The following is a 48,366-nucleotide window of genomic DNA, read 5'->3' on the forward strand; positions in this document are numbered from 1 at the left end:
AACCGGTCGAGCAGGCGCAGCGCCGATGCGACGGCCGCGTCGTGCGGCACGTCGTTGGCCCGGCCCTCGGCGAGTGCCGTGCCCGCGAAGGCGAGGGTGGTGCCGCCGGGGGCCTCGTCGAGCCGGACGGTCAGGGTGAGCTTGGCGGCGCCCGCGCCGCGCACCTCGACGCCCTCGCCCTCGATGGCGAACGCGCCGTCGTCGTGCTCGGTGATGCGCAGGGCGCCGCGATAGGTGATGGTGCTGCCGCCGAGGCGGACCTTCAGCCGGCCCGCGATGGGCGGCTCGCCCGCGTCCTGCTGGAGCCCCGGCACACAGCGCGCGACCAGGCCGGGATCGCGCAGCGTCTGCCGGAGTGACTGGGTCTCGACCGGAACGAACACGTCATGCTCCATAGTCATCGAGCCTACCCAGCACCGGCGGCCACGTCTGCGCAAACGCGGCGCCGATCCCGGACGCCCCTTGCGCGACACCGGCCCCGGCCCGCGCGCGGCGCGTCAGTCGGCGTACCGGGGATGCACCAGCGTCGAGGGCGGCACGGCGGCCGCGTCCCGGGGCCGGGGCAGCGGCTCGCTGCCGAGGGGCAGCCGCAACCCGGAGCGGGCCCCGGCCGCGCCGGTGGTGAACGGGTGCGGGGCGGGCCGGGCGGCCAGCACGAAGCCCCAGTCGCGGGGGGCCTTCGCCGAGTCGGAGGCGCGGTCGGGGCCCGCGGTGAACCCGGCGCCGCTGCCGGTCGCGCGGTATTCGACGGTGGTGAGCCCGGCCGCCCGGACCGTCGCGGCGACCGTCCAGAACGTACGGGAGCGGCCCGCCACCGGCCCCGCGTGCACCACGAGCCGGCCGCCGGGCGCGAGCAGGCGGGAGGCGAGCCCGTAGAACTCCTGCGAGTAGAGCTTGGTGCTCGCGGTGATGCCGGGGTCGGGCAGGTCGGACACGATGACATCGTACGGGCCCGAGGCGTAGCCGTCGCCGCGCAGCCAGCCGAAGGCGTCCGCGATGACCGGACGCAGCCGGGGGTCGCGGTAGGCGTGCGCGTTCAGGGCCGCCAACTGCGGGTCCCGGCGCGCCAGTTGGACCAGTCCCGGGTCGAGTTCGACGAGGGTCACCGAGCGGACGCCGGGGCGGCGCAGCACCTCGCGGGCGGCCAGGCCGTCGCCGCCGCCCAGGATCAGCACGCGGCCGTGCGGGCCCGCGTCGAGGGCGGGCGCCACCAGGGCCGCGCGGTAGCGGGACTCGTCGCGGCCGTTGATCCGCAGCCGCCCGTCGAGGAACAGGTCGAGCGGGGCGCCGCCCCGGCCGGTCAGGACGACTTCCTGGACACGGGTCTGGACGGCGACCCGCACCTGGCCGCCGTACACGGCGCGGCGCGCGGCCTGTTCGAAGTCGTCGACCATGGCGGTGGTCAGGGCGAGCACGGCGAGGACGACGGCGTTGGCGCCGATCAGGACCCAGCGGGCGCGCGGGGACAGGTCGCGGCCGAAGAGCAGCAGCACGAGCGAGCCGCCCGCCAGCGCGTTGACGGCGCCGGTGAGCAACGCGCTGGTCAGCTGGCCGAGTTGGGGCAGCAGCAGGAACGGGAACGCCAGGCCGCCGACGAGGGCGCCCACGTAGTCCGCGGCGAACAGGTCGGCGACCGTGCCGCTCACATCGCCCGCGGCGCGCCGCGAGACGCGCTGGATCAGGGTCATCAGGAGCGGGATCTCGGCGCCGATCAGCATGCCGATCGCGAGCGAGAACGCGACGAGCGCGTAGCGCGAGCCGCCGAACCAGGCGAACGTGGCGTACAGGGCGATCGCCGAGCAGCCGCCCACCAGGGCGAGCGCGGCCTCGATGAGGCCGAAGCCGACGGCGGCCCGGCAGCGCAGCCGTTTGGCGAGCAGTGAGCCGACGCCCATCGCGAAGACCATCACCGAGAGGACGACGGAGGCCTGGGTGACGGAGTCGCCGATCAAGTACGAGGCGAGGGCGACCAGTTCGAGCTCGTAGACGAGCCCGCAGGCGGCGCAGATGAACACGACGGCCAGGACGAGGAACCGGCCCGACCGCGGACTACTCACGGGAGCGGGGAGCGGTTCGATCACGTGGCGAACGCTACGTGACAGTCCGTTCGCACCATGTCACCCACACGGGTTCAACTGGAGTCCGCCGTAAGGAAATCGGATCTCTCAGAGCCCGGCGGGGGCGGCCACCCGCACGCCGACCCGGGTCCTGGTCACCACCAACTGGCCCTCCTGCGGATAGGCGTGCCAGGTGCGCCACCACACCTGTCCCTCGCCGCGCTGGGCGAGCATGGCGGTGAAGGCGTGCGGGGATCCGGGAAACGTTCCCGCTAGTCCGTTGGGGTGGTCGGCGACGAGCGCGAGGAGCTCCTGCGCGCGCCCCGCGAACGAGCCGCGCGAGAGCGTCTCGACGCGCGCGGCGAACTCGTAGTCCCACTCCCCGAGTCGTTTCGCCACGCCGAGCGGCAGCGGGGTGCTGCTGCCCGGCATGCAGGCGACGGTCTCCGAGCAGGTGCCCGCCTCCTCGTCGAGGAGCACCTGGTGGGAGGCGCCCAGGAGTCTCAACTGGAGTTTGGCGCCGGACAGTTCGAGGTCGAGTACGGCAAGGGCAGGCAGCGGCTCGCGGCCCAGCGCCCAGGCGAGGTCGGCGGCACGCGTGTCGGTATAGGCGGTCTTGAGGGTCGTGAGCATGGAGGGGCTCCGCAAAACACACATGTGGCGGGTGGGTGGCCGAGGTCGCCTCGGACCGCAACGAAGGACGGGGACCGCTCTCTGATCGCCCGGAGTCCGAAGGCTGCGTCGTTTCTCATCTGCGAGGGAATCATGAAGTGCGCGGCGCTCACAGCTTTTTTACCCAACTTGATGGGGTTTCCATCCCCTCGGGGGCCACTCGGTTCAAACGTTCAACTACCGGCGTGAAAGAAGGCGCCCGGCCGGCCGTGACCGACCGGGCGCACAACGGGCGGAACCGGAGGCGGAATCGGCTGCCCCGTGTCAGCCGCGACCGCCCGTGGCCCGGCCACCCGTCGCTCCCGTCGGCCGTCGGCGCGATGCACTCGCACGGCCGACGGCCGAATGGGGCCCTCAGCTCGAACCGCAGCCGCCGCCCCCGCAGGACGAGCCGCCGCCGCACGAGGAGTGGCCGCCGCCCCCGCAGGAATGACCGCCGCCGCACGAGTGGCCGCCGTGGTGTCCGCCCCCGTGGTGGCCGCCGCCCCCGTCGGACGAGCCCCCGTCGGAGGCGTTCCCGCTGTCCGAGCTCCCACCGGCCCACCAACTGCCGCCCGCGGCCGCGCCGGCGGCAGCCGAACGCCGACGCGTGGTCCTGCGCGCCTGCCGTGCGACCCGGACCGCCACGACCAGCAGCGCCGCCAGCACGAGCACCACCACCGCTATGCCCATGTCCCCCACCATCCTCTTCCTGGGCGGTCCCCGTCGTCCCGCGTGGAGGGGGGATGCCCTTCGGCGCCGAGCGCCAAAGCACACTTGAGCAACTCCAGAGGTTGCCCGCAGGATGGCCGTCATGACCTCCAGCGCGCGCCCCCTCCTCAACCGCCGCCTCACCGAGTTCGGCACGACGATCTTCGCCGAGATGTCCGCCCTCGCCCAGCAGACCGGGTCCATCAACCTCGGCCAGGGCTTCCCCGACACGGACGGCCCCGAGGCGGTCCGGGAAGCGGCGGTCCGCGCCCTGCGCGAGGGCCACGGCAACCAGTACCCGCCCGGCCCCGGCGTCCCCGAGCTGCGCACCGCGATCGCCGAGCACCAGCGGGGCCGCTACGGCCTGGCGTACGACCCGGACCGCGAGGTGCTGGTGACCGCGGGCGCCACCGAGGCGATCGCCGCGTCCCTGCTCGCCCTGCTGGAGGCCGGCGACGAGGTCATCGCCCTGGAGCCGTACTACGACTCGTACGCCGCGTGCATCGCGATGGCGGGCGGCACCCGGGTGCCCGTCACCCTGCGGCCCCACGAGGGCCGCTTCGTGCTGGACCTGGACGAGCTGCGCGCGGCCGTCACCCCCCGCACCCGGCTGATCCTGCTCAACACCCCGCACAACCCGACCGGCACGGTCCTGAGCCGCGCCGAGCTCGCCGCGGTCGCCGAGCTGGCCTGCGAGCGCGATCTCCTCGTGATCACCGACGAGGTGTACGAGCACCTCGTCTTCGACGGCGCCGAGCACATCCCGCTCGCCTCCTTCCCCGGCATGCGCGAGCGCACGGTCAGCATCGGCTCGGCCGGCAAGACGTTCTCGTTCACCGGCTGGAAGGTCGGCTGGGTGACCGCGTCCCCCGAGCTCGTGACCGCCGTCCGCTCGGCCAAGCAGTTCCTGACGTACGTGGCGTCCGGGCCGTTCCAGTACGCGGTGGCCGAGGCGCTGCGCCTGCCGGAGTCCTACTTCGAGGGCTTCCGCGCGGACCACCGGGCCAAGCGGGACCTGTTGAGCGCGGGGCTCGCGGCGGCCGGGTTCGAGGTGTTCCGGCCGGCCGGCACCTACTTCGTGACCACCGACATCCGCCCGCTGGGCGAGAGCGACGGCTTCGCGTTCTGCCGCGCCCTGCCGAAACGTTGCGGCGTCGTGGCGATCCCGAACGCGGTCTTCTACGATCACCGCGAGGAAGGTGCACCTTTTGTCCGGTTTGCCTTCTGCAAGCAGACGGCGGTACTCGAAGAGGCGGCCGCCCGCCTCAAGGCACTGGCCGGCTAGCGCGGGCCCGCGACCCCCGTACGCACCGCCGGGCGGGCGGAGTTCCACCCGGCCGGAGGCGTAGCGGTCGCGGGATGCGGGATCCGCGCCGATGGTCGGTCTGACCGACCACGCGCGCCCGGAGGTGCCCCCTGTCCGCCGAGATCACCGCGCACGCCCGTTTCCGCCGGGCGGGCGGCATCACGAGCGCCCCGCACTGGGCCGTCCTGCGCCGGGCGGCCCCCGCGCTCGGCCTGTTCGCCGCGGCGCGCCTGACCGGACTCCTGGTGTTCGCGGCCGCCGCCTGGCACCGGGGCCGGTCGCCCCGGGCCCGGCTCGCCACCGCCTGGGACGCCGACTGGTACACCCGGATCGCCGCCCACGGATACGGCCGCACCCTGTTCTGGCCGGACGGCTCGGTCCAGAGCGACCTGGCGTTCTTCCCGTTCTACCCGGGCCTGATCCGCGCCGTGACCACCGTCCTGCCGGTGACCGGCGGCACCGCCGGGCTGCTCCTGTCGTGGACGGCGGCGGCCGCGGCGGCCTGCGCGATCTACCTGATCGGCGAGCGCCTGTACGGCCGCCCCGTCGGCACCCTCCTGGTGCTGCTCTGGGGACTGCTCCCGCACGCGGTCGTCCTGACGATGGCGTACACCGAGCCGGTGATGACGGCGCTCGCGGCCTGGTCGCTCTGGGCGGTCCTGGAGCGCCGCTGGCTGTGGGCGGGCTCGCTCGCGCTGCTCGCCGGGCTCTCCCGGCCCAACGCGGTCGCCGTGGTCGCCGCGGTCCTGGTGGCCGCCGCCCTGGAGATCCGGCGCGGCGAGAACCGCTCCTGGCGGCCCTGGGCGGGGGCGCTGCTCGCGCCGCTCGGCTGGTGCGGCTACGTCCTGTGGGTGGGGGTGCGCGAGGGCGACCCGCTCCGCGGCTACTTCGCGGTGCAGGCGGGCTGGACGTCCCGCTTCGACTTCGGCGCGGGCACGCTGCGGTTCGTGAAGCGGCTCGCGGCCGTCCCGTTCGACCTGGGCTTTCCGATGGCGGCCCTGCTCACCGCGGTCATGGTCCTGCTCTTCGTGCTGTTCGCGCTCGACCGGCCGTCGCTGCCGCTGCTCGTCTACACGGGGGTGCTCGTCCTGATCACGGTCGGCGGGGCCGGCTACTTCGAGTCGAAGCCGCGCTTCCTGCTGCCCGCCTTCCCGCTGCTGATCCCGCCGGCGCTCGCACTGACGAAAGCCCGGCCCCGGGCGGCGGTCGTGGTGACCGTCGCCCTGGCCGGGCTCTCGTTCTGCTACGGGGCCTATCTGCTGACGCAGGTCTCCATGGCGCTGTGACGCGGGGAACGCGTCACTCGGAGTCCGGGGCGCCGGACTCCTCGCCCTCGTCGCCGTCGACGTCCTTCTCCAGGCCGAGCTGCTCCAGGAGCCACTTGTCGAACTCGATGGAGGCGCGCACCCAGCTGACCGTGGAGGACACGAAGTGCTCCAGGGCGACACCGGTGCCGATCAGCATCTGCGCCTCACCGATGAGACGGACGGTGCCGTCGTCGTGGGTGTGCGTGTAGACCTTGGGCCACAGGGTGCGGCGGTTCCAGTCGTCGATCGACTCCAGGATCTGGACCTTGTCGTCGATGCTGTGCGGCCGGTCGTAGAACGTCCGCACCGAGAAGACCTGCTGGTCGTCGTCGCCGCGGAACATGAAGTACGTACGGAAATCCTCCCAGGGCGCGGCGAGGTCGCCCTCGTCGTCCACGACGTACTTGAGCTCCATCTGGTCCAGGAGCTGCTTCACCAGGTCCTGGTCGGGCACGACGGGCCCGGTCGGCGCGCCGCCGGGCTGCGGGCCCTGCTGAGCCCCGAAATTCGGAATCGAGGACGGGTCGATGCTCATCGTGAATCTTCCTTCGTACGGTTCCGGTCATCCTCCCCCATGCCGGGGCAGGGCTGGCAACCCCCGACCCCGGGTATCCGCTGCGGGCTGACCGAATCGGGGTCGGGTGGCGCGATCGGCGCTATTTCGCGGCCCCCACGATGAGCCCCTCCCCGAATCGGTCGACCCGAACCGTGTCGCCGTCGCGGACTTCGCCGGCCAGGATCTCCTTGGCGAGCCGGTCGCCGATGGCGGTCTGGATCAGGCGGCGCAGCGGGCGCGCGCCGTAGGCCGGGTCGTTGCCCTCGTCGGCGAGCCAGGCCAGGGCCTCGGGGGTGACCTCCAGGGTGAGCCGGCGGTCGGCGAGACGCTTGGCGAGCCGTTCGATCTGGAGCCCCGCGATGTGGGACAGCTCGTCCTTGGTGAGCGCCGAGAAGACCACCAGGTCGTCGAGGCGGTTGAGGAACTCCGGCTTGAAGGAGGCCCGCACCACGTCCAGGACCTGCTGCTTCTTCACCTCCTCGCTGGTCGAGGGCTCGACCAGGTACTGGCTGCCCAGGTTCGAGGTGAGGATCAGGATGGTGTTGCGGAAGTCGACCGTGCGGCCCTGGCCGTCGGTCAGTCGCCCGTCGTCGAGGACCTGGAGCAGGATGTCGAAGACCTCGGGGTGGGCCTTCTCGACCTCGTCGAGGAGCACCACGGAGTACGGGCGGCGGCGGACGGCCTCGGTGAGCTGGCCGCCCTCCTCGTAGCCGACGTAGCCGGGAGGCGCGCCGACCAGGCGGGCCACCGAGTGCTTCTCGCTGTACTCCGACATGTCGATGCGGACCATGGCCCGCTCGTCGTCGAAGAGGAAGTCGGCGAGGGCCTTGGCCAGCTCGGTCTTGCCCACGCCCGTCGGGCCGAGGAAGAGGAACGAGCCGGTCGGCCGGTCGGGGTCGGCGATGCCGGCCCGGGTGCGGCGCACCGCGTCCGAGACGGCGCGCACGGCCTCGGACTGGCCGATGAGGCGCTTGCCCAGCTCGTCCTCCATGCGAAGGAGCTTCTGCGTCTCGCCCTCCAGGAGGCGTCCGGCGGGGATGCCGGTCCAGGCGCCGACCACGTCCGCGATGTCGTCGGGGCCCACCTCCTCCTTGACCATGGTGTCCTTGGACTTCTCCTGCTCGGCCTCCTCCTCGGCAGCCTCCTCCAACTCCCGCTCCAGGCCCGGGATTTCGCCGTACAGGAGCTTGGAGGCGGTGTCGAAGTCGCCGTCGCGCTGGGCGCGTTCGGCCTGGCCGCGCAGGTCGTCGAGCTTCTCCTTCAGCTCACCGACCCGGTTGAGGCCCTGCTTCTCCTTCTCCCAGCGGGCGTTGAGGCCGCGCAGCTCCTCCTCCTTGTCGGCGAGGTCCTTGCGCAGCTTGTCCAGGCGCTGGAGCGAACCGGCGTCGGTCTCGTTCTTGAGCGCCAGCTCCTCCATGCGCAACCGGTCGACGGAGCGCTGGAGTTCGTCGATCTCGACCGGCGAGGAGTCGATCTCCATGCGCAGGCGCGAGGCGGCCTCGTCGACGAGGTCGATGGCCTTGTCCGGCAGGAAGCGCGAGGTGATGTACCGGTCGGAGAGGGTCGCGGCGGCGACGAGCGCGCTGTCCGCGATCTGCACCTTGTGGTGCGCCTCGTAACGGCCCTTGAGCCCGCGCAGGATCGCGATGGTGTCCTCGACGGACGGCTCGGCGACCAGGACCTGCTGGAAGCGGCGCTCCAGGGCCGGGTCCTTCTCGATCCGCTCGCGGTACTCGTCGAGCGTGGTCGCGCCGACCATGCGCAGCTCGCCGCGCGCCAGCATCGGCTTGAGCATGTTGCCCGCGTCCATCGCCGAGTCGCCGCCGGCGCCCGCGCCGACGACGGTGTGCAGCTCGTCGATGAACGTGATGATCTGGCCGTCGCTCTCCTTGATCTCGGAGAGGACGGTCTTGAGGCGCTCCTCGAACTCGCCGCGGTACTTCGCGCCCGCGACCATCGCGCCGAGGTCGAGCGAGACCAGCTTCTTGTTCTTCAGCGACTCCGGTACGTCGCCCTTCACGATGCGCTGGGCGAGGCCCTCGACGACGGCGGTCTTGCCGACGCCGGGCTCGCCGATGAGCACCGGGTTGTTCTTGGTGCGCCGGGACAGCACCTGGACGACCCGGCGGATCTCCTGGTCCCGGCCGATGACCGGGTCGAGCTTGCCCTCGCGTGCGGCCGCCGTGAAGTCCGTACCGAACTTCTCCAACGCCTTGTACTGACCCTCCGGGTCGGGTGTGGTCACCCGGCGCCCTCCCCTGCTCGTCTCGAACGCGGCAAGGAGCTTCTTCGCGCTCGCCCCCTGCTCGGAGAGGATCTCACCGGCCTGCCCGCCCTTGGCGGCGAGGGCGATGAGGAGGTGCTCGGTGGACAGGTACTCGTCACCGAGTTCCTTGGCCCGCTGCGCCGCGTCGGCGATGACGGCGAGCAGTTCGCGGTTGGGCTGCGGCGGGGAGACGGTGGAGCCGGTCACGCTGGGCAGCGCGGCCAGGAGCCGCTCGGCGCCGGAGCGCACGGCGGCCTGGTCGGCCTCCACCGCGGCCAGCAGATCGACGATGTTCTCGTTGTCCTCGCCCTCCAGGAGCGCGAGCAGCAGATGCGCGGGGGTCAGATCCGGGTGGCCCCCGGCGACGGCCCGGCTGCTTGCGGCGTTGATCGCGTCCCGGCTCTTGTTGGTCAGCTCGGCATCCACGTGCGTTCGCTCCTCCTCGTCGTACGTCGGTTCATGGCGGGCACTTCCTATGACCCTTCCAACGTACACAAAGTTGAGCCCATTCCGCTCAAGGTGGAGAAAGGAATGCGGGCAGGGTGGGCTGCGCTAGGTTTCTGGGCCATGGCTCATGACGTACACAGGCCCGACAGCGCCTATCTCAGCTTCTGGCGCGAGCGCCACATCTGCACCTTGACGACGTCGCGGCCGGACGGCTCGCCGCACGTGGTGCCGGTGGGGGCGACCTACGACCCGGAGGCGGGTCTGGCCCGGATCATCACCGGCGGGGGCAGCCGAAAAGTGGCCAACATCCGGGCGGCCGCCGAGGCGGACCCGAAGGGCGCGCGGGTCGCGCTCTGCCAGCTGGAGGGCAGGCGCTGGGCGACCCTCGAAGGGCGTGCGTTCGTGCGCACCGAGCCCGAGCTGATCGCGGACGCGGAGGCGCGCTACACCGAGCGCTATCAGCGCGTCCCGAGGGAGAACCCGCAGCGGGTGCTGATCGAGATCAGGCTGACCCGGGCGATGGGCAACGTCTGAGACCGCGCCGGGAGCCGGACGTTCTCGGGCAGCACAGCGGCGCCACCGTGTTCAGGTCCACGATGGCGCCGCTGTGTGGGGGAAGCACCTGCGCGATGTACAACGACGGGGGATCGCGTCAGGCACTGCGGGGGGTGGCGGTGGATGAATCGGGCTGTGTCTCCGACTCGAAAAGCTGGTGGTCACGTTGGTCGAGATTCACGAAGACCATGCCGTACCGGACCACACAGCGAATGGGCTGCGGTGCCCCGCGCGGCCGGCGCAGGCAACGGTAGGCACGTACGTCTTCGTCGTCCTCACGGGCGATCAGGATCGGCTCACCGAGCAGGGTGACCATCAACGAATCGCCACGGAACGGAACTGCTGTGGCGAGGTCGATGAAATGCCACCCCGAGCGGTAGGCCGTGGCCATTTCGCGCCGGAAGGTGCGGTCATCGGGCGGGAAGCTCATGCGACAGCACCCGCAGGAGCGGACTCCCAGGAGATGTCTCCGTTGATGGCCGCGCCCTTGGGTGCGATCTCCCAGCTGATGTCCGAGGCGGTCGTGACTCCGGACTTCGCGGGGTGGGTCTCCCAAGAGATGTCCCCAGGCGCCGAGAGAGCGCAGAGAGCAGCCGCCACAACGGCTGTCGTGCTTAGTGCTCGAACCATCCTGCTCATGGCCGATCTCCACCTCTTTTGATCATTACCTCCCCCCGCGGATACGACGATGGCCCACTCCGACCACTTGCACCAGCGCAGCCAGGCATCATGTTCCTGTAATTCAAAAGGATGAGGGGGGTGCAACTAGGTTGAAACAGGGGCATATAGGACACGATCACGGCCCAATTGATCTGTGCGAGACAGGAGCGGCGCTGTACGCCCTTGCCCTGCGTACCGGCGGGATTACCCGCTCAGAGGCCGATTCCGCCCCATGTCTGGTCGATCTGACCCTGCTGCGCCCCGATCCCGACGACGCCCAGCTGCTGCGGCCGGTTCCGCCCACCGTGGTGCTCAACCTGCTGACCCAGCCGCTGGAACGCGAGATCCAGGAGCGCCGCAAGCTCTCCGTCGCCCTCGCCAACACCTTCGAGCCGTTCATGTCGATCGCGACGCCCTCGCTGAGCGGCACCCACGCGATCACGGTCCTCGAAGGCCTGGAACTGATCAACGCGACGCTCGACCGCGTGATCGACGAGTGCAGCGAGGAACTGCTCGTCATCCAGCCCGGCAGCGGCCGCCGGCCCGAGACCTTCGAGGCGGCGCTGCGCCGCATCGAACCGCTGGTCGCCCGCGGCGTCCAGATGCGCACCCTCTACCAGCACACCGCCCGCCACCACAGCGCCACCATCGGCTACGTGGAACGGATCGCTCCGTACGGTCTGGAGGTGCGCACCCTGGAAGAGATCATCGACCGGCTCATCATCATGGACCGCAAGGTCGCCTTCATCCCCGCGCGCAGCGACCGCCAAGTCGCCCTGGAACTGCGGCACGAGGGCCTCGTGCAGTACCTGGTCGGCGTCTTCGACCAGTTCTGGCAGTACGCCGTCCCCTGGGACGACGAGGTGCCCTACCACCTGGAGACGACCGGTATCACCGGCGTCCAGCGCTCCATCGCCAAGCTCCTGGTGGAGGGCCATGTCGACGAGGCCATAGCGCGCCGGCTCGGCATGAACGTCCGCACCTGCCGCGCGCACATCGCCAAGCTCGCCGCGGCCCTCGGCAGCGGCAGCCGGGCCCAGCTCGGCTTCCTCATCGCCCAGTCCGGCATCCTGGACCAGGACGCCTGAGGCGCTCACGCCGGGCCGCCGAGACCGGCCCGGGCGATGCGCACGCCGAGCTGGGCGCGGCTGCTGCTGCCCAGCGCCTCGGCGAGGCGGCCGATGTGGTGGCGGCAGGTGCGCACACTGATGCCCAGCCGCTGGGCGACGACCGCGTCCTGGTGGCCCTCCGCGAGCAGCGCCGCGATGACCCGCTCCCGGTGCGTGATCCCCGCGATGCCGGTCGCCGCAGGGACGGGCTCGGACAGCGGGACCGCCCGGTTCCACAGGCACTCGAAGTAGGTCACCAGATGCCCGACGAGCGCGGGCTGGCGCAGTTCGAGGGCGCTGGTGCGCTCCGGGTTGGCGGGCAGGAACGCCACCGTGCGGTCGAAGACCATCATCCGGTCGATGACCTCGTCCAGGGTGCGCACCTCGGCGCCGTCGCCGAGCCGCTCCAGATAGCCGCCGAGGGCCGGCCCGTACCGGGCCACGTGGGTGTACAGGGTGCGCATCCGGGCGCCCCGGGCCACCAGCGCCGGGTCCCGCGTCGAGGCGTGCGCCAGGATGCTCGGCGAGCGGATCCCGTCGGGCTGCACGGTCAGCATCTCGGTGGCGCAGGCGGCGGAAGCCGCGGCGATGGCCCCGTCGATCGCGTCGAAGCCGTCGAGCACGCGGACCGCCGGGCCGGGCCGGGGGGCGCCCGTGGCGATCGAGGCGTACCGCTCGAAGGCGTCGGCCACCGCGCCCGCGCGGCGGCGCGTATCGGCGAGGGCGTCGTGGATGCCGCGCACGAGCAGGGCCACGGCCGCGGCGTCCACCACGCCGCCGTCCGGCCCCGCGTCCCCGTGAGTCGAGCTGTTCATACTGCCCACCACGATGCATCGGGAGCCGCTCGGCCACCACCATCATGTTGCTGCACTGCATCAACTGGAGGCGGAATAAAGGCCGACATGTCCGCATGACGGCTGTACCAGTGGATCAGCGGGGGTGCGCGTCGAGGCCCGACTGGGCGATGCGGACGCCGAGTTGGGTGCGGCTGCTGCTGCCCAGCGCCTCGGCGAGGCGGCTGATGTGGTGGCGGCAGGTGCGCACACTGATGCCCAGCCGCTGGGCGACGACCGCGTCCTGGTGGCCCTCCGCGAGCAGCGCCGCGATGACCCGCTCCCGGTGCGTGATCCCCGCGATGCCGGTCGCCGCGGGCACCGCGTCGCTCAGCGGCACCGCGAGCCGCCACAGCCGCTCGAAGACGGTCGCGAGGTACTCGACGAGCGCCGGGTGGCGCAGTTCCAGCGCGCTGGTGTCGTCCGCGGCGGCCGGGATGATCGCGACCGTACGGTCGAAGAGCAGCAGGCGGTCGGTGACCTCGTCCAGGGTGCGGACCTCCACCGCCCGGCCCTCCAACTGGTGCAGATAGTCGCCGAGTCCGGGGCCGTAGCGGGCCACGTGCGTGTAGAGGGTGCGGATGCGCACCCCCCGGTCCAGCATGTCCACGGCGCGGGGCAGCGCCTGCGACAGGATGTGCTCGGGCCGGATGCCGCGCGGCTGGATGGTGAGCGACTCGGTGGTGCAGCCGGCTATCGCGTCGTCGATGGCCGCGTTGATGCGGGGGATGCCGTCCAGGACCCGGATGGCCTCGCCGCCGGCCGACGCCGGTGCGTCGAGGGCGGCGAAGCGCTCGAATGCCGCCGCCACCACGCCCGTTCGGGCCTGGCTCGCCGCGATGTCCTCGTGGACGCCGCGCAGCAGCCGGGCCATCACCGCCTGCGGCGAGGTGGGAAGCAGCCAGTCGAGGGCGGCCGGGTCGGGGTGCAGCAGGCCCAGGTCGATCAGGCAGGTGGCCTCGCGCGCGTCCTGGCGCGCGATGCGCCCGGCCCGCAGCGCGTCCGCGTACGCCCGTTCCGCGGGCGGGCACAGCCGGTCCGCGCCATGCGGATGCGCCACCTGCTCAGACATGCTCTCCCCCGCCTCCCTGCGACCGAGATCGATGACCCTATCCCCATCGGGTTGCCGGTTCACGGCGGCACGGCAACACGAAAGGCCCGCCGCCCCGGAACGGGACGGCGGGCCTGTGAGGCGCTGGGAGGAGCGGGACCCAACAGGGCTACTCCGACGCCCTCTTGGGCCGCCAGACGACCAGCGCGCTGGCCTGCTGGACGTCCTGGTACGGGACCAGGTCCCGCCGGTAGGAGGCGTGCACCTGGGCCTCGCGCTGCTGCATGGCGACGGCCGCGCCCTCGACCGCGGAGGACAGCTCCGCGACCCGGGCCTGGAGCGCCGCCACCTGGTTCTCCAGCTCGATGATGCGCTTGATGCCCGCCAGGTTGATGCCCTCGGTCTGCGACAACTCCTGCACGGTACGCAGCAGTTCGATGTCGCGGGCCGAGTAGCGCCGGCCGCGCCCGGCCGTGCGGTCGGGCGAGACCAGGCCGAGGCGGTCGTACTGCCGCAGGGTCTGCGGATGCAGACCGGAGAGCTGGGCCGCCACCGAGATGACGTACACCGGCGTCTCGTCGTTCAACTCGTACGCGCGGCCGCCGAATTGGGGCTGCCGGCGCTGGCGGGGATCCATGTCATGCTCCCTTCGCGGCCTGGAACAGTTCTGCCCGCGGGTCCTCGCCCGCGGTCGCCTCGCGGTAGGTCTCCAAGGCCTCGCGGGCCTTGTCGTCCAGCTCCTTCGGCACGGTCACCTCGACCGTGACGAGCAGGTCGCCCCGGGTGCCGTCCTTGCGGACCGCGCCCTTGCCGCGGGCCCGCATCGTACGGCCGTTGGGGGTGCCCGCGGGCAGTTTCAGGGTGACCGGCGGACCGCTGAGCGTGGGCACCTTGACCTCGGCGCCGAGGGCCGCCTCCGTGAAGGTGACCGGGACCGTGACCGTGAGGTTGTCGTCCTTGCGGCCGAACACCGGGTGCGCGTCGACGTGCACCACGACGTACAAGTCGCCTGCGGGGCCGCCCCGTTCGCCCGGCGCGCCCTTGCCGCGCAGGCGGATGCGCTGGTTGTTGCTGACGCCGGCCGGGATGCGGACCTGCATGGTGCGCGAGGAGCGCGCCCGGCCGCTGCCCTTGCAGACGTCGCAGGGGTTCTCGGCGATCAGGCCGCGGCCCTTGCAGTCCACGCACGGGTCGGTCAGCGAGAAGCCGCCGCCCGAGCCGCGCGAGACCTGGCCGGTGCCGACACAGGTCGGGCACACGCGGGGCGTGCCGTTCTTGTCGCCGGTGCCCGAACAGGCCTTGCAGGGGGCCTGGCTGGACAGCCGGATCGGGACCGTGGCCCCGTCGACCGCCTCGGTGAAGCTGAGCGTCACCTCGGACTCCAGGTCCTGGCCCCGGCGCGGCTGGGTGCGCTGACCCGTGCCCGCGCCGCCCCGGTTGAACAGGCCGCCGAACACGTCGCCGAGCCCGCCGCCGAAGCCGCCGGCGCCCGCGCCCTGGCCGCCAGGCTGCTGCCCGCCGAACAGGTCGCCCAGGTCGAAGTTGAAGCTGCCCCCGCCGGCACCCGGACCGGCCCGGAAGCCGCCGTTGCCGAACAGGGCGCGCGCCTCGTCGTACTCCTTGCGCTTCTTGGGGTCACCGAGGATGTCGTTGGCCTCGGAGATCTCCTTGAAGCGCTCCTCCGCCTTGGTGTCGCCCTTGTTGGCGTCGGGGTGGTTCTCGCGCGCGAGCTTGCGGTACGCCTTCTTGATCTCGGCGTCCGTGGCGTCCTTGGGGACGCCGAGAACCTTGTAGTAGTCCTTCTCGACGAAGTCCTTCGTGTTCATCGACGTCCCTCCTCCCGGACGATCACGGCTTTCATGACCGCTGCGTCAGCCCTTGTCGGGGCCACCGCTCTCCTCGTCGCTCGTCTTCTCTTCCTTGGCCGCCGCGCCCGGCTGGGGCTCGGCCACCGCGACCCGCGCGGGGCGGATCGTACGCTCGCCGATCCGGTAGCCCGGCTGCAGGATCGCCACGCAGGTCGTCTCGGTGACGTCCGGCGCGTAGCTGTGCATCAGGGCCTCGTGGACCATCGGGTCGAAGGGCTCGCCCTCCTTGCCGAACTGCTGGAGGCCCATCTTGGCGGCGACCGTCTCGAGAGACTCGGCCACCGACTTGAAGCCGCCGGTCAGTTCGCCGTGTTCACGGGCCCTGCCGATGTCGTCGAGCGTGGGCAGCAGCTCGGTCAGGAGGCCGGCGACGGCGATCTCCTTGACCGTGACGCGGTCCCGCTCCACGCGACGGCGGTAGTTCTGATACTCGGCCTGGAGGCGCTGGAGGTCCGTGGTGCGCTCGGTGAGCGCCGTCTGGGCCTGGTCCAGCTGGGCCTGCAGGGCGATGTCCTTGGCCGCGTCCCCGGCCGGGGCCGCCTTCTCCTCCTCGGAGGAGTCGGCGGCCTTCGGCTCGGCGTCTTCCGATGCGCCGGAGGGGACGTCGGGCTTCTCCTCGAAGCCCGGGGTCTCCTCCGTCATCAGGCGGCGCCGCCCTTCGGCTTCTCGTCGTCGACGATCTCGGCGTCGACCACGTCGTCGTCACCGGCCGGGTGGGCCTGCTCGGCGCCCTCACCGGCACCGGCGGCGCCCTGAGCGGCCTGGGCGTCGGCGTACATGGCCTGGCCCAGCTTCTGCGAGACGGCGGCGACCTTCTCGGTGGCGGTGCGGATCTCGGCCGAGTCCTCGCCCTTGAGCTTTTCCTTCAGCTCGGCGACGGCGGCCTCGACCTCGGTCTTGACCTCGCCCGGGACCTTGTCCTCGTTGTCCTTGAGGAACTTCTCGGTCTGGTAGACGAGCTGCTCGCCCTGGTTGCGGCTCTCGGCGGCCTCGCGGCGGCGGTGGTCCTCCTCCGCGTACTGCTCGGCCTCCTCACGCATGCGGTTGACCTCGTCCTTCGGCAGCGAGGAGCCGCCGGTGACGGTCATCTTCTGCTCCTTGCCCGTGCCGAGGTCCTTCGCGGTCACGTGCATGATGCCGTTGGCGTCGATGTCGAAGGCGACCTCGATCTGCGGGACACCGCGCGGGGCCGGCGGCAGACCGGTCAGCTCGAACATCCCGAGCTTCTTGTTGTACGCCGCGATCTCGCGCTCGCCCTGGTAGACCTGGATCTGCACGGACGGCTGGTTGTCCTCGGCCGTCGTGAAGATCTCGGACCGCTTGGTCGGGATCGTGGTGTTGCGCTCGATGAGCTTGGTCATGATCCCTCCCTTGGTCTCGATGCCGAGGGACAGCGGGGTGACGTCGAGGAGCAGGACGTCCTTGACCTCGCCCTTGAGGACACCGGCCTGGAGGGCGGCGCCGATGGCGACGACCTCGTCCGGGTTGACGCCCTTGTTGGCCTCGTTGCCGCCGGTCAGCTCCTTGACGAGCTCGGCGACGGCCGGCATGCGGGTGGAACCGCCGACGAGAACGACGTGGTCGATCTCGGACAGGTTGATGCCCGCGTCCTTGATGACGTTGTGGAACGGCGTCTTGCAGCGCTCCAGGAGGTCGGACGTCAGCTGCTGGAACTGGGCGCGCGTGAGCTTCTCGTCCAGGTGCAGCGGGCCCTCGGCGGACGCCGTGATGTAGGGCAGGTTGATCGAGGTCTCGGTGGACGAGGACAGCTCGATCTTGGCCTTCTCGGCGGCCTCGCGGAGGCGCTGGAGGGCCATCTTGTCCTTGGACAGGTCCACGCCGTGACCGGACTGGAACTGCTTCACCAGGTAGTCGACGACGCGCTGGTCCCAGTCGTCACCACCGAGGTGGTTGTCACCGTTGGTGGCCTTCACCTCGACGACGCCGTCGCCGATCTCCAGGAGGGACACGTCGAAGGTGCCGCCACCGAGGTCGAAGACGAGGATCGTCTGGTCGTCCTTGTCGAGGCCGTAGGCGAGAGCGGCGGCCGTCGGCTCGTTGACGATGCGCAGGACGTTGAGGCCCGCGATCTCGCCGGCCTCCTTCGTCGCCTGGCGCTCGGAGTCGTTGAAGTACGCCGGCACGGTGATGACCGCGTCGGTGACCTTCTCGCCGAGGTAGGCCTCCGCGTCGCGCTTCAGCTTCTGCAGGATGAAGGCGCTCATCTGCTGCGGGTTGAAGCTCTTGCCGTCGAGCTCGATCTTCCAGTCGGTGCCCATGTGGCGCTTGACCGACCGGATGGTCCTGTCGACGTTGGTGACCGCCTGGCGCTTGGCGACCTCGCCGACCAGCACCTCGCCGTTCTTCGCGAAGGCGACGACGGACGGCGTGGTCCTGGCGCCCTCTGCGTTGGTGATGACGGTGGGCTCGCCGCCTTCAAGAACGCTGACGACGGAGTTAGTCGTGCCCAGGTCGATGCCGACCGCACGTGCCATTTCGATTCCTCCAACTGACTACTTGAGTGGATCTGGCTCAAGGATGCATGACCGTCCCCGCCGCGTCAACAGAGCTGAGTGCAGCCGACTCAAGTTTTATCCTGCGCTTATCCGCAACAGAAGACATAAGCGCAGCTCAGGCGTGGTGTCCAGACGTGATCGCGCCACGTTGGAGTACGTCTCACCACGCCCCGGACGACGCTCTCACACCACCGCCGCGACCTGCGCGGGCACCTGCTCGCCGGGTACGGGCCCGTCCTCGCGCAGCAGCACCAGGTCGCACTGGAGCAGCCGCCCGTCGCGGGGATCGGTGAAGCCGGGCTCGATCGACATCAGGGTCAGGCCGAGCCCGTCCCGGGCCCGCGCGAGGAGATCGTCGAAGAGCTCGCCGCCCTCGAAGAGCGGCACGAGCGGCGCCCCGATCCGCACCCCGCAGATCTCGTCCGCGAACTGCCCTGCCCCGTCCAGGACTTGGGCCTCGTACCCCTGCACGTCTAGCTTGACGAAGACCCGCTCGCCGGGCGCGGTGACCTGCTCCCACAGCTCGTCGAGGCGCCGCGTCTCGACGATCACGTCGCCGGTGGACGCGGCGCGCGGGGCGGCCGCGCGGTGCCGGGGCAGCATCCTGAGCAGGGAGCTCGCGGGGCCGAAGTCGCCGGAGATGGTGAGGGTGGCGGTGCCGGAGCGGTCGCCGAGCGCGTACGGCAGCACGCTCCAGCTGTCGTCGAGGGCCGCTCGGTGGCGCAGTTCGGCGCGGGGCTGGCGCAGCGGCTCGAAGGAGACGATGCGGCCCCGGTAGCCGGCCTCGCGCAGCCGGGCGGCGAAGTCGCCCCGGTGCGCGCCGACGTCGAGGACCAGGTCGATCTCGTACCGGGCGAGCAGCCGGACCAGTGCGTGGCCGCCGGGGCGGTGGCGGACGACGTCGAGGCCGAGGCGGCGCAGCGCCTGGTGCAGGCGGCGCGGGAGGGTGGTCGTCACGGGCGTGCTGCTCCCTGCTGGAGGCGGGTTGCCGCGGATGGCGGGTTGCTGGCGGGACGGACGGCTCGCGGCGGGGCTCAGCCCCGGCCCCGGGCCAGGTCGACGGGGGTGCTCGCGGTCTGCGGGGCGCGGGCGCGGGGGGTGCGGCGGCGCGAGGCGGGCCCGTACACCGGGACCCGGAGCAGCGGCACGACCGCGGCCGGCACGAGCAGCGCGAGCGGCAGCGCCACCACCGGGTCGATGCGCCCGTCGTGGATCTGGAGCCCGACGAGCGTGGCGGCGAGCGACGCGACGCCGAGCACGACGGCCGAGCCCTGCGTGGTGAGGCCGAGCTTCCGCAGCCGGTGGGCGATGTGGTCGCCGCCGCCGCGCAGCAGCGGGCGGCCCGCGCGGCGGCGTGAGACCAGGACGAGCACGGTGTCGGTCAGCACCAGGAGGGTGAGCGCGAAGAGTTCGGCGGTGGTGCGCGCGCCCGGCGCCCCGGTGTGCACGGTGACCGCGGACGAGGCGAGCAGGAAGCCGGTGAACAGCGAGCCGCAGTCGCCGAGATGGATGCGGGCCGGGTGCCAGTTGTGCAGCAGGAAGCCGGTGAGGGCGGCGGCGAGCACGCTCAGGAGCAGCCCGTGTCCGGGGCGGCCCTCGGCGATGGCGCACACCGCGAGGCCGAGCGCGGTGACCGCGGCGACCGCGCCCATCGCGCCGTCGGAGTTGTCCAGGAGCTGGAAGGCGTGGGTGACGAACACGATCCACAGGACCGCGAGCGCGCCCGCCCCCGGCGAGAGCCCGGCCAGCGTGACGACGACGGTGGCGGCGGCCGCCTCCGCCACGAGACGGACCCTGAGGCCCAGCGGCCGCAGGTCGCCGAGCAGGCCGAGCAGCGCGACCGCCCCGGCCGCGGCGAGCAACGGGGCGACGCCCGGGCCGAGTTCGGCGACGCCGAGCAGCGGCCCCGCGCAGGCCACGCCGAGCGTGGCGAGCGCGACGGCGATGCCGCCGAGGTGCGGGGTGGTGTCGCCGCTCTTGCGGCCGAACCGCAGCATCAGGGTGCGGACCAGGGCGGCGAGGAGTGCGGTCAGTACGAGGGCCGCCGTCGCGGCCGTGAGCCCGTGCAGCATGTCGGCCGCCCCTCAGCCGAGGTGCTGCCCGGCCGGCGAAGCGGCGGGCGCTCGGAGGCCGGGCAGGACGACGGGGGCTTCGCCGCGGGCCCGGGCGATGGCCGCGTCGAGGATCTCGTCGAGGCCGCGGGCGGGCCGCCAGCCGGTCAGTTCGCGCAGCCGCGTCGCGTCGAGGGGCCGGGCCGCGGCCTTGGCGTGGATGCCGTGCGGGACGCGGTCGACGACGTACGGGAAGTGCCGCACGAGCGAGGCGGAGCCGCTGCGGTCCAGGGTGCGTGCGGCGAGGTCCAGGACGGCGATCTCCTCGTCGGCCGCGATGTCGAACTCGGCGCCGGCGGCGCCCGGGTGGGCCAGCAGCGCGAGCAGCGCCTCGACCGCGTCGGCGACGTCGAGGAAGCGGCAGGTGCGGGCCCCGTCGCCGTGCACCGCGAGCGGCTCACCGGCGACCGCGCGGCGCACCAGCCGGGTGAGCAGGGTGGCGTGCACGGGCGACTGGCGCGGCCCGACGGTGTCGCCGTGGCGTACGACGGTGGCGCCCGAGGCCGACTCGCCGCGGCCGTCCGCCGCCGCGGTCAGGAGCCGGGCGCCGTGGCGCAGGGCGGTCGCGCCGATGGCGCCGGTGACGGGCGCGAGGTGGACCACGGTGTCGCAGCGCGCCACGAGTTCGTCGGCCAGGCGCTCGTCGAGGACCGAGCCACGCACGAAGCGCAGCCGCGGATCGGACCAGGCGGCGGCGAGGTTGGCGCGGGCGCCGGTGGACAGGTCGTCGAGCACGAGCACGGTGTGGCCCTGGCCGAGCAGCGCATCGGCCAGGTGCGAGCCGATGAATCCGGCACCACCGGTGACGAGGTACGTGGCGGGAGCTGGCATGGGGACGCCCATTCGGTTCGATCGTCGTGGCCGACAACAAGTTAGTTTGTTATGTCCCCATATGTGGTGAATAACACGATGGATATCCGGCGCCGACCAAGGGCACGCTGAGCGACACAGATCACCGCCTGCGCGGCTACAGTGCGGCCATAGAAGTGGGTACGCTCAGGTGGACTGGATAAGTTACTGCTTAGTAATCCGTTCGAGCCCGTCCCCCGTACCCCACCTCGCAGGCCCGAGGAGCCCCCTCATGCAACTCGCCGCGATCATCGTGTCGCTGGTCCTAATCGCGGTCGGCGTAGCGCTGTTCGGCCGTGCCGTCGTGCAGATCTACCGCTTCGTGCGGCTCGGCCAGAACGTCCCGGCAGGCACCCGCACGAACGATCCCACGCAGCGCACGATCACCGTGGCTAAGGAGTTCCTCGGCCACACGCGCATGAACAAGTGGGGCATCGTCGGCTTCGCACACTGGTTCGTGGCCGTGGGCTTCTTCTCGCTGCTCCTGACGATCGTCAACGCGATCGGCCAGCTCTTCAAGGCCGACTGGATCCTGCCGGTCATCGGCGAATGGCCGCCGTACAACGTGTTCGTCGAGTTCCTCGGGACGATGACGACGCTCGGCATCCTGACGCTCATCGTCATCCGGCAGCTGAACCGGCCGGGACGGCCGGGCCGCAAGTCCCGGTTCGCGGGCTCGAACACCGGCCAGGCGTACTTCGTCGAGGCCGTCATCCTCATCGTCGGCATCTGCATCTTCACGCTGCACGCGCTCGAAGGCGCCCAGCACCACGTGGACGGCTACGAGGCCTCGTTCTTCGTCTCGTACCCGGTGGTCGCCTGGTTCCGCGGCATGGACCTCTCCACGCTGCAGAACCTCACGTACTTCTTCGCCGGCCTGAAGATCGCGACGTCCTTCATCTGGATGATCACCGTCGCGCTCAAGACCGACATGGGCGTGGCCTGGCACCGCTTCCTGGCCTTCCCCAACATCTTCTTCAAGCGCGAGTCCGAGGGCGGCGTCGCGCTCGGCGCGCTCCAGCCGATGGCCTCGAACGGCGAGCTCGTCGACTTCGAGGACCCGGGCGAGGACGACGTCTACGGCGTCTCGCAGATCGAGCACTTCTCCTGGAAGGGCATCCTCGACTTCTCCACCTGCACCGAGTGCGGCCGCTGCCAGTCGCAGTGCCCCGCCTGGAACACGGGCAAGCCGCTCTCGCCCAAGCTCCTGATCATGTCCCTGCGCGACCACGCGCACGCCAAGGCCCCGTACCTGCTGGCCGGCGGCGGCAAGGACATGGAAGGCAACGAGAAGGCGACCGAGGAGCAGCTGGCGAACGTCCCGGCGGCCGCCCTCGCCGAGGCCGAGCGCCCCCTGATCGGCACCCTCGAAGAGAACGGCGTCATCGACCCGGACGTCCTGTGGTCCTGCACCACCTGCGGCGCCTGCGTCGAGCAGTGCCCGGTCGACATCGAGCACATCGACCACATCGTCGACATGCGCCGCTACCAGGTGATGATCGAGTCCGCGTTCCCGTCCGAGGCGGGCACGATGCTCAAGAACCTGGAGAAGAAGGGCAACCCCTGGGGGCTCGCCAAGAAGCAGCGCGTCGAGTGGACCAAGGAGGTCGACTTCGAGGTCCCGATCGTCGGCAAGGACATCGAGGACCTCACCGAGGTCGACTACCTGTACTGGGTCGGCTGCGCGGGCGCCCTGGAGGACCGGGCCAAGAAGACCACCAAGGCCTTCGCTGAGCTCCTGCACATGGCGGGCGTCAAGTTCGCGATCATGGGCGGCGACGAGAAGTGCACCGGTGACTCGGCCCGCCGCCTCGGCAACGAGCCGCTGTTCCAGCAGCTCGGCCAGGAGAACGTGGCCATGCTGAACATGGCGTACGGCGAGGACGAAGAAGACGAGTCGACGAAGAAGCCGAAGTCCGCGAAGAAGATCGTCGCGACCTGCCCGCACTGCTTCAACACGATCGCGAACGAGTACCCGCAGCTGGGCGGCGAGTTCGAGGTCATCCACCACACGCAGCTGCTCCAGCACCTCATCGACGAGGGCAAGCTGGTCCCGGTCACCCCGGTGGACGGTCTGATCACCTACCACGACCCCTGCTACCTGGGCCGCCACAACAAGGTCTACACGCCCCCGCGCGAGATCATGTCGGCCGTCCCGGGCCTGCGCCAGCAGGAGATGCACCGCCACAAGGAGCGCGGCTTCTGCTGCGGCGCCGGTGGTGCGCGCATGTGGATGGAGGAGCGGATCGGCAAGCGCATCAACAACGAGCGCGTGGACGAGGCCCTGTCCCTCAACCCGGACATCGTCTCCACCGCCTGCCCGTTCTGCCTGGTCATGCTGACCGACTCGGTCAACGGCAAGAAGGCCGCATCCGAAAGCGGCTCCGCCACGGGCGTCAAGGCCAAGGAGACGCTCCAGGTCGTGGACGTGGCTCAGCTGCTCCTCGACTCGGTGAAGACCCCGGCCGACCCGGCGGGCGCCGCCGAGGCGGAGAGCGCCCCGGAGCCCGAGCCGGTCAAGTAGCCCCACCTGTCGGTACGCACACGGGAGCGGCCGGTTCTGCCCGAGGGCGGAGCCGGCCGCTTTCCGTTGTGCCCGGGGCGGATCAGCCCTGGTCGCCGCGGCGGCGCAGCATCGCGAAGCCGAGGCCCGCGGCACCCGCGGCGGCCAGGCCGCCACCGGCGGCGAGCATCGGGGTCTGGTCGGACGACCCGTTGGAGACGCCCTCGGCACCGGCCTTGACGCCGCCCTTCGGGACGACGCCGGCCGCCGTCCGGTCCGCGGTCTTCGGGTCGTGGTGCGGCCGCGTCTTCTTGTCGTCCTTCTGGACGGTGTACTTCTCGATCAGCTTGCCGCCGAAGTCGTAGACCCAGCTGTTTCCGCCGTTCTTGCCGTCGATGACGACGAACTTGTAGACACCCTTGCCGGCGTTGACGATCTTGTACGTCCAGCCGTCGTTGAGTGCCGACGGGTTCTTCAGGTCGATCGCGCCGAGGAACGAGCCGTTCGGCATGGAGATCTCGACGCGCGGGCCGTTGCCGGTCTTGATCAGCTTGGCGATCCGGCCGTCGGGCATCGTCATCTTCACGGCGGAGACGACGTCGGACTTCCTGTCGTCCTGCTTCCGCTCGTCCTTCTTGCGCTCGTCCCGCTTGTCGTCCTTCTTCTCGTCCTTCTTCTTGCCGCCATCGACCCAGGAGCTGAACGTGCCGTCCGGGTCCAGCACGACGTGCAGACCGTTGTTCTGCCCGACGGCCGATGCGCCCTTGGCGACGAGGGTGTCGAGCTTGCTGCCGTTGGCCCAGATCTCGGCCTCGTAGTGGTTCTGGCCGAGCTTGTAGACCTTGGCGACGGAGCCGTCGGCGAGCTTGACGGACTTCACGAAGGACCGGACGTCCTTCTGGGCGTCGTCCTTCTCGTCCCCCTTGCCGGCGTCGTCCTTCCTGGCGTCGCCCTTCTTCGACCCGTCGTCCGTCTTCGACCCGTCGTCCTTGCCCGGCAGCACGTCGGGCTTGGGGGTCTCGTCGCCCGGCTGACCGTGCGGCTGGGTCTGCGCGTCGGACGGGGACGGGGCGGCGGGCGAGTCGGCGAAGGCGGCACCGGCCGGGAGGGCGAGGGCGGCGATGGCGCCCGTGGCGATGGCGGCGGTGCGGATGGTACGGCGGGTGGCGCGCATGGGTGATCTTCCTCGCAACGTAGAAGCGTGAAGCTTGCCTGTTATGTCGTGTCTGTTGGCCTTTGTGGCGGTGACATCGACAAAGTTACGAGTGCCGTGTTTGGGTCATGCGTAGGCAATGTAACGGCTATCGCCAGCTTCGGGCGCAGCCGTGTAAATCGGGCGGGATTCAACCAAAACGCCCAGGATTCCCCGAGCCCCTAGGGGATGTCACAGCTCAGCCGCAAAGGCGTCCGGTTCCCGCCGCCCCCCGGTTGGGGCCCTCGCGGAACAGGTACGTTCGATTCGTGGCTGGATTCAGGATGGGACGCGGCGGCCGGGACAACAACCGCCCCCCGCGGCAACCGCAACAGCAAGGGCAGCAGCAGGCACCGGCACAGCAGTGGCCGGACGACCCGCAGCAGCCGCAGTACGGGCATGGGCAGGGGCACGCACAGCAGCGACCGCAGGGTTACGGGCAGGGACAGCCGCCGCAGTACGGGAACGGGCAGCCGCAGTACCGGCAGCCCTACCCGCAGCAGGACGAGCCGGAGTACTTCGGCGACCCGTACTACCAGGGCCAGGGCCAGCCGCAGGGCTACGCCCCCGCCCAGGATCCGTACGCGAACAACCCGGGCCACACCCAGGCGTTCAGCGTCGGCGAGGACCCGTACGGCGACGGCGCGACCTACCGCGCGGGCGCGGCCCCGGCCCCGCCGAGCGGCCCCCGGCTGCCGTGGAAGGAGCTCCTGTCCGGCATCGTGACGCGGCCGGGCCCGACCTTCTGGCAGATGCGGGACTACCCGGTGTGGGGCCCGGCGCTGATCATCACGTTCCTCTACGGAATGCTGGCGATCTTCGGCTTCGACCAGGCCCGCGAGGACGTCATCAGCACCACGCTTTCCAAGGCGGTCCCGGTGGTCCTCACCACCGGCGTCGTCTTCGTGATCGGCGGTCTGATCCTCGGCGCGGTGACCCACACGATGGCCCGCCAGCTCGGCGGCGACGGCGCGTGGCAGCCCACGGTCGGCCTCTCGATGCTGATCATGTCCCTGACGGACGCCCCGCGCCTGCTGCTCGCCCTGTTCCTGGGCGGCGACAACGGCGTGGTGCAGATCCTGGGCTGGGCGACCTGGCTCGCGGCCGGCGCCCTGTTCACGTCGATGGTGAGCAAGTCCCACGACCTGCCCTGGCCGAAGGCGCTCGGCGCCTCCGCGATCCAGCTGGTCGCCCTGCTCTCCCTGATCAAGCTGGGCACGATCTAGCGGTGGACACGCGGAAGGGCCCCGCCGGGTGGCGACCCGGCGGGGCCCTTCGACGTTCTCGCGGCGCGGATCAGGCGTCGAGCACCTGGCCCTCGCGCCGCACGACGGGCGGCTCGACGGACCAGGGGAAGTTGATCCACTCGTCCGTACGCTTCCACACGTACTCGCACTTCACGAGGGAGTGGGACTTCTCGTAGATGACGGCGCTGCGGACCTCGGCGACGTGGTCGAGGCAGAAGTCGTAGACCAGCTTCAGGGTCTTGCCGGTGTCGGCCACGTCGTCCGTGATCAGCACCTTCTTGCCGGAGAAGTCGATGGCGTTGGGCACCGGGGCCAGCATGACCGGCATTTCGAGGGTGGTGCCCACACCGGTGTAGAACTCGACGTTCACCAGGTGGATGTTCTTGCAGTCGAGGGCGTAGGCGAGCCCACCGGCGACGAAGACGCCGCCGCGCGCGATGGAGACCACGATGTCGGGCTCGTAGCCGTCGTCGGCGATGGTCTGCGCGAGGTCGCGGATGGCTCCGCCGAACTTCTCGTAGGTGAGGTTCTCGCGCAGGTCGTTCCGGTCGTTCATGCTCACACCTGGGTCCGATGGAAATTGAGGAAGGACCGCGAGGCGGTGGGCCCACGCTGGCCTTGGTAACGCGAGCCGTACCGCTGGGACCCGTAGGGCTCCTCGGCGGACGACGTCAGCCGGAACAGACACAGCTGCCCGATCTTCATCCCCGGCCACAGCTTGATCGGCAGTGTGGCGACGTTGGAGAGCTCGAGGGTCACGTGACCGGAGAACCCGGGGTCGATGAACCCGGCGGTGGAGTGCGTGACGAGCCCGAGGCGCCCGAGCGAGCTCTTGCCCTCCAGGCGGCTGGCGAGGTCGTCGGGGAGGGTGATGACCTCGTACGTCGAGGCGAGCACGAACTCCCCGGGGTGCAGGATGAACGCCTCGTCCCCCTCCGGCTCGACGAGCCGGGTGAGGTCCGCCTGCTCGACGGCGGGGTCGATGTGCGGGTAGCGGTGGTTCTCGAACACCCGGAAGAAGCGGTCGAGGCGCACGTCGATGCTGGACGGCTGCACCATGGATTCGTCGTAGGGATCGATCCGTACCCGCCCGGAGTCGATCTCGGCCCGGATGTCCTTGTCTGAGAGAAGCACGCACCGAGGATACGCAAGGCGCGCGGCCCCGCCCCAATCGGACGGCCCCGCGCGCCTGTACTCCACCGCCGTTACCGGCCGGGCCCTACCTCGGCCCGGCCGCCACCGGCACGGCATGCCGCAAACGCGCACACCTCGGACACCGGATCAGCCGGCCGGGCCCGATCCGCTCGGTGCCGAGCTGCTGCATCGGAAACGAATCCGTGGTGAAGACATGCCCCTCGGCGCAACGGACGACGGTGCGCTCCAGCGAGTCCATCAAGTCGCTCAAGTCCCTTCCCCAACAAGCGTGGACGGAGAAAACACCACATTAGGGGATGAACGGGACGGCATCACACGCGGCACTCCGACCCCGCGCACGCCCTCCACCGTACGCCCCAACTCCCGGCACCCACACGGGGATCCGGGCCCCGGACAGCGCGACGGCCCTCGGCGAATCCACCGAGGGCCGGGCATGGGGTAGAGTGAGCAACGACCGCTCCCCCATGGGGAACGATCGTGCGAGTGTAGTTTAATGGTAGAACATAAGCTTCCCAAGCTTAGAGCGCGGGTTCGATTCCCGTCACTCGCTCCATAACGAAGGCCCTGGTCCCCGCGACCGGGGCCTTATTCGTTTGTGGTGGCCATTGATTCGTGACCGTGTGTGCCGACATCAGCTCTTTCCGGATCCAGGTCCCGCAGGTATCCGGTACCCGGCGCCGAATCGGAGTGGGATCGCGGGATCCCGTCGGCCTGCCTTCATGAGCCGGCCGGCTATTGGGCCAACGGATTCGACTGGCGGGCCCACGAGGCGAGGCTTCCGGACACTGCGCGAGTGACGTCGGGGGCGGACCGTTCCGCATGCCTGTGGCCGGGGTCGTACCGTCTGGTACGACCCCGGCCACGGGGTGCATCCATGGAGCGGTGTCGGTCAGTCCTTGAGGACGTCCTTCACCTTCTCCTTGGCTTCGCGGGCGTCGCCCTTGGCCTGCTCGGCGTGGCCTTCGGCCTCCAGGCGCTCGTTGCCGACCGCACTGCCGGCCTTCTCCTTGACGTTGCCCTTGGCCTGCTCGACCTTGGACTGCGCCTTCTCGTCGCCTGCCACGGCACTCAACTCCTCTTGCCACGATAGGGGGTTTCACTCAGGGAGTCGGCTGTCCCGGATACTCCCCGGCAAACACGCGGGAGCGCATATCCCGCCAGGACTTCGCACAGCGCTGCCGCTCACATCGGCACCCAATGCAGTCCACCAGCGGAAAGACGAAAAAGATTGCCCGGTTAAGAATCTTATAAACAGCCCTGTGGGGACCGTGTAGCCCTGCTGCGGCGGGGCATCTGATGGCTCGGAGGTTGATAACTATGGTTCCCCTGCTTCTCGTTCTTCTGCTGGCTCTGATCCTCTTCGGCGCGGGTTTCGCACTGAAGGCCCTGTGGTGGATCGCGGTCATCGTGCTGGTTGTCTGGCTGGTCGGGTTCATCGCCCGTCCCAAGGGAGGAAGCGGGCGCTGGTACCGCTGGTAGCCGTCGGCCGCGCAGACTCGACGTAAGACTCGATGTAAGAGGGGCCCCCGCCCAAGCTTGGGCGGGGGCCCCTCTTACGTGTGCCCGAGTGGGTAGGGAGAAATTCCATAAAGCGTGGGTCATGCACCGATTGCTGGGTAGCAGGAACCAATGGCCGTGGCGTCGGCCTCCGCGCACCGGAACCACGCCTCCAGGAAACCGCCGCCACGGCCCCCAAGACCGTCCGCACGGTGCACGCGTTTCCCGGCTCCTGTAAGGCACGCCCGCGGTAATTCCAGGGCCGAGGAGCGTACGCGGCCTTTCACGGAAGTGTGGTCGGCACTCAGGCCTGAGAGCCCTGACCCCTGCGGCAGAGACCTGTTCCCTACGCCAGGTAATACGGCCGGTTGTGTGCCGCCACCGGCGGTGACTGGTAGGTCCAGGCGCCGGCGGCCGGGGTGTCGGCGATCAGGCGGGTCAGGTCCTGGCCGACTTCGGTGGCGGGGGCGTGGACGGTGAGGCGGGTGCGGCCGGCGGCCGGGCCGGACAGGTCGTACCAGTGGTAGGGCTGGTAGAGGTTCATCGGGCCGGCCAGCGCCCGGCCGGCGGAGTCGGTTCCGTAGCCGGTGACGGGGGTGTTGTTGGCGGGGACGGCCGCGAGCCCGCCGAGGTCGGCGGAGAAGCTGAACAGGGCGTCCTCGTGGCGCTCGACCGAGCCGGCCGGGGTGATGCCGGCAGCCTTGGTCCGCACCGTCCAACTGTGCTTGTCCGCCTGCCCGTTGAGGGAGGGCAGCTCGACCTCGAACCAGCCCGGGTACTTCGGCTCCGCGTACAGGGTGCGGCCGGCGTCGATGGCGAGCGGGTTGTCGCACAGGACGTGGATGCGGGCGATGCCGAGCAGCCGGGTCTGGTCGAAGCCCTGCGCGTACTGCTCGTACGAAACCTCGGGCACCCGGTCGGCGGCCGCCGTGGGGAAGGCGACGATGTTCACCTCCACCTCTTCCGTGATGCCGCCGCCGAAGGGGTACTGGGCGAAGTAGAGCTGGTAGTTGAGGGACACCAGGGCGCGGCCCGCGAACTCCGCCGCGCTCAGCGCCGGATGGTGTTTGGCCAGCAGGTCGCGGACCGGGCTCGGGTCGACCGGGAAGTCCAGGCCGACCTGGTGCAACGCCCCGTAGTGGAACGGCAGTTGGAACTGCTCGGGAACCGGAGGAAGGGGCAGCGGGCTCATCGGGCGGCTCCGGAGTCGAGAAGGGCGGGGCGGTGGCGTTCGACGAGGTCGGCCTCGATGCGCTCGGCGCTGCGCAGGGCGAGGGCGGCCATGGTCAGGGTCGGGTTGGAGGTGGCGACGGACGGCATGCTTCCGCAGCCCACCGCGTACAGGCCGGGGTGGTCCCAGCAGCGCTGCCAGGGGTCGACGACCGAGGTGCCGGGCGAGCTGCCCATGATGTGGGTCCCGGCGCCGTGCCCGGCGCCCCGGTAGCCGTACACGCGGCCGTGGTGCTCGAAGCGGCCGGGCCAGCTCCCGTCGGCGGCGAAGTCGGTGTGGTCCTCGGCCCCGAGCCGGGCGAAGAGCTGGTCGGAGACCGTCTTCGCCGCCGCGATGCCCTCCCTGACGTGGTGCGAGAGGTCGTACGTGACGACGGGACGCGGCAGGCCGAGCCGGTCGCGCAGGGCAGGGTCGAGCGTGATCCGGTTGGCGGGGTCGGCGCTCTGCTCCATCTCGAACTGCAACGCGAACTGCCGCCCCACGCGATCGCGCAGCGCCTCGCGCAGCTCCGTTCCGAACAGCCCGCGCCCGTCCGGGCCGCCGCCGCGCAGCAGTTCGGCGACGTCGCCGTCGACCGGGCCCCTGGCCCACAGCCAGCCCCAGTTGCCGATCTCGATGCGGAACGGGGCGCGGGCGCGGCGGGCCGGGCCGGTGCGGAAGCCCTCGAAGCCGGAGGTCGAACCGGGACCCCGATAGGGGCCGACCGGCTCCGGCATCAGCCCCCACGTGAGCAGCACCGGGTGGTCCATCAGGTTGCGGCCGACCTGCCCGCTGCGGTTCGCGAGGCCGGACAGGAGCAGCAGCCGGGCGTTCTCGACGGCGTGCGCGGCCAGGACGACGACGGGGGCCGACGCGGTCCGGGCCGTCACCTCCCCCGTGCGGTCCGGGCCATGAGCGGTGTACGTCAGGTACTCGACGCCCCTCGCCCGGCCGTCCGGTGCGACGAGCACCCGGCTGACCACGGCGCGGTCCACCAGCGTGACCGAAGGGGCCCAGTGGGCCTGCGTCTTGAGCGGGGTGTACTTGGCCTGGGAGGGGCAGAGCGGGATGCAGGTCGCGCTGCCCAGGCAGCGGCTGTCGGGGTCGGGGCGGCCGTGGGCGCCGACGGGGACGTAGCCGGCTCCGCCGTCGTACGCCGGATCGGGTACGCCGTTGCGCGCGTGCGGCGTGCCCACCACGCGCAGTTCCACCGGGTCGCGGGTGCCGGGCTCCTCGACCCGGCTCCCGTCCAGACGCTCGGCCATCAGCCGGTCCAGACGGCTCGCGGGGATCGCTCGCATGGGGAAGACGTAGTGCTCGGGAAACGGCAGCCCGACCCGCAGCCGCTGCTCCTCGACGTCGGCGGCCACCCCGAGCTCCCGCTCGGCCGCCCGGTAGTGGGGCTCCAACTCGGCGTACGACAGCGGCCAGTCGCGCCCGTACCCGAACGTCGTCAGGGTGGTGAAGTCCTCCGGCAGCATGCGCGGGGTGAGCCCGGTCCACACGTTTCCGGTACCGCCGTTGGCCCGTACGTATCCACTGCCGTAGGGGAGCCGGCCGCGCTGGACGAGGTGGCCGTCCCCGGTTCCCGCCAGGTCGGCGGCGTCGGGCCAGGGAACGGCCGGATTCGGCGGGTGGGCCGAGCCGGGGCCCTTCACCGACGCGGCGAAGTACCGCTCCAGGGCGTCGCGGTGCGCCTGCCCTGGGTCGGCGTCGCGCACCCCGGCCTCGAGCACCAGCACCCGCCGGCCACGTTCGCCCAGCTGCCGGGCGACGAGAGAGCCCGCGATCCCCGCGCCGACCACGATCACGTCGTACGGCGCCTCCTGCCCGCGCGACGAGGCGGACGGCCCGGTCCCGGCACTCATCGGACCCCCTCCGCCCCGGCCGGCACCCCGGCCCAACTGCCGAATCCGGCCGGGCGGGTACCCGGCGCGTGGCCGGCGAGCGTCCGCCAGACCAGGCCCGCCGCGTAGGACGCCGCCGAGACCACGAAGGAACCGGATTCACCCGGCCGACCCGGCCAACTGCCCGTATACCAAAGGTGGGTTACCTCTCGGGCGAGGTCCAGAAGCTCCCCGTCCAGGGTCACCGCGGACCCGGACCCGGACAGTGCGTCCACCAGCCGGGCGCAGCGCTCCGAGCCGGCCTGCGTCACCACCACGGCACGGTACGTCTCCGCCATCCCGAGGGCGCTCAACTCCTCGGCCCCGAACCCGGTCAGCCTCGCGGACGCATCGACGAACGCGCCGACCCCGCCCTCGCCCGCATCGCCGTGCGCTGCCGTCATCCGAGCCCCCGCCCCATCACGACCGAGGTCCCGTAGCAGCCCTCGACTGTTCTCCAGCCATCAACTCTGCCCGGCGGTACGGACGTTGCGGGCCGGGACGGGGAAGCTGTCCTGAATCGGGCCTGCCAAGAGGGGAGTTCAAGGATTAGGCCGCCCCCGGGAGACCGCCGCGCCGTGGCGATGTCCGGGCCGGCGGCCGCTCCGGCGAGCGCCGGTGATTGGCCGAATCCCTGGTCATCGACCGTCGAGTCCTCGCGGCGCGGGCGGCCCACCACGAGAGCTCCCGCGCGAACGCCACCCGACACCCCCACCGTTCGCGCCCGCCCACCACACCGGGGAACGGGCGCGCCCGTGCCGGGACCGCCGCCGGCTGTGCTCAGGGCGTCAGTCCCGCAGCGTCACATCACACGTGGACGCGAAGAACTCCCCCGTCTTGCCGCCGTTGCCCCCGTCGGTTCCCACCAGACCCCGACGGAACCGGCACGCCGGGGCCCGCGTTCGGGAGGGTCAGGCCGGGTTGTCGGCGCGGGGGGTGATCTGGAAGTCGAAGGCGAGCGTTCCGGGGTCGAGGGCGGTGGCCCCGCCGTCGATGGTGAGCACCGCGCCATTGACGTAGGACGCCGCCGGAGAGAGCAGCCAGGCGATCGCCTCCGCCACTTCTCGTGGTTCGCCCGGCCGCCCCATGGGCAGGAAGCTCGTCGCCTCGTCGTACGCGGCCTCCACGCTGTGGTCCCGCAGCTCCGCCTCCACGGCGAAGCGCGCCATCCGGCGGTCGGCCATCTCGCTCCGCACCCAGCTGGGACACACCGTGTTGGCGCGCAGCCCCCGACGTCCGTAGTCGACGGCGACGGAACGGCAGAGTTGCAGCAGGGCCGCCTTCGACGTGGCGTACACCGCGTTGCTCGCGCCGTTGCGCAGCGCGGACACCGAGGCGACGGCGACCACCGAACCCCGCGTCTCCAGCAGGTGCGGGATCGCCGCGCGCAGGAGCAGGAGCGGGCCGGTGACGTTCGTGCGCATCACCTCGTCCCAGTCCTCAAGCGACAGGTCCCCGACCGCGCCGCTCCGCCCGATGCCCGCGTTGAGCACGACCCCGTCGAGCCGCCCGTACGCGTCCAGGGCCGCGCGGACCAGGCCCTCGGCGGCGGTGGGATCACCCACGTCGGAGGGATGGGCCAGCGCCCCGGTCTCCCGTTCCAGAGTTTCCAGCGGTTCGGGCCGCCGCCCCGAGACGACCACGCGGTGCCCCCCGTCGCGGAGCAGTCGGGCGGTGGCCGCCCCAATGCCCGTGCCTCCGCCGGTCACGATGACAACTCGCCCGTCCGTCAATCCGGTTCACCCTTTCGACCCAGGTCCCCACGAACGTCCGATCGTAAGCGGGACGACAAGTGGCCATGCGTGAGGGTTGGTTCGGCGACGCCGGGGCGCGAGTCAGAGGAGCTCCGCGATCAGTGCCTCGATCCGCGCCCTGATCGCGTCGCGGATGGGCCGCGCCGCGGCGACTCCTCGGCCGGCGGGGTCGTCGAGTTGCCAGTCGAGGTAGCGCTTGCCGGGGAAGACGGGGCAGCTGTCGCCGCAGCCCATGGTGATGACGACGTCGGCCTGCCGAACGGCTTCGGCGTCGAGCACCTTGGGTGTCTCGGCCGAGATGTCGATGCCGACTTCCCGCATGGCCACGACGACGGCGGGATTGACCGAGTCGGCGGGTGCGGAGCCGGCGGACCGGACCTCCACGCGGTCGCCGGCGAGGTGGGTGAGAAAGGCGGCGGCCATCTGGGAGCGGCCGGCGTTGTGGACGCAGACGAAGAGGACGGACGGCTTGTTCTCAGACACGGGCGGGGCCTTCCGTGGACTCGCCCCCGGGACCGGGGGCGGGCCCGGGGGCGGGGGCGGCCGCGCCGGGGTCGGCATCGGTGCGGGCGTCGGCATCCGCACCGGTGCGGGCACGGACATGGGCGTCGGCGTCGGTGCGGGCACGGGCATGGGCTGCCGCGTCCGCACCCGCACCCGCACCCGCACCCGCACCCGCAAGGACGGCTTCGGGGAAGTAGCGACGGGCCGCCAGGGCCACGTGGACGAGGCCGATCAGGACCGGCACCTCGATGAGGGGGCCGACGACCCCGGCGAGCGCCTGCCCGCTGGTGGCTCCGAAGGTGGCGATCGCCACCGCGATGGCCAGCTCGAAGTTGTTGCCGGCGGCCGTGAAGGCGAGCGCGGTGGCACGCGGGTAGCCGAGTCCGACCGCCCTGCCCAGAGCCATCGATCCGGCCCACATGACGGCGAAGTACACGAGGAGCGGCAGAGCGATGCGGGCGACGTCGAGGGGCCGGGAGGTGATGGCGTCGCCCTGGAGGGCGAAGAGGACGACGATGGTGAACAGCAGCCCGTACAGGGCGAACGGGCCCACGCGCGGCAGGAGTTGGGACTCGTACCAGGTGCGCCCCTTGGCCTTTTCGCCGAAGTGACGGGTGAGGAATCCGGCGACCAGGGGTATCCCGAGGAAGATCAGGACGCTACGGGCAATGTCCGGGACGGAGACGTCGAGCGCGGTCCGCTCCAGGCCGAGCAGGCCGGGCAGCACGGACAGGTAGAACCAGCCGAGCAGGCTGAACGCGGCCACCTGGAAGAGGCAGTTGAGGACGACCAGGACCGCGGCGGCTTCGCGGTCGCCGCAGGCGAGGTCGTTCCAGATGATGACCATGGCGATGCACCGGGCCAGGCCGACGATGATCAGGCCGGTGCGGTACTCGGGCAGGTCCGGCAGGAAGATCCAGGCCAGGGCGAACATCAGCGCCGGGCCGAGCACCCAGTTCAGGAGCAGCGACGGCAGCAGGAGACGCCGGTCACGTGTGACGGTGTCGAGCCGGTCGTAACGGACCTTCGCGAGCACCGGGTACATCATCACCAGCAGGCCCAGGGCGATCGGCAGCGAGACGCCGGTGACGGTGACCTCGGCGAGGGCGTCTCCGAGACCCGGCACCGCACGTCCGAGGCCCAGGCCGGCGGCCATCGCGAGCAGGATCCACACCGCGAGGCAGCGGTCCACGAACGACAGGCGCCCGACGGCCGGCGCGGGGGTGGTCCCGGCGCTCACGAGGTCGCCTTCGCGGCCACGGGCTGCCCGGGGCGGGTGAGGATCCCGGCGAGCCTGTCGGTCGTCTCCGGCAGCAGCCAGTAGTAGACCCAGGTGCCGCGCCGCTCGCAGTCGATGAGGCCCGCCTGCCGCAGGAGCTTGAGGTGGTGGGAGATCGTGGGCTGGGACAGGTCGAACGCCGGGGTGAGGTCGCAGACGCAGATCTCACCGCCCTCTCGCGAGGCGATCATCGACAGCAGACGCAGCCGGACCGGATCTCCCAACGCCTTGAAGACCTTGGCCAGTTCGACGGCCTGCTCTTCGTCCAGGGGAGCGGTCAGCAGCCCCGGGCAGCATGCGCCATCGTCCGTCCGGCCGAGCACCACGAACTCTTGTTTCGACACTCTTCTATATTGACGAACTTCGAACCAAGACGCAAGGTTGCGTCGAAAGGCTTGGAGGAAGCTTCGGATCAAGGAGGCACGCCATGAGTGACCAGTCCACCGATCTGCGCGCGACCGTCCGCCGGCGGTACGCGGCCGCGGCCGTCCAGGTCGCCGAGGGCGGCACCGCCTGCTGCGGCCCGCAGGCGGTCGAGGTCGACGACGGCTTCGGCTCCACCCTGTACGCGGCGGACGAACTCGGCACCCTGCCCGCCGAGGCCGTCGCCGCCTCACTCGGCTGCGGCAACCCCGCCGCGGTCGCCGACCTGCACGAGGGCGAGCGCGTACTCGACCTGGGCTCCGGCGGCGGCATCGACGTGCTGCTGTCCGCCCGTCGCGTCGGGGCCACCGGCAAGGCGTACGGCCTGGACATGACCGAGGAGATGCTCGCCCTCGCCCTGGCCGGCCAGAGGAAGGCCGGGGCCACCAACGTCGAGTTCCTCAAGGGCACCATCGAAGCCATCCCGCTGCCCGCCGGCACCATCGACGTGGTGATCTCCAACTGCGTGATCAACCTGTCCACCGACAAGCGCGCCGTCTTCGCCGAGATGTTCCGCGTTCTCGCCCCCGGCGGCCGGGTCGGCATCTCCGACGTGGTCGCCGACGACGCGCTCACCCCCGCACAGCGAGCCGAGCGGGGCGACTACGTCGGCTGCATCGCGGGCGCGCTCTCGTTCGCCGAGTACCGCCGGGGCCTGGCGGCGGCCGGATTCACCGGCATCGGCATCACCCCGACCCACAGCGTCGCCGACGGCATGCACTCCGCCATCGTCCGCGCGGCCAAGCCCGCCGACGCGGACACGGAGCCTGCCCGGGTGCCCGCCCCCACGCCGAGTACCGGCTCCGGCCGCGGAAGCGGCTGCTGACACGCGAGACATCCGCCCCCTCAGCCTCGCCCGCCGGTAAACGGGCGTCCGGGTCCGTCGTGCGGTCAGGTCTTCCCGGTGAGGCCCCGGATCCGGAAGTGCATGACGTGGTAGGGCCAGCCGGCCGCCGTGTTCCACTGACTGACCGTCAGATGCAGGTCGTCGAGCGTCGAGCCGGGGATGACGTAGCCGCCGTAGAGCTGCGCCACATGGGCGTCGTCCTCCTGTCCCCAGGCCCCTCCCCGGATCAGTGTCACGCGGTTCGCGGCGGGGGTCCCGGCCAGGGCGGCGGGGGTGTCGAGGACGAGGGCGTCGATGCGGTAGCCGCCCGCGTCGAACCAGGTCAGGATCCAGCGGCCGGCGAGCGGCCGCAGGCACATCTCGCCCACGCCGCCGTCCAGGACGGCGGTGGGCGGATTGCCCCAGGCCCAGGTGCCCGCGCGGCGGCCCCAGGGCCGGTAGGAGGAGGGGTCGGTGATGCGGTCGGCGGGGACGCGGTGCAGGATGGCCGGCTTGTTCCGCTGGAACCCGGTCGACAGGACGTATACGTAACCGTCCTCGCCGAGCCCCCAGGTGAGGAGCTGGAACAGTCCTCCGTGCAGGGTGCCGGGGAAGCGTGCGGCGGTGGGCTGCCAGGTCTCCCCCGCGTCGGGCGAGCGCCAGATCTCGCTCCACTGGACGTTCCCGAAGCCCTGGTGCACCGCGACGTGCAGATACATGTCGGTGCCGATGGTGATCACGTCCGTGGGCAGCACGGTCGAGAACGTCGGGCCGTCGTGCGGATAGGACCTCAGCTGCCGGGCGTGCCCGCCGCCCACCGCGGCCGTCCAGCCCACCGGCCCGTCCGCCGGCAGGTACCCGTAGAGCGCGACGGGCGAACGCCACCAGCCACCGCCCACCCTGGCTTCCTCGAACGTGTCCCCGAACACGAACAGGAGCCGCCCGTCCGGCGTCCTGGCGGGGATCCCGAGATCGGCCGCCTCCATCCGGAAGCGCGTGGTGATCCCGGGCCCGGTGAGGTCGCCCATCTTCCGCACCACGACCCCCGCGCCACCCGTGCCCCCTCGCCGCACGCCCGGCCCGCCCCCGCCCCCGGACCCGCCCGACACAGCAGCCCTGCCGCCCTCGAACCCGCTCGGCACCCCGCCCGACACAGCAGCCCTGCCGCCCTCGGACGCCCTCCCGGCAGCCCGCGCGGCCGACGCCATGCCGGCCAGTGAACCCCCCGCGGCCACGGCCCCGGCGGCCGCCCGCATCAGCACCGCTCGCCTCAACACATCGCTCCAGCCGACCAGTTCGAACCTCCGCCAAGGTGCCGGAACCCTCTGGGCGGGGCCGGGCACGGGGACACCGGCAGCCTCGCACACCGGCTCCGCGCACCGGCGGCGGCACGGCCGCGAAGCCATACCGCGGCCCGCGCGGTGGCAGGCCGGTCCGGTAATCACCGGGCGCTTCAGGGCGGGGCGCCGAACCACCAGGTCCGACACCCCGAGCCGAACGTCCTCAATACCGCCGGGCCGCAGGTCCCGAAAAACTGGTGACCTTCGGGGGCGTCCGTTTTGCGAGCCACAAGAGCCGTTCGGGGTCGCGTATGCGACGGCCTCCGCGTCGAGTCCCTTTCGCGGCATTAGCGTGTGAAGCACCGCGGGCCCACAGCCTGACAATCCCGCACGAATCCCGTACGAACTCTCTTTACGAACTCTCTGTGAGGCGTTTCTCCATGAGCCTGAGCATCCGCAACCAGATCGCCGGCACCGTCACCGCCGTCACCACCGGTGAGGCCATGGCGACGGTCAAGGTCCGCCTCGCCGGCGGCCAGAACATCACCGCCGCGATCACCACCGAGGCCGTCAAGGAACTCGGTCTCGCCGAGGGCTCCGCGGTCAAGGCCCTCGTGAAGTCCACCGAGGTCTCCCTGGCGACCGGCCCGGTCGAGGGCCTGTCCATCCGCAACCAGATCCCCGGCACCGTCGCCGACGTGGCCACCGGTGGCGCCATGGCGTCCGTCAAGGTCGACGTCGAGGGCGGCGAGCTGACCTCCGCCATCACCAAGGACGCCGTCGAGGCGCTCTCCCTGGCGGCCGGCTCCTCCGTCGTCGCGCTGATCAAGTCGACCGAGATCTCCCTCGCGGCCGCCTGAGCACGCACCCCACGCACCGCCGAAGGGCCCCGCACCCATGCCCGGGTCGGGGCCCTTCGGCGCACCCGGACGCGCCCGCGACGCGCGGCCCCCTTGCGTCCCACCCGCACCGGGCGTGACCCTCGCAGTACGCCAAGAACGCGAGCGGCCGCCGGACGCGCGGGCGGCTGCCGAAGGCGCGAGCACCCTGGGGGGCAGCAGTGCTGCGGCAGTTGGAGTATCTGGTCGCGCTCGCCCGGGAGCGGCACTTCGGGCGGGCCGCCGCCGCGTGCTTCGTCTCCCAGCCCTCGCTCTCGGCGGGCATCCGCAGACTGGAGGCCGAACTCGGCGTCCCGGTCATCCGGCGCGGCAGCCGCTTCCAGGGCCTGACGCCCGAGGGCGAGCACGTGCTCGCCTGGGCCCACCGCACCCTCGCCGAACGCGATGCCCTCCGGCAGGAACTGGCCGCCCTGCGCGGCGAGTTGACGGGCACCCTGCGCCTGGGCGCCATCCCCACCGCGCTCACCGTCACCTCCCTGCTCACCACCCCGTTCTGCGAGCGGCACCCCGGCGCGCGGGTGAGCGTGGAGTCGCTGTCCTCGCGCGACATCGCCCGCCGTCTGGCCGACTTCGAGATCGACGCGGCGCTCACCTACCTCGACGACATCACCCTGCGCGACACGCGGCGGCTCCCGCTGTACGAGGAGCGGTACGTGCTGCTCACCCCCGCCGACGGGCCGCACGCCGAGGACGCCGAGGTGCGCTGGGCGCAGGCGGCGGCGCTGCCGCTGTGTCTGCTCGCGCCGCGCATGCGCAACCGCCGCATCCTGGACGAGAACTTCGCCGCCGACGGCGCGAGCGCCACCCCTGCCGTCGAGTCCGACACCGTGGCGGGCCTGTACGCGCATCTGGTCACCGGCCGCTGGTCGAGCGTGATCTCGCACGCGTGGCTGCACATGTTCGCCACCCCGCCCGGCATGCGGGTGGTACGCCTGTCCGGCCCCGCCCACGGCCCGCGCGTCGGCCTCGCGGTGGTCGCGCAGGAGCCCCAACCCGCCATGGTGCGCGCCCTGTTGGCGGTCGCGCGAGAGGCCGGGGTACGCGACGCCCTGAACGCGCTGCTGGCCGCCCGCCTGCACTCATAGCCGTCGGCTCACCGCGGATAGAAGACTTCGCTTTGACCCCGGGCGCGACACGGGCGGACCGTGTGGGGCATCCCGTACATCCGCTCTCCGCACGAGGAGCCGTGATCATGGCCAAGGTGCTCTGCGTCCTGTACGACGACCCCGCCGACGGATACCCCACCGCCTACGCCCGCGACGATCTGCCCCGCATCACCTCCTACCCCGGCGGCCAGTCGGCGCCGACCCCGGACGCCACCGACTTCACCCCGGGCCACCTCCTGGGCAGCGTCTCCGGGGAGCTGGGGCTGCGCGGCTTCCTGGAGAGCCGGGGGCACACCCTGGTGGTCACCTCCGACAAGGACCGCGACGGCTCGGTCTTCGACCGCGAGCTGGTGGACGCCGACGTGGTCATCTCACAGCCGTTCTGGCCGGCTTACCTGACGCCCCAACGCATCGCATCCGCGCGGAAGTTGAAGCTCGCCATCACCGCCGGCATCGGCTCCGACCACGTCGACCTCGACGCCGCCATCGCCCACGGGGTGACCGTCGCCGAGGTGACGTACTCCAACAGCATCAGCGTCGCCGAGCACGTGGTCATGATGACCCTCTCGCTGGTGCGCAACTACCTGCCGTCCCACCAGGTGGTCCTCGACGGCGGCTGGAACATCGCCGACTGCGTGGCGCGTTCGTACGACCTGGAGGGCATGCACGTCGGCACGGTGGCCGCCGGCCGCATCGGCCTCGCGGTGCTGCGCCGGCTGGCCCCCTTCGACGTGCGGCTCCACTACACCGACCGCCACCGCCTGCCCGCCGCCGTCGAGGCCGAACTCGGCCTGACCTTCCACGAGTCGGCCGCCGACATGGTGCCGCACTGCGATGTCGTCACCATCAACGCGCCGCTCCACCCGGAGACGGAGCACCTCTTCGACGACAAGCTGATCGGGACGATGAAGCGCGGCGCCTATCTCATCAACACGGCGCGGGCCCGGATCGCCGATCAGGACGCCGTACAACGCGCCCTGGAGAGCGGCCAGTTGGCCGGATACGCGGGTGACGTGTGGCACCCGCAGCCCGCCCCGGCCGACCACCCCTGGCGGACCATGCCGCACCACGGGATGACCCCGCACGTCTCCGGCTCGTCCCTCTCCGCGCAGGCCCGCTACGCCGCCGGCACCCGCGAGATCCTGGAGGCCTGGCTGGCGGGAACCCCCGTGCGCGAGGAGTACCTGATCGTCGACGGCGGCGCCCTGGCCGGCACCGGAGCCCACTCGTACGCCGTGAACACCCCGAGGGCCGACGGCTAGCAGGGCCGCCGGACTGGGCGCCCCCGCTCACAGCGGCCGCCCCGCCCGCAGGTTCCAGCGCCCGGCGCGGCCGCTGAGTTCGGTCGCGGTCAGCGGGGGCACATCGATCCGCCAGAACGCGGAGGCGGGCGCGTCCAACGCCAGCAGCACCAGGGCCCGTACGATCTCGGGCTCCACCACGGCGAGGGTGCGGCCGCCGTCCGTGGCGGCCCCTTCCAGCCAGGCGGCCGCCCTGGCGCACAGCGCTCCCACCGACTCACCGCCGTGCGGAGCCGCCGCCGGGTCGGCCAGCCAGGCGCCGACCGCCTCCGGCTCGGCCGCGCTCACCTCGGCCAGGGTCCGCCCGCGCCAGCGGCCGACGTCCAGACCGGCCAGTTCGGCCACGTCCGAGGCGGCCGCGCCGAGCGCCGCCGCGGTCTCCCGGCAGCGCGCCGACGGCGAGGCCAGCAGCCGGTCCGCCGCGGGCAGCGCGTCCGCCGCCGCGCGGGCCGCGGCGAGCCCGGCGGCCTCCAGCGGGCCGCCGTCGTCGAAGCGCGCCTCCCGCAGCGCCCGGCTGAAAGCGGGCGAGACCAACACCAGGCGGACCGTCATGACACTCCCTCGACTCTGCGTGGTGCGCCACTGTATGCCGGACACCGCCCCTCTCCACCAGGAGCCCAGGCCGGCGCGCTCTCACCCCGCGAGAGCTCCTGAAACCGCCCTGAAACCGCGCTGAACCCCCTCCGCCGCAAGCTCTGCGGCATGACAACGACGACGAACGAACTCGCCATCGAGGCCACCGGGCTTCGCAAGGCCTACGGGGACAAGACCGTCCTCGACGGCATCGACCTGGCCGTCCCGGCCGGCACCGTCTTCTCGCTGCTCGGCCCGAACGGGGCCGGCAAGACCACCGCGGTGCAGATCCTCTCCACCCTCATCTCCGCCGACGCCGGCACCCTGCGCGTCGGCGGCCACGACCTGGCCGCCGACCCGCAGGCGGTGCGCGCCGCGATCGGGGTCACCGGGCAGTTCTCGGCGGTGGACAACCTGATCACCGGCGAGGAGAACATGCTTCTCATGGCCGACCTGCACCACCTCTCGCGCCGCGACGGACGCCGGGTCACCGCCGAACTCCTGGAGCGCTTCGACCTGGTGGAGGCGGCGAAGAAGCCCGCCTCCACCTACTCCGGCGGCATGCGCCGACGCCTCGACATCGCCATGACCCTGGTCGGCGACCCGCGGATCATCTTCCTCGACGAGCCGACCACCGGCCTCGACCCGCGCAGCCGGCACAACATGTGGAACATCATCCGCGGCCTCGTCGCGGGCGGCGTGACCGTGTTCCTCACCACCCAGTACCTGGACGAGGCCGATGAACTCGCCGACCGCATCGCGGTGTTGAACGGCGGGCGGCTCGTCGCCCAGGGCACCGCGAGCGAGCTGAAGCGGCTCGTCCCCGGCGGCCACGTCCGGCTCCGCTTCACCGGGCCGCAGGCCTACGAGAGCGCGGCCTCGGCCCTGCGCGAGGCGGCCCGCGACGACGAGTCGCTGTCGCTCCAGATCCCGAGCGGCGGCAGCCAGCGCGAGCTGCGCGCGATCCTCGACTGGCTGGACTCCGCGGGCATCGAGGCCGACGAACTGACCGTGCACACCCCGGACCTCGACGACGTGTTCTTCGCCCTGACCAGCCACCCCACCGCCACCGCGCCCACCACCGTCCCGGCCCCCGCCGCCGCCCTGAAGGGGAACCTCCGATGAGCTCTCTCTCCCTCGCCCTGCGCGACTCCTCGACGATGCTGCGCCGCAACCTGCTGCACGCCCGCCGCTATCCGTCGCTCACCCTGAACCTGCTGCTCACGCCGATCATGCTGCTGCTGCTGTTCGTCTACATCTTCGGCGACACCATGAGCATGGGCATCGGCGGCGGCGGTCCCGACCGCGCCAAGTACATCGCCTACATCGTTCCCGGACTGCTCCTGATGACCATCGGCAGCACCGTCGTCGGCACCGCGATCTCCGTCTCCAACGACATGACCGAGGGCATCATCGCCCGCTTCCGCACCATGGCGATCCACCGCGGTTCGGTGATCGTGGGCCATGTCATCGGCAGCGTGCTGCAGTCGATCCTCAGCGTGGTGTTCGTCGGCGCCGTCGGCGTGGCCATCGGGTTCCGCTCCACCGACGCCACCGTCCTGGAGTGGTTCGCGGCCTTCGGACTGCTCGTGCTCTTCGCCCTGTCGCTGACCTGGATCGCCGTCGGCATGGGCCTGATCAGCCCGAACGCCGAGGCCGCCAGCAACAACGCGATGCCGCTGATCCTGCTGCCGCTCCTGTCCAGCGCCTTCGTGCCGCTGCACTCGATGCCGGGCTGGTTCCAGCCGATCGCCCAGTACCAGCCGTTCACCCCGGCCATCGAGACCCTGCGCGGGCTGCTGCTCGGCACGGAGATCGGCAACAACGGCTGGCTCGCCATCGGCTGGGCGGCCGGGCTCACGGTGCTCGGCTACTTCTGGTCGAAGGCCAAGTTCAACCGCGACCCCCAGCGCTGATGCCGCGCAGCACCAGCACCGCGGCCGGCTCCAACTCGTCGCGCCCCAGGGCGGCGTACTCCGACACCGCGTCGGCGTACGCCGCCCCGTCGGCGTCCTCGGCGGACTGGCGGGCCCGGGCCGACGACATCGTCGGGAAGTCCCGGTGCACCCGCATCCGCTCGGCGAGCGCGAGCAGCCGTACGCCCGACGTCTCGCCCCGGGCGAGCTCGGCCAGGCCGATGGCGAGCAGCATCGTGCCGGACACCGGCAGCTCGGCCGGGCTGCCCTCGTCCCGCGAGCGGGACAGCAACTCCCTTGCTTGTAGCGTCAGTTCGGCCGCCAGACCCGCGACCGGTTCGAGCCGGCCGTGCCGGGCGTGCGCGGCGACCGCCGTCGCCTGGATCTGCATCGACCACGTGCCCACGAACGGGTCGTCGGGATACAGGGCGTCGGCCTCGCGCAGCTGCGCCACCGCCTGCCGCCACAGCCCGAGCCCCACCTCGGTCAGGCCTCTGAGCAGGGCGATCTCCGCCCGGGAGCCGAGCTCGGCGCTGAAGACCTGGGCCGACTCCGGGGTCTGCTCCAGGGCCGCGAGCTCCAGCCAGCGCTCCGCCTCGTCGATCTCGCCGCGCTGCAGGCACGCCAGGACCAGCGCCCAGCGCACCCCGGCCGAGTCGTACCAGCCGGCCGCGTCCGCCCAGTCGCCGGTCCGCTCCAGGACGTCCATCGAGGCCATCAGGTGCCGGTACGCCTCCTCGCCGCGCTCGGTCTGCAGGCACAGCTCGCTGATGCGGCCGTGGCCCAGCATCTCGGTGGCCGGATTGCCCAGCGAGATCAGCGCGTCGAGGCCCCGGCGGGCCGATTCGAGGGCCCGGTCCACATCGCGCTCGTACTCCCACACATAGCTGGCGAAGCACTCGGCGACGCCCGCGAGCAGGGCGTTCTCGGAGTCGCACAGCTCCCGCAGCCTCGTGTAGTGCGGCGGGTGCACCTCCGGCAGGGCGCGCAGCACCGCGTCCAGGGCCCGCATCAGGGTGTCCGGCTCGGCGAGCGGAAGGCGGCGCAGGGTCACCAACTGCCGTACGGCGTGCGGCCCGTAGCCCATGAACAGGCTCAGCGTGCACACCACGGCCGCGCTGCGGGCGGGCTCGACGTCGTCGGGCCCCGGGTGGAAGTGCGAGAGCGGGCCCGCGGTGTCGGCGGCGAGGCCGGTCAGGCGGCTGTAGTTGGAGTCGGTGGCCCACAGCGACGCGAGCACGGCGGTCAGGCCCGCGAGGGTGGGCCCGTCGTCGCGGGCGAGGGCGTGCCGCAGCGCGAGGAAGAGGTTGTCCTGCTCGGCCCGGGTCAGCTCCCAGGACCGCAGCGAGTCCGGGCTGAACAGGGTGTCGTGGTGGGCCCGGCCGAAGTCCCGCCCCCAGGCGAGGAACCGGTCGATGACCGCCTCCTCCTCGACGGCCTCCGCGCGGCGGGCCGCGCTGAACTCCCGCACGGTCTCCAGCATGTGGAAGCGCACCCCGGACGGGGTGTCCGCCGCCTTGATCAACGACTGGTCGGCGAGCTGCTCAAGGAGGAACAGCGCGTCGTCGTCGCCCAGGACGTGCTCGGCCGCGGCCTCGCTGAAGCCGCCGGGGAACACCGAGAGGATCCGCAGGGCCGCCTGGGCCTCGGGCTCCAGGAGGTTCCAGCTCCACTCGACGACGGCCCGCAGGGTGCGGTGCCGCTCCGGTACGTCACGGCCGCCGCCGCGCAGCAGCGCGAACCGGTCCCGCAGCCGCCGCGCGATCTCCGGCACGGAGAGCACCCGTACCCGCGCCGCCGCCAGCTCGACCGCGAGCGGAAGCCCGTCCAGCTGGCGGCACAGCTCCTCGACGGCTCGCTCGGGCAGCTCCGCGTCCGGCCGTGCGGCCCGGGCCCGCTGGCGGAACAGCTCGACCGTCGAGGCGAGGCCGAGTTCGGGCAGCGCGTACACGGACTCGGAGGTCAGGCCGAGCGGCGCCCGGCTGGTCGCGAGCACCCGCAGCTCCTTGGAGCCGGACACCAGGGCCCGCACCAGCTCGGCGGCGCCCCGGATGACGTGTTCGCAGTTGTCGAGCACGAGCAGGGCGGGGCCCTGGCCGAGTGCCCCGGCGATCCCGGCGATGGTCCCCGCGAGCCCGGGCAGGTTGCGCACCGGTCCCGCGCCGACCGCCGACGCGACCTCGGTGGCCACGTCGTCGTCGGACGTGACACCGGCCAGCGGCACGAAGTGCACCACGCGCTGCGCGGCCCGGCGGCCCACCGCGTGGGCCAGCCGGGTCTTGCCGAGACCGCCGGGCCCGACGACGGTGACGACCCGGGCGCTGTCGAGGAGCCCGCCGATCGCCGCGAGGTCGCCGTCCCTGCCGAGCAGCGGATTCGGCTCGTGCAGCACACCGTGGCGTACGAGGGGCGCCTCGCCGCGCAGCAACTCCTGGTGCAGGGAGGTCAGTTCACTGCCCGGGTCGGCGCCCAGCTCGTCGCGCAGGGCGCGGCGGTAGAGGTCGTACCGGGTCAGGGCCGCGGCCGGCCCGGCGGTGGCGGCCTCGCAGCGCAGCAGCTCCGCCAACACCTCCTCGTCGCGCGGCAGTTCGCGGGCCAGCTGGGCCAGCGGCCGGACCGCGTCCGCCTTGCGGCCGAGCCGGGCCAGCGCGAGCGCCCGGCAGCGCGCGAGGGTGCGGTGGGCGCCGGCGCGCGCGAGGCGCAGCGCGGCGACGGGGTCGTGCAGGTCCTCGCCGTCCCCGCTCGCGACGACCCCGTCCCACAGGGCGAGCCCGGCCTCCGCCTCCGCGAGCGCCTCGCCGTGCGCACCGGCGCGGGCCCGCGCCTCGGCGGCCGCCGCGTGCAGCGCCAGGGCGGAACTGTCGACCTGCTCCTCGGTGAGCGCGAGGCGGTAGCCGGCCGGGGTGCTGGCGATGACGTCGGGGCCCAGCTGCGAGCGCAGCCGCGACACCAGGACCTGCACCGCCTTGCCGGGCCGTTCCGGCAGCTCGTCGTCCCACAGCCCCTCGACGAGCCGCCCGGTGCTGCACCCGGCCCGCAGGTCCTCGGCGAGCAGCGCGAGGAGTCCGCGCAGCCGGGGCGCGGTCACTTCCTGGCCGCGATAGGCGACGCGCGTAAGCAAGGTCAACTCGGTGGTCACCCGTGCAGAGTAGTCAGCGGACGGCCCGCGCGACCCCGCACGGCCCAACCCGCCTGGCGGCGCCGGGCCGTGACGCCGCAACGGAAAACGCCTCCTGCCCCTCGCCGCGGCGCCCGTATATCTGTCACCGCCGTCGGAGAATTAATTATCGCGGCCTCGTCAGAATTTCTCGCGCGACCGGCCGAGCAGAATTATTTGAGCGTGCTCCCGCGATTGCACCGTGCTACTGTCGATATCAGTTGCAGTTGTGGTTCCCAGCAGGGCAATCATCACAGTGACGCGGAGTTCGCACGGTGTGGGCTCCGAAATTGCCCCAAGGAGAATGACATGGCTGCAGGTACCGTGAAGTGGTTCAACGCTGAAAAGGGCTTCGGCTTCATCGAGCAGGACGGTGGCGGCCCGGACGTGTTCGCCCACTACTCGAACATCGCCGCCCAGGGCTTCCGTGAGCTCCAGGAAGGCCAGAAGGTCAACTTCGACATCGCGCAGGGCCAGAAGGGCCCGACCGCCGAGAACATCGTTCCGGCCTGATCGTCGACACGCACTTCTTCGCAGCTGGGGCCCGCACCTTGGGGTGCGGGCCCCGGCTCGTCGCGTTTTCGGGCCCTCGCGCCCGTCTCGCCGTGAGCACCTGACCGGCCAGAACGCACCCCCGCACGACCCCGGATCCTCAGCGCGCCCCACCGCACGGCACAGACCGTCCACTCACGGCGCCCCGGGATTTTCTCCGCACCTCATTCCAGCGATGCGCCCCGAATATCGAATTCGGCCCGATGCGCTTTCGCATCCGCCCGGCTCGTTCTTGCGATTCCCCGTACTGTGCTTTCTTCCGGGAATTCCTTGTTACGTGCCGTATCAAGGAAGGTTCCCCATGAACCGCACCCGTACGAACGACCGCTACGCCCGCACCGGCAACTCCGGCGGCTCCGGCGCCCCGCGCGGCGGAAGCCGCTTCGGCTCCTCCGGCTCTTCCGGCGGCTCCGCCGGCCGGTTCGGCTCCTCCGCCCGCTCCGGTTCTTCCGGCCGCTCCGGCTCCTCGGGCCGCTCGGGCGGCTACGGCCGCCGCTCCTCCGGCCCCCAGGGCGAGTTCGCCCTGCCGGTCACGATCACCCCGGCGCTGCCCGCCGTCGAGACCTTCGGCGAACTCGCGCTTCCGCCGCAGCTGTTGGCCGAGCTCACCCAGCAGGGGCTCAGCGTCCCGTTCCCGATCCAGGGAGCGACGCTGCCGAACTCGCTCGCGGGCCGTGACGTCCTGGGCCGTGGCCGTACCGGCTCCGGCAAGACCCTCGCCTTCGGCCTGGCGATGCTCACCCGCACGGCCGGCCGCCGCGCCGAGCCCCGCCAGCCGCTCGCCCTGGTCCTCGTCCCCACCCGCGAACTGGCGCAGCAGGTGACCGACGCGCTCACCCCGTACGCCCGCGCTCTGCGGCTGCGGCTCGCGACGGTGGTGGGTGGGATGTCGATCGGGCGTCAGGCGGGTGCGCTGCGGTCGGGTGCGGAGGTCGTGGTGGCGACGCCGGGCCGGCTGAAGGATTTGATCGAGCGGCGTGACTGCCGTCTGGACCAGGTCGACATCACGGTCCTGGACGAGGCCGACCAGATGGCCGACATGGGCTTCATGCCGCAGGTGACCGAGCTTCTGGACCAGGTGCGTCCGGGCGGGCAGCGGATGCTGTTCTCGGCGACCCTGGACCGCAATGTGGACCTTCTGGTGCGCCGCTACCTCAGCGACCCGGTGGTGCACTCGGTGGACCCGTCGGCGGGCGCGGTGACCACGATGGAGCACCACGTGCTGCACGTGCAGAGCGCGGACAAGTACGCCA

At 71.7% G+C, this 48,366-nt stretch carries 45 protein-coding genes, 1 tRNA gene and 1 pseudogene (1 of these 47 cut by a window edge); 17 read left to right on the forward strand and 30 right to left on the reverse strand.

Going from position 1 to position 48,366, the window contains the following annotated elements; genetic code table 11:
* From ACFYZA_RS18160 to ACFYZA_RS18175, 4 genes are all read right to left on the reverse strand, one after another.
* Window positions 1-395, reverse strand: the 5' portion of a protein-coding gene (locus ACFYZA_RS18160) for an SRPBCC domain-containing protein (RefSeq protein ID WP_388491464.1). It extends 499 nt beyond the left edge of the window; only the first 395 of its 894 coding nucleotides appear in the window; the start codon lies at window positions 393-395; its stop codon lies beyond the left edge, outside the window.
* A gap of 102 nt (window positions 396-497) precedes the next feature.
* Window positions 498-2,081: a polyamine aminopropyltransferase gene (locus tag ACFYZA_RS18165; RefSeq protein ID WP_388491467.1), complete on the reverse strand. Its 1,584-nt coding sequence runs from the start codon at window positions 2,079-2,081 to the stop codon at window positions 498-500.
* 84 nt (window positions 2,082-2,165) lie between these two features.
* Complete coding sequence (locus ACFYZA_RS18170; protein WP_382599975.1) at window positions 2,166-2,690, reverse strand: DUF2617 family protein; 525 nt, start codon at window positions 2,688-2,690, stop codon at window positions 2,166-2,168.
* Window positions 2,691-3,083: 393 nt separating this feature from the next.
* The gene (locus tag ACFYZA_RS18175; protein ID WP_388491470.1) at window positions 3,084-3,401 is read right to left on the reverse strand and encodes a hypothetical protein; all 318 of its coding nucleotides are present in this window, start codon (window positions 3,399-3,401) and stop codon (window positions 3,084-3,086) included.
* 112 nt (window positions 3,402-3,513) lie between these two features.
* Here ACFYZA_RS18175 and ACFYZA_RS18180 point away from each other — a divergent pair, with 112 nt between their 5' ends.
* A complete protein-coding gene (locus ACFYZA_RS18180; protein WP_382599971.1) occupies window positions 3,514-4,704 on the forward strand; it encodes a pyridoxal phosphate-dependent aminotransferase in 1,191 nt (396 codons plus the stop codon).
* A 179-nt stretch (window positions 4,705-4,883) separates the two neighbouring features.
* Window positions 4,884-6,011: a glycosyltransferase family 39 protein gene (locus tag ACFYZA_RS18185; protein ID WP_382599987.1), complete on the forward strand. Its 1,128-nt coding sequence runs from the start codon at window positions 4,884-4,886 to the stop codon at window positions 6,009-6,011.
* Between the two features lie 13 nt (window positions 6,012-6,024).
* On the opposite strand, the gene ACFYZA_RS18190 is transcribed toward ACFYZA_RS18185, so the two are convergent.
* Window positions 6,025-6,567, reverse strand: a complete 543-nt coding sequence (locus tag ACFYZA_RS18190; RefSeq protein ID WP_100573750.1) for a YbjN domain-containing protein — start codon at window positions 6,565-6,567, stop codon at window positions 6,025-6,027.
* Window positions 6,568-6,688: 121 nt separating this feature from the next.
* A complete protein-coding gene (gene clpB, locus ACFYZA_RS18195) occupies window positions 6,689-9,280 on the reverse strand; it encodes an ATP-dependent chaperone ClpB (protein WP_382599969.1) in 2,592 nt (863 codons plus the stop codon).
* Window positions 9,281-9,421: 141 nt separating this feature from the next.
* Here clpB and ACFYZA_RS18200 point away from each other — a divergent pair, with 141 nt between their 5' ends.
* The gene (locus ACFYZA_RS18200; protein WP_382599967.1) at window positions 9,422-9,835 is read left to right on the forward strand and encodes a pyridoxamine 5'-phosphate oxidase family protein; all 414 of its coding nucleotides are present in this window, start codon (window positions 9,422-9,424) and stop codon (window positions 9,833-9,835) included.
* A gap of 118 nt (window positions 9,836-9,953) precedes the next feature.
* Here the strand turns inward: ACFYZA_RS18200 and ACFYZA_RS18205 are convergent, their stop codons facing one another.
* A complete protein-coding gene (locus tag ACFYZA_RS18205) occupies window positions 9,954-10,286 on the reverse strand; it encodes a (2Fe-2S)-binding protein (protein ID WP_100573747.1) in 333 nt (110 codons plus the stop codon).
* A 340-nt stretch (window positions 10,287-10,626) separates the two neighbouring features.
* On the opposite strand from ACFYZA_RS18205, the gene ACFYZA_RS18210 reads away from it, so the two are divergent.
* Window positions 10,627-11,604: a helix-turn-helix transcriptional regulator gene (locus tag ACFYZA_RS18210; protein ID WP_382599965.1), complete on the forward strand. Its 978-nt coding sequence runs from the start codon at window positions 10,627-10,629 to the stop codon at window positions 11,602-11,604.
* 5 nt (window positions 11,605-11,609) lie between these two features.
* Here ACFYZA_RS18210 and ACFYZA_RS18215 read toward each other — a convergent pair whose 3' ends face one another.
* The 9 genes from ACFYZA_RS18215 to ACFYZA_RS18255 form a co-directional block, all read right to left on the reverse strand.
* Window positions 11,610-12,440, reverse strand: a complete 831-nt coding sequence (locus ACFYZA_RS18215; protein WP_382599963.1) for a LuxR C-terminal-related transcriptional regulator — start codon at window positions 12,438-12,440, stop codon at window positions 11,610-11,612.
* A 115-nt stretch (window positions 12,441-12,555) separates the two neighbouring features.
* Complete coding sequence (locus ACFYZA_RS18220) at window positions 12,556-13,530, reverse strand: LuxR C-terminal-related transcriptional regulator (protein ID WP_382599961.1); 975 nt, start codon at window positions 13,528-13,530, stop codon at window positions 12,556-12,558.
* A gap of 148 nt (window positions 13,531-13,678) precedes the next feature.
* The gene (locus tag ACFYZA_RS18225) at window positions 13,679-14,146 is read right to left on the reverse strand and encodes a heat shock protein transcriptional repressor HspR (RefSeq protein WP_382599959.1); all 468 of its coding nucleotides are present in this window, start codon (window positions 14,144-14,146) and stop codon (window positions 13,679-13,681) included.
* A gap of 1 nt (window position 14,147) precedes the next feature.
* Window positions 14,148-15,335 (reverse strand): molecular chaperone DnaJ, encoded by a 1,188-nt coding sequence (gene dnaJ / locus ACFYZA_RS18230; protein WP_382599957.1) that lies wholly within the window; start codon window positions 15,333-15,335, stop codon window positions 14,148-14,150.
* Between the two features lie 45 nt (window positions 15,336-15,380).
* Window positions 15,381-16,019 carry a nucleotide exchange factor GrpE gene (grpE, locus tag ACFYZA_RS18235; RefSeq protein ID WP_382599955.1) on the reverse strand — a complete coding sequence of 213 codons (639 nt, stop codon included), beginning with the start codon at window positions 16,017-16,019 and terminating at the stop codon, window positions 15,381-15,383.
* Window positions 16,019-17,872 carry a molecular chaperone DnaK gene (gene dnaK, locus ACFYZA_RS18240; RefSeq protein WP_267058851.1) on the reverse strand — a complete coding sequence of 618 codons (1,854 nt, stop codon included), beginning with the start codon at window positions 17,870-17,872 and terminating at the stop codon, window positions 16,019-16,021. The genes grpE and dnaK overlap by 1 nt, the downstream gene beginning before the upstream one ends.
* 204 nt (window positions 17,873-18,076) lie before the next feature.
* Window positions 18,077-18,850, reverse strand: a complete 774-nt coding sequence (locus tag ACFYZA_RS18245; RefSeq protein ID WP_382599952.1) for an FkbM family methyltransferase — start codon at window positions 18,848-18,850, stop codon at window positions 18,077-18,079.
* A 77-nt stretch (window positions 18,851-18,927) separates the two neighbouring features.
* Complete coding sequence (locus ACFYZA_RS18250; RefSeq protein ID WP_382599950.1) at window positions 18,928-19,965, reverse strand: MraY family glycosyltransferase; 1,038 nt, start codon at window positions 19,963-19,965, stop codon at window positions 18,928-18,930.
* A 12-nt stretch (window positions 19,966-19,977) separates the two neighbouring features.
* Window positions 19,978-20,835, reverse strand: coding sequence for an NAD-dependent epimerase/dehydratase family protein (locus ACFYZA_RS18255; RefSeq protein WP_388491480.1), 858 nt, complete (start codon window positions 20,833-20,835; stop codon window positions 19,978-19,980).
* A 250-nt stretch (window positions 20,836-21,085) separates the two neighbouring features.
* Between ACFYZA_RS18255 and ACFYZA_RS18260 the strand changes: the two genes are divergently transcribed.
* Window positions 21,086-23,377 carry a (Fe-S)-binding protein gene (locus ACFYZA_RS18260; RefSeq protein WP_388491483.1) on the forward strand — a complete coding sequence of 764 codons (2,292 nt, stop codon included), beginning with the start codon at window positions 21,086-21,088 and terminating at the stop codon, window positions 23,375-23,377.
* An 82-nt stretch (window positions 23,378-23,459) separates the two neighbouring features.
* Here ACFYZA_RS18260 and ACFYZA_RS18265 read toward each other — a convergent pair whose 3' ends face one another.
* The gene (locus ACFYZA_RS18265; protein WP_388491486.1) at window positions 23,460-24,530 is read right to left on the reverse strand and encodes a hypothetical protein; all 1,071 of its coding nucleotides are present in this window, start codon (window positions 24,528-24,530) and stop codon (window positions 23,460-23,462) included.
* Between the two features lie 287 nt (window positions 24,531-24,817).
* Here ACFYZA_RS18265 and ACFYZA_RS18270 point away from each other — a divergent pair, with 287 nt between their 5' ends.
* The gene (locus tag ACFYZA_RS18270) at window positions 24,818-25,774 is read left to right on the forward strand and encodes a YIP1 family protein (RefSeq protein ID WP_382599942.1); all 957 of its coding nucleotides are present in this window, start codon (window positions 24,818-24,820) and stop codon (window positions 25,772-25,774) included.
* Window positions 25,775-25,844: 70 nt separating this feature from the next.
* Here ACFYZA_RS18270 and ACFYZA_RS18275 read toward each other — a convergent pair whose 3' ends face one another.
* The gene (locus ACFYZA_RS18275) at window positions 25,845-26,351 is read right to left on the reverse strand and encodes a phosphoribosyltransferase (RefSeq protein WP_382599940.1); all 507 of its coding nucleotides are present in this window, start codon (window positions 26,349-26,351) and stop codon (window positions 25,845-25,847) included.
* 2 nt (window positions 26,352-26,353) lie between these two features.
* Entirely contained in the window at window positions 26,354-26,929 is a 576-nt protein-coding gene (dcd, locus tag ACFYZA_RS18280) for a dCTP deaminase (protein WP_382599938.1), read from the reverse strand.
* Between the two features lie 500 nt (window positions 26,930-27,429).
* Between dcd and ACFYZA_RS18285 the strand changes: the two genes are divergently transcribed.
* Window positions 27,430-27,503: transfer RNA gene (locus tag ACFYZA_RS18285), tRNA-Gly, on the forward strand.
* 69 nt (window positions 27,504-27,572) lie between these two features.
* Window positions 27,573-27,677, forward strand: a pseudogene (locus tag ACFYZA_RS18290) (hypothetical protein); the annotation flags it as partial.
* A 162-nt stretch (window positions 27,678-27,839) separates the two neighbouring features.
* Here the strand turns inward: ACFYZA_RS18290 and ACFYZA_RS18295 are convergent.
* Window positions 27,840-28,013 (reverse strand): CsbD family protein, encoded by a 174-nt coding sequence (locus tag ACFYZA_RS18295; protein ID WP_388491490.1) that lies wholly within the window; start codon window positions 28,011-28,013, stop codon window positions 27,840-27,842.
* 254 nt (window positions 28,014-28,267) lie between these two features.
* Here ACFYZA_RS18295 and ACFYZA_RS18300 point away from each other — a divergent pair, with 254 nt between their 5' ends.
* The gene (locus ACFYZA_RS18300) at window positions 28,268-28,429 is read left to right on the forward strand and encodes a hydrophobic protein (protein WP_161252934.1); all 162 of its coding nucleotides are present in this window, start codon (window positions 28,268-28,270) and stop codon (window positions 28,427-28,429) included.
* Between the two features lie 364 nt (window positions 28,430-28,793).
* Here the strand turns inward: ACFYZA_RS18300 and ACFYZA_RS18305 are convergent, their stop codons facing one another.
* The 7 genes from ACFYZA_RS18305 to ACFYZA_RS18335 all read right to left on the reverse strand — a co-directional run bounded on the left by ACFYZA_RS18305 (window position 28,794) and on the right by ACFYZA_RS18335 (window position 35,424).
* Entirely contained in the window at window positions 28,794-29,639 is an 846-nt protein-coding gene (locus ACFYZA_RS18305; protein ID WP_388491493.1) for a hypothetical protein, read from the reverse strand.
* A complete protein-coding gene (locus ACFYZA_RS18310) occupies window positions 29,636-31,525 on the reverse strand; it encodes a GMC family oxidoreductase (protein WP_388491496.1) in 1,890 nt (629 codons plus the stop codon). The genes ACFYZA_RS18305 and ACFYZA_RS18310 overlap by 4 nt, the downstream gene beginning before the upstream one ends.
* On the reverse strand, window positions 31,522-31,947 hold the full coding sequence (locus tag ACFYZA_RS18315) for a hypothetical protein (protein ID WP_388491498.1): 426 nt from the start codon (window positions 31,945-31,947) through the stop codon (window positions 31,522-31,524). Before ACFYZA_RS18315 ends, ACFYZA_RS18310 begins: the two co-directional genes overlap by 4 nt.
* Before the next feature lie 507 nt (window positions 31,948-32,454).
* Window positions 32,455-33,276 (reverse strand): SDR family NAD(P)-dependent oxidoreductase, encoded by an 822-nt coding sequence (locus ACFYZA_RS18320; protein WP_388491501.1) that lies wholly within the window; start codon window positions 33,274-33,276, stop codon window positions 32,455-32,457.
* 102 nt (window positions 33,277-33,378) lie between these two features.
* On the reverse strand, window positions 33,379-33,780 hold the full coding sequence (locus ACFYZA_RS18325) for an arsenate reductase ArsC (protein ID WP_382597482.1): 402 nt from the start codon (window positions 33,778-33,780) through the stop codon (window positions 33,379-33,381).
* Entirely contained in the window at window positions 33,773-35,041 is a 1,269-nt protein-coding gene (gene arsB, locus ACFYZA_RS18330) for an ACR3 family arsenite efflux transporter (protein WP_388491503.1), read from the reverse strand. The genes ACFYZA_RS18325 and arsB overlap by 8 nt, the downstream gene beginning before the upstream one ends.
* Window positions 35,038-35,424, reverse strand: coding sequence for an ArsR/SmtB family transcription factor (locus ACFYZA_RS18335; RefSeq protein WP_388491506.1), 387 nt, complete (start codon window positions 35,422-35,424; stop codon window positions 35,038-35,040). The genes arsB and ACFYZA_RS18335 overlap by 4 nt, the downstream gene beginning before the upstream one ends.
* 83 nt (window positions 35,425-35,507) lie before the next feature.
* Here ACFYZA_RS18335 and arsM point away from each other — a divergent pair, with 83 nt between their 5' ends.
* Entirely contained in the window at window positions 35,508-36,329 is an 822-nt protein-coding gene (gene arsM, locus ACFYZA_RS18340; RefSeq protein ID WP_388491509.1) for an arsenite methyltransferase, read from the forward strand.
* 65 nt (window positions 36,330-36,394) lie between these two features.
* On the opposite strand, the gene ACFYZA_RS18345 is transcribed toward arsM, so the two are convergent.
* Window positions 36,395-37,357 (reverse strand): DUF4185 domain-containing protein, encoded by a 963-nt coding sequence (locus ACFYZA_RS18345; RefSeq protein ID WP_388491511.1) that lies wholly within the window; start codon window positions 37,355-37,357, stop codon window positions 36,395-36,397.
* 692 nt (window positions 37,358-38,049) lie between these two features.
* Between ACFYZA_RS18345 and ACFYZA_RS18350 the strand changes: the two genes are divergently transcribed.
* The 3 genes from ACFYZA_RS18350 (at window position 38,050) to ACFYZA_RS18360 (ending at window position 40,876) form a co-directional block, all read left to right on the forward strand.
* A complete protein-coding gene (locus ACFYZA_RS18350; protein ID WP_382597474.1) occupies window positions 38,050-38,469 on the forward strand; it encodes a molybdopterin-binding protein in 420 nt (139 codons plus the stop codon).
* A gap of 200 nt (window positions 38,470-38,669) precedes the next feature.
* Window positions 38,670-39,593 (forward strand): LysR substrate-binding domain-containing protein, encoded by a 924-nt coding sequence (locus ACFYZA_RS18355; RefSeq protein WP_382597472.1) that lies wholly within the window; start codon window positions 38,670-38,672, stop codon window positions 39,591-39,593.
* A 107-nt stretch (window positions 39,594-39,700) separates the two neighbouring features.
* Window positions 39,701-40,876 (forward strand): NAD-dependent formate dehydrogenase, encoded by a 1,176-nt coding sequence (locus tag ACFYZA_RS18360; RefSeq protein ID WP_388491515.1) that lies wholly within the window; start codon window positions 39,701-39,703, stop codon window positions 40,874-40,876.
* Window positions 40,877-40,903: 27 nt separating this feature from the next.
* On the opposite strand, the gene ACFYZA_RS18365 is transcribed toward ACFYZA_RS18360, so the two are convergent.
* Window positions 40,904-41,467 (reverse strand): histidine phosphatase family protein, encoded by a 564-nt coding sequence (locus ACFYZA_RS18365; protein ID WP_388491517.1) that lies wholly within the window; start codon window positions 41,465-41,467, stop codon window positions 40,904-40,906.
* A gap of 150 nt (window positions 41,468-41,617) precedes the next feature.
* Between ACFYZA_RS18365 and ACFYZA_RS18370 the strand changes: the two genes are divergently transcribed.
* Both ACFYZA_RS18370 and ACFYZA_RS18375 read left to right on the forward strand, forming a co-directional pair.
* Window positions 41,618-42,613, forward strand: a complete 996-nt coding sequence (locus ACFYZA_RS18370; protein WP_382597466.1) for an ATP-binding cassette domain-containing protein — start codon at window positions 41,618-41,620, stop codon at window positions 42,611-42,613.
* Window positions 42,610-43,404 carry an ABC transporter permease gene (locus tag ACFYZA_RS18375; RefSeq protein WP_382597464.1) on the forward strand — a complete coding sequence of 265 codons (795 nt, stop codon included), beginning with the start codon at window positions 42,610-42,612 and terminating at the stop codon, window positions 43,402-43,404. The genes ACFYZA_RS18370 and ACFYZA_RS18375 overlap by 4 nt, the downstream gene beginning before the upstream one ends.
* Here ACFYZA_RS18375 and ACFYZA_RS18380 read toward each other — a convergent pair.
* On the reverse strand, window positions 43,382-46,543 hold the full coding sequence (locus ACFYZA_RS18380; protein WP_388491521.1) for an ATP-binding protein: 3,162 nt from the start codon (window positions 46,541-46,543) through the stop codon (window positions 43,382-43,384). The genes ACFYZA_RS18375 and ACFYZA_RS18380 overlap by 23 nt on opposite strands.
* Window positions 46,544-46,870: 327 nt before the next feature.
* Here ACFYZA_RS18380 and ACFYZA_RS18385 point away from each other — a divergent pair, with 327 nt between their 5' ends.
* Entirely contained in the window at window positions 46,871-47,074 is a 204-nt protein-coding gene (locus ACFYZA_RS18385) for a cold-shock protein (protein WP_031141049.1), read from the forward strand.
* A gap of 340 nt (window positions 47,075-47,414) precedes the next feature.
* Window positions 47,415-48,366, forward strand: a 952-nt coding sequence (locus ACFYZA_RS18390) for a DEAD/DEAH box helicase (RefSeq protein WP_388491525.1), incomplete at its 3' end; no start/stop codon positions are given.

Origin of the sequence: Streptomyces sp. NPDC001828 (genome assembly GCF_042892175.1) — a bacterium.
Lineage (GTDB): Bacteria > Actinomycetota > Actinomycetes > Streptomycetales > Streptomycetaceae > Streptomyces.

Bases quoted from the DNA above. Each gene is read 5' to 3' on its own strand.
- ACFYZA_RS18170 (WP_382599975.1), bottom strand. From the start codon at position 2,690: ATGCTCACGACCCTCAAGACCGCCTATACCGACACGCGTGCCGCCGAC.
- ACFYZA_RS18175 (WP_388491470.1), bottom strand. From the start codon at position 3,401: ATGGGCATAGCGGTGGTGGTGCTCGTGCTGGCGGCGCTGCTGGTCGTG.
- ACFYZA_RS18180 (WP_382599971.1), top strand. From the start codon at position 3,514: ATGGCCGTCATGACCTCCAGCGCGCGCCCCCTCCTCAACCGCCGCCTC.
- ACFYZA_RS18190 (WP_100573750.1), bottom strand. From the start codon at position 6,567: ATGAGCATCGACCCGTCCTCGATTCCGAATTTCGGGGCTCAGCAGGGC.
- ACFYZA_RS18200 (WP_382599967.1), top strand. From the start codon at position 9,422: ATGGCTCATGACGTACACAGGCCCGACAGCGCCTATCTCAGCTTCTGG.
- ACFYZA_RS18205 (WP_100573747.1), bottom strand. From the start codon at position 10,286: ATGAGCTTCCCGCCCGATGACCGCACCTTCCGGCGCGAAATGGCCACG.
- ACFYZA_RS18215 (WP_382599963.1), bottom strand. From the start codon at position 12,440: ATGAACAGCTCGACTCACGGGGACGCGGGGCCGGACGGCGGCGTGGTG.
- ACFYZA_RS18220 (WP_382599961.1), bottom strand. From the start codon at position 13,530: ATGTCTGAGCAGGTGGCGCATCCGCATGGCGCGGACCGGCTGTGCCCG.
- ACFYZA_RS18225 (WP_382599959.1), bottom strand. From the start codon at position 14,146: ATGGATCCCCGCCAGCGCCGGCAGCCCCAATTCGGCGGCCGCGCGTAC.
- dnaJ (WP_382599957.1), bottom strand. From the start codon at position 15,335: ATGAACACGAAGGACTTCGTCGAGAAGGACTACTACAAGGTTCTCGGC.
- grpE (WP_382599955.1), bottom strand. From the start codon at position 16,019: ATGACGGAGGAGACCCCGGGCTTCGAGGAGAAGCCCGACGTCCCCTCC.
- dnaK (WP_267058851.1), bottom strand. From the start codon at position 17,872: ATGGCACGTGCGGTCGGCATCGACCTGGGCACGACTAACTCCGTCGTC.
- ACFYZA_RS18250 (WP_382599950.1), bottom strand. From the start codon at position 19,965: ATGCTGCACGGGCTCACGGCCGCGACGGCGGCCCTCGTACTGACCGCA.
- ACFYZA_RS18255 (WP_388491480.1), bottom strand. From the start codon at position 20,835: ATGCCAGCTCCCGCCACGTACCTCGTCACCGGTGGTGCCGGATTCATC.
- ACFYZA_RS18260 (WP_388491483.1), top strand. From the start codon at position 21,086: ATGCAACTCGCCGCGATCATCGTGTCGCTGGTCCTAATCGCGGTCGGC.
- ACFYZA_RS18265 (WP_388491486.1), bottom strand. From the start codon at position 24,530: ATGCGCGCCACCCGCCGTACCATCCGCACCGCCGCCATCGCCACGGGC.
- ACFYZA_RS18275 (WP_382599940.1), bottom strand. From the start codon at position 26,351: ATGAACGACCGGAACGACCTGCGCGAGAACCTCACCTACGAGAAGTTC.
- ACFYZA_RS18300 (WP_161252934.1), top strand. From the start codon at position 28,268: ATGGTTCCCCTGCTTCTCGTTCTTCTGCTGGCTCTGATCCTCTTCGGC.
- ACFYZA_RS18305 (WP_388491493.1), bottom strand. From the start codon at position 29,639: ATGAGCCCGCTGCCCCTTCCTCCGGTTCCCGAGCAGTTCCAACTGCCG.
- ACFYZA_RS18310 (WP_388491496.1), bottom strand. From the start codon at position 31,525: ATGAGTGCCGGGACCGGGCCGTCCGCCTCGTCGCGCGGGCAGGAGGCG.
- ACFYZA_RS18315 (WP_388491498.1), bottom strand. From the start codon at position 31,947: ATGACGGCAGCGCACGGCGATGCGGGCGAGGGCGGGGTCGGCGCGTTC.
- arsM (WP_388491509.1), top strand. From the start codon at position 35,508: ATGAGTGACCAGTCCACCGATCTGCGCGCGACCGTCCGCCGGCGGTAC.
- ACFYZA_RS18345 (WP_388491511.1), bottom strand. From the start codon at position 37,357: ATGGGCGACCTCACCGGGCCCGGGATCACCACGCGCTTCCGGATGGAG.
- ACFYZA_RS18350 (WP_382597474.1), top strand. From the start codon at position 38,050: ATGAGCCTGAGCATCCGCAACCAGATCGCCGGCACCGTCACCGCCGTC.
- ACFYZA_RS18360 (WP_388491515.1), top strand. From the start codon at position 39,701: ATGGCCAAGGTGCTCTGCGTCCTGTACGACGACCCCGCCGACGGATAC.
- ACFYZA_RS18365 (WP_388491517.1), bottom strand. From the start codon at position 41,467: ATGACGGTCCGCCTGGTGTTGGTCTCGCCCGCTTTCAGCCGGGCGCTG.
- ACFYZA_RS18370 (WP_382597466.1), top strand. From the start codon at position 41,618: ATGACAACGACGACGAACGAACTCGCCATCGAGGCCACCGGGCTTCGC.
- ACFYZA_RS18375 (WP_382597464.1), top strand. From the start codon at position 42,610: ATGAGCTCTCTCTCCCTCGCCCTGCGCGACTCCTCGACGATGCTGCGC.
- ACFYZA_RS18385 (WP_031141049.1), top strand. From the start codon at position 46,871: ATGGCTGCAGGTACCGTGAAGTGGTTCAACGCTGAAAAGGGCTTCGGC.